This is a genomic window from Saccharopolyspora spinosa NRRL 18395 (genome assembly GCF_000194155.1).
In the GTDB taxonomy this organism is placed as follows: Bacteria; Actinomycetota; Actinomycetes; order Mycobacteriales; family Pseudonocardiaceae; genus Saccharopolyspora; species Saccharopolyspora spinosa.
The window spans coordinates 1,728,805-1,786,475 of the sequence record NZ_GL877879.1 but is presented as its reverse complement, the minus strand read 5'-3'; the positions used below and the strand labels follow the sequence as shown (position 1 = coordinate 1,786,475).

Genomic DNA, 57,671 nt, shown 5'->3' with positions numbered 1-57,671 from the left:
AAGCCCTCGGAGCACACCAGTGCCTCGATGCTGGCCCTGGCACCGTTGTTCGAGGAAGCAGGATTCCCGCCAGGAGTGGTCAACGTCGTCACCGGGCTCGGTACTGAGGCGGGGGCCCCACTGGTCGACCATCCGGACGTGGCCAAGCTGTCGTTCACGGGCAGCACCGCGACCGGGGCGTGGATCGCCGAGCGGGCGGGACGGCGACTGGTCCGAGCAGGGCTGGAACTGGGCGGCAAGTCGCCGCAACTGGTTTTCGCCGACGCCGACATCCTCAGCGCGGCCAACGGCGTCGTCGCCGGGATCTTCGCGGCTGCCGGCCAGACCTGCATCGCCGGCAGCAGAGTGCTGGCCCACCGCTCCGTCTACGACGAGTTGGTCGAGCGGGTCGTGGCCCGGGCCAGCACGATCCGGATCGGCGACCCACTCGAGGCCGACACCGAACTCGGGCCGTTGGCCATGCCAGCCCAGCTGGCAAAGGTCGAGGAGTACGTGGCCGCCGGCCGCGCGGACGGCGGCGTGGTCGCCTACGGCGGCAGCCGCCCGGAGGTCGGGCTCGGCGGCTGGTTTCACGAACCGACCGTGTTCACCGGCCTGACCAACGAAGCCCGGATGTGCCGGGAAGAGATCTTCGGCCCGGTCGTGGCGATCATCCCGTTCGACGACGACGCCGAAGCCCTGCGGATCGCAAATGACACCGACTACGGCCTGGCCGCCGGAGTTTGGACCAAGGACCTCTCCCGCGCGCACCGCGCTGCCGCTGCACTCGACGCGGGCACGATCTGGGTGAACATGTACCGCGCGATGTCGCCCATGTCGCCGCGCTCAGGGTTCAAGACCTCCGGGCTCGGAGTCGAGCACGGCACCGAGGTGATCCGCGAGTACACCCGGCTCAAGAGCGTCTGGGTCAACACCAGTGACGAACCCGCCGGCGACCCGTTCGTCCTGCGGTCCTGAGAGGAGGCACCATGACAACACTGAATCCCACCACCACCGCGGACGGCACAGTGGACACCACCGGGCTGCGCGAGGCGTTCGGCCGTTTCCCCAGCGGGGTCACAGCAGTTTGCGCGCTCGGGGAGACCGGCGAGCCGATCGGGATCGCAGCCAGCGCATTCGTCGGTGTGTCCCTCGAGCCACCTTTGGTCGGGCTCTGCGTGCAGAAAACCTCGACCACCTGGCCGCTGTTGGGCGACCGTCCTCGGCTCGGGCTGTCGGTTCTCGGCGACGCTCAGGACCGCACGTGTCGCCAACTCGCTTCCAAGACCGGCGACCGGTTCGCCGGGCTCGACTGGTACACCACCGACGAGGGCGCCCTGCTGCTGCACGGCGCGACGGCGTGGCTGGACTGCTCGGTGGAACGCATCGTCCCGGCCGGGGACCACGAACTCGTGCTGTTCCGGGTGCAGAGCCAATGCACGCATCCGCATTTGGGGCCGCTGATCTTCCACGCGAGCACCTTCCACACGCTGGCCGGGCTGGAACGGGCGTCATGACCGCCCAGCTCGACCCACCGGTCTCCCACTCCGGTCCGGCGGCCGGGATCGGTCCCGCATTAGCGGCTCTGCAAGCTGGCCGGCCAGTGCTGGTGGTCGACGACGCCGGCCGGGAAGACGAAGGCGATGTCGTGCTCCCGGCGGCGCTGGCCGATCCCGCGTGGGTGGCCTGGACAGTCCGGCACACCTCGGGCCTGCTCTGCGCGCCGATGGAAGCTGATCGCGCCGACGCTTTGGACCTGCCGCCGATGGTGTGGCGCAACGCCGACCCGCATGCCACCGCTTACACCATCTCAGTAGATGCAGCCGAAGGCGTCGGGACCGGGATCAGCGCCGCCGACCGGGCGCGCACCGCCCAGGTGTTGGCCGACCCGCGCTCCGTGGCCAGCGACCTGCGCCGCCCAGGGCATGTGTTGCCGTTGCGTGCCCGTCCCGGTGGCGTCGTCGAGCGGCCCGGGCATACCGAGGCCGCCGTCGATCTGTGCCGATTGGCCGGGCTTCCGCCAGTCGGGGTGATTGCTGAGCTGGTTACCGGGCCGGACGAGCCCGGTATTGGCGCCACGGCCAAGCGGTCAGAGGTCGCCGCGCTGGGCGCACAACACGGGCTCCCATTGCTGGATGTCGCCGACCTTGTCCGGTATCGGCTGTATTTCGGTGACGGCGTGCGCGGGCGGGTCACTCGGGGCGCTCGGGCGGCTTTGCCGATCGCGCACGGAGGGTTTGACGCCGTCGGGTTCCGCGACGAAGTCACCGGTGCCGAACACGTAGCGCTCGTCCGCCCGTCATCGGCCGCGCGGCCATTGATCGCGGTACACGTGGAATGCATTGCTGGCGATGTATTCGGCAGCCAGGCGTGCAACTGTCGCCGGGAGCTGGAGGCCTCGCTGACCGCTGTCGCGAGGAACGGCGGCGCTGTTGTCTACTTGCGCCCGGCTTCGACCGGGGCGCGGATCCTGTCGGGAAGCCACGATGCCGAAGTCGCCTGCTCGGACATGCACGCTGCGGTGGCTGCAGCCGTGCTGGCCGACCTTGGGCTCGCCGAGGTCCGACTTCGGGCACGCGGAGCGATCGACGTGTCCGCACTCGCGGCCGGCGGTATCAGCGCTGTCGCCGTCTGACGGACCGTCCCTTACAACATCTCCTGGACACCAGAACAGCCGTGTTCTGGCATCGTCCACGGCGGGGAGCACCAGCGCCAGGAGGCGTGGTGACTTCGCGCACGTGGCCTGCGGCTCAGGAGGTGAGCCAGCCCTGGAACCTGGTGGACACGGCCTTGTAGTTGTCCGCCCACCAGGACGCGTTGAGGTAGAAGCTGGTGCCCACGGTTTCGGGGGTGCCCGGCAGGTCTTTCGCGTCGGCCGCCGGGATTTGGGCGAGGGCGGCCTTAGACGTGGGCGTGTAGCCGAGGGTGCGTATGATCCGCAGCTGGGTCTCCGGTTCGAGTGAATACTGGACCGCCTTCATCGCGGCGTCGCGGCGGGCGCCGCCGCGGAGCACCACCAGTTGTTCCACGTCGACCATCGCCTGGTTCCACGTGTATTCCAGTTTGACCCCGCTTTTGATGATCGTCTTCACACGCGACAAGTTCAGGTCCGCGGTGACCAGTTCGCCGGTGGACACGGCGTTGGTGAGCGAGTTGTTGTCCAGGAACACCGCGTTCGGTTTGATCCGGTCAAGGCTGCGGAAGGCCCGGTCGACGTCGAGCGGGTAGAGACTGTCCATCGCCACGCCGTCCGCCAGCAGCGCGATTTCCAGGGTGAACCACGGCAGTCGCTGGAAACCGCGCTTGCCCGGGAATTTACGCACGTCCCAGACGTCGGCCCACGAGTTCAGCTGGCCGGACATCATCGAGGCGTTCCAGAAGATGTTGTGGCTGAACTGGTAATACGGAACGCTGTACTCGGTGATCAGGCTGGGGTTGACCACGTCCTCGTGGGTCACCACGTTCCGGTCGAGCTTCTCCAGCGCGCCACTGGCGCGCAGCTGGGCGAGCGCCGGGCCTTGCGCGTCGGCGATGTCGTCCTGTGAACGGCCCGCGTCGGCCAGCGAAATCAGTTTCGTGACGTCGTTGGCGTCTGCGGTGTACTTGACACCGATCCCTGTCGACTGGGTGAAGGGGTCGAACATCGCCGACTTGATACCGTCCTGGTAGGAACCGCCGTACCCGGCGTAGACCAGTTCGCTCGACGCGCCGCCACCACCACCGCAGGCGGACAGGAAACCGGCGCCTAGCACCGTGCCGGAGGCCATCGCACCCAGGCGCAGGAATTGGCGGCGCCCGATCGGATCGTGTGTGGTCATTTCCGTTACTCCTTCTCCGACCTAGGCATGACGCGAACAGACCCGGCTGGTAGCTCGACGCCGACGCGCCGGCCGGGTTCCCAGACCGTGTGACTCCCGCTGTGGCTGACCGAGCACCTGAGCCGCCCGGCTCCGGGCACATCAACCTCGTACTGGCTGGTACTGCCGAGATAGACGGCTTCGTGGACGACACCGGAGAACGTGGCCGGCCGGTCGCTGATCTGGATTCGCTCCGGCCGAACCAGCACGACGCCGTCCGTGCCCTCGGCCAGCCCGTGGGTCGGCACGGAAAGCACGACGTCTCCCACGCGGACGTGACGGTCGTCCACGATCCGGGCGGGGATCGTGTTGTTGTCGCCGAGAAAGTCGGCGACGAAGACCGACACCGGGGTCTCGTAAAGTTCCGTGGGGGTCCCGACCTGTTCGATCTTGCCCTGGCGCATGATCGCGACGCGGTCCGACATGGACATGGCCTCGTCCTGGTCGTGCGTCACGTAGACCACCGTCAGCCCGAGTTCCCGTTGCAGGCTCCGGATTTGCAGCTGTAGCTGGAGGCGCAGCTTGCGATCCAGTGCGCCCAGCGGTTCGTCCATCAGCAGCACCGGCGGGTTGAACACGACCGCGCGAGCGACCGCGACTCGTTGCTGCTGACCGCCCGAAAGCTGACCTGGATAGCTGTCCGCCCACTGTTCCAGCCGGACCAGCTTGAGTGCCTCGCTGACCCGGCGGGCGATCTCCGGACGCCGCAGCCGGCGCATCTCCAGCGGGAAAGCCAGGTTCTGGAACACGGTCAGATGCGGGAACAGCGCGTAGTTCTGGAACACCATGCCGATGTCGCGATGGGTCGGCGGGACGTTCGCGACGTCCCGGCCGTCGATGAGCACGTCGCCACCGGACGGTTGCACGAACCCGGCGAGCATCATCAGCGTCGTTGTCTTGCCGCAGCCCGACGGACCGAGCAGGGTGAAGAACTCGCCCGCCGGAATGTCGACGTCGATCCCGTCGACCGCCCGTGCGCCGGCGTACTCCTTGGTCAGCCCGCGCAGGCTCACTGAGCCGCGCCGGGTCGTCGTCGCTTTGGTGGCCACGCTCATTTCTTCCTGCCCTTCCGGGAGCCCAAAGCGGCCAGCAGGGGCGCCAGCCCGACGCCGGCCCCGGCCAGCGCCATGATCACGACCGCGGCCGCGGCGATCGTCGGGTCGCTCTGGATCGTCAGCGAGTCATACATCTGAACCGGTAGCGTGCTGACCCGCACGCCGCTGAGGAAGATCGCCATTGACGTCTCGTCGAACGAGGTGATGAACGCGAGGAACAGGGCGACCACAATGGACGGTCGCAGTAGCGGCACCAGCACCCGGGTCAGCCGCTTCCACGGCCGGGCGCCGAGGCTCGCCGCGGCCTGTTCGAGTTTCGGGTCGAGTTTGCGCGCGCTCGCCAGCACGACGATGAACGCGAACGGGATGGCAAGCGCGGTGTGGGCGAGAATCAGCCCGATGCGGCTGTCGGTGAGATACAGCGGGAGGAACGCGACGAACATCGCCGCCGCCGCGACCACCGTGGGAAACAGCAGCGGTATCAGCATGAGCGTGTTGGTCAGCCCGCCGAGTCTGCTCAGGCCACTGCGCACCACGCCGAGGGCGGCCAGCGTGCCCAGCGTGGTGGCGAGCACCGCGACCACGGCCGCGACCTGAAGCGACGTGACGATCGGTTCACTCCACGCCGCGTCGGCGAGGTTGCGGTACCACTGGAGCGACCAGCCGGGCGGCGGCACCACCATCGCGCGCGACGACGACAGCGACACCGGGATCGCGATGAACTGGGGCAGCAGGAGCAGCAGCCCGACCATCAGGCTGTACGCCTTGAGCAACCAGCCCGCGCGCGAGATCCCGCTGGTGTCGAGCGGCCGGACCAGCACGGCCAGCATCCGCGTGAGCACGCCCGCCGATGTCCGGCCGGGAACGGCGGCGCCGGACTGGGCCGTGTTACGTGGCGCTGCAAGGGTTTCCAGAGAACCTCCGAAGCGCCATTTGTACAGCGCCACGACCCCCAGCACACACAGCGCGAGGAGGGTGGCGGCGGCCGCGGCGAAACCGTAGTCCGCTCGCTGGGCGATCGCCGCCTGGATCGTCACGCCGAGCATCGCGCCGGAGTTGCCGCCGAGGATGGCCGGGATCACGAACGCGCCGACGCCGTAGACGAAGCACAGCACGACCCCGGCTTCGATCCCCGGTTTGGTCTGTGGCAGGTAGATCCGTATGAACGCCGTGGCGGGCCCGGCGCCGAGGCTCTGCGCGGCGGGCACGAGGTTCGCCGGGACCTGCCGCATCACGCTGGTCAGCGGCAGGATCATCAGCGGGAGCATGTAGTGCGTCATCCCGACCGCGACGGCGAACGGGCTGAACAGCAGGTCGTGCGTGCCCAGGCCTAGCACCTCGGTCAGCTTGTTCACCAGTCCCTGGCGGCCGAGAATCACCTGCCAGGCGAAGCTGCGCACCAGGACACTCGTGACGTACGGGGTGATCACGCAGAGCATCAGGAACTTCCGCCATCCCGGCCCGGCGGTGACCATGACGTGCGCCAGCGGGTACCCGAGCAACAGGCTCAGTGCGGTGGCCATCGCGGAGATCCCGATGGTGCGCAGGATCGTCCGGACATACCCGAAGTTATCGAACACCGCACCGTAGTTCTGCAGCCCGACAGTCGGGTCGGTGAAGCTCCTGACCAGCAGCACGGCGAGCGGCACGACGTACACGAGCACGATGAACAGGGCTGCCGGGACGCACAGCCACAGCGAGCTCCCGCGCAGCGTTCGGCCGAGGCCCGGCTTCGTGGCGAGCGGGACCTCCGGCAGTGCGGCCCGGGTGTTCATCGCGAGTAGACCTTCCGGCCGCCCAGCCACGTCGCCTCGACGGTGATCGCACCCAGGTCCGGCGCGGTCAGCGGGTCGGCCCCGGTTACGACGAAGTCGGCGTGCTTGCCGATTTCGATCGAGCCGATTTCGTTCTCGCGGCCGAGCGAGTGGGCCGCCCATCGGGTGTACATCGCGATTGCCTCGTCGACCGTGATCGCCTCCTGCGGGTCGAGCACCGCCCCGTCCTGGCTGCGGCGCGAGATCGCGGCCTGCATCGCGGGGAACGGGTGATGCTGGTCGGGGGTGATGCCGATGGCGTCCGAGTTGCCCGGGACGGGCAGGCCCGCGTCGATCAAGGTGCGGAACGGCATCACCGGGCCGATCCGATCCCGCCCGAGGTGCTTGATGTAGCCGGGCGCGGTAGTGAGCAGGAACGCTGGCTGTGGCACCGGGACGATCCCGGCCCGGGCGAGTCGCTTGACCCGTTCGCTGGTCATGAACATGTTGCCGGCATGCTCGATTCGGTGTCGCAGCACGCCGTGCCGGGCTTCGGGCAGCGCTTCAACGGCGTCGATGGCCTGGTCGAGCGCGCGGTCGCCGATGGCGTGCATGGCGATCTGCAGGTCGGCGTCGTCGACGATGCGGACGATCTCGCAGACCTCCTCGTCGGTGTAGGCGAGTTCGCCACGATAGCCGGGCTGACCGGGGTAGTCGTCGTGGAGCGCGGCCGCGCCCGCGGTGAGCCCACCGTCGAGGAATATCTTGACGCCCTTGAGCCGCAGGCGTGCCGGATCGGCCGTGGCGAAGTGCTCGCCGAGCCGGCCCGACGTGATGTCCTCTTTGGACAGTATGGTGGGCAGCTTCGGGTAGACGGCGACGCGGAGCAGGAGATCGTCTTCGAGCGCGAGCAGCGCGTCGAGGCCCTCGGTGTGCAGCATGATGTCGCCCAGCGCGGTGACGCCGACGCTGAGATACCGCTGCTGTGCCCGCTTGATGCCGTCGACGAGAGCTCCGAGGGGCGGCTGGGGTCCGCCGAGGGCGGCGAACATGTCGTAGGTGCGCCCGGTCGCGGTGCCGTCCGTGTCCCGCTCGATCCGGCCGCCTGGCGCGTCCGGGGTGTCGTCGTCGACGCCGAGCAGCTGCAGCGCACGGGAGTTGAAGACATTGAGGTGGTAGCTGGCGCGGTACATGACCGGATGGTTCATGCTGACCTGGTCGAGGTCGTGCCGGTCGGGATACCGTCCTTCGGTGAGTTTGAGGTGCTGGTAGTGCTCGCCCTGCCCGAGCACCCACTCCCCGGTGGGGGTCTTGTTCGCCTTGTCCCGCAACACGTCCACGATCTCGGCGACCGAGGAAACCCGGCCGGCGCGGCAGTCCTCCGCGATCTCCCACGCATACGCGAGCAGTTCCAGGTGTGAGTGGGCATCGATGAGTCCAGGTAGGACGGTCGCGCCGTGGAGATCGACGATCTCGGGGTCGCCGGGCACGCGCAGCACGCTTTCCCGGTCGCCGACCGAGACCACGACGCCGTCGCAGAAGCGGAAGGCGTCCGCGACCGTGCGCCGGTCGTCCATCGTGATCACCCGTGCATTGACGACGCACACATCGTTGTCGGGCAACGTGTTCTCCTCTGCTATCCCAGGTGGACGGTCTTGAATTCGAGGAACTCCTCGACCCCAGCACGGCCGCGCTCGCGACCCAGCCCGCTTGCCTTGGCCCCGCCGAAGGGCAGTTGCGGTTCGCTGATCAGCGCGCGGTTCACCGCGACCGAGCCGACCACCAACCGGCGTGCGACGGCGAGCGCCCGCTGGCGGTCACGCGTGAAGACGTACCCGGCGAGGCCGTATTCGGTCGCGTTCGCCAGCCGGACGGCATCCTCTTCATCCCGGCAACGGACGACAGCCAGCGCGGGCCCGAAGATCTCCTCCCCGAACACCGCGGGCGGAGCGTCCCCGGGGGCGGCGATCAAGGCAGGCTCGAGGAACGCGCTCACGGCGTTCTCGCTTGACCGTCGGCCGCCGGTGAGCAGCTCGCCGCCTTGGCCGACGGCGGCGGCAAGCTGGTCTTCGAGCCGCTTGACTGCGGCCAGGTCGATCAGCGGTCCGAGGTTCGTGCCTGCCTCGCGTGGGTCGCCCACGCGCAGGGTTTCCGTTTGCTCGCAGAGCTTTTCGACCAGGGCGTCGTAGACCGGCTCGACGGCGTAGACGCGGTTGGCGGCCATGCAAGCCTGGCCCGCGTTGAGGAACCTCGCCCGCACGAGCTGGGCGGCGGTGAGGTCGAGATCGGCGTCCGCCAGCACCACGGCGGGCGAGTTCCCCCCGAGTTCGAGCAGGACCCGTTTGATCGTGCCGGCCGCGGCCCGCATGATCCGTTCGCCGACCGTGCGCGAGCCGGTGAAACTCACGCACGCGACCTCGGGCGCGCTCAGCAGCACGTCACCGACCTGCTCGGGTCGGCTGGCGGTCACGACGTTCCAGACCCCGGCAGGCAGCCCGGCCCGCTCGAACACCCCGGCGAGAGCGAGCGCGGTCAACGGGGTCTGTTCCGCGGGCTTGTGCACCACGGTGCAGCCGGCGGCGATGGCGGCGCCGACCTTGCACGCCACCAGGAATGCGAAGAAATTCCACGGTGTGATGGCAGCGACGACCCCGACCGGTTCGCGCAGCACGGCCGCGTCGCGATCGGCGGTGATCCCCGGCCAGTACTCACCGTGCAGCCGCAGGGTTTCGTGGCTGAACCATTCGAAGAAGCGGATCGTGTTGGCCGCCTCGCCGTGGGCCTCCGCGAGCGGTTTGCCGGTCTCCGCGCAGATCAGGTCCGCGAGCTCGTCCGCCACCTCGCGCAACGCGTCCACGCAGCGCCGCAGCACCTCGAACCGTTCCCAGCCCGGCATCGACGCCCAGCTGGGCAATGCGTCCGATGCCGCGACGATCGCGGCCTCCAAGTCCACAATGGACGTTTCGGCGACTCGGGCGAGGTGTTCGCCGGTCGCGGGTTCGAACACGTCGAAACAGTCCCCATCGGGTGCGCTGCCCACGAGACGCTCGACGGCGGCACGGCCGGGGGAGGTGGTGGCACTCATGGCAACCGGTACTCCTCGTCCGCGACACCCGGTCCCCACTCGACGTCTCCGAAGTGGACGGCGAGCTGGATCAGCTGGCTGTCCGGCGCGGACCCGTGCCAGTGCTCCACGCCGGGCTCGGTCCAGCACACATCGCCAGGACCGAGCGTCGCCGATTCCCCGTCGCGCTCCTGAATCCAACCCTGCCCGGCGATCGTGTACAGCAACTGCCCACCCTGGTGCCGGTGCCAGTGCGTGCGGGAGCCGGGCGCGAAATACATGGTAAGTGCGCGGGTTCCGGCTTCGTTGAGCACGATGTCCGACCAGACCTGGCCGGTGGTCGTCGACGACCGCAGCCCGGTTTCCCTGCCCTGCGGGATGCCGCGTCCGATGTGCATGTCGTTTGTCTCCCTCTGCAGTGGACTCAGGCGTCGGCAAGCATGTGCCGGGCGGCGTTGTAGCCGGTGACACCGCTCATGAAGTTCCCGGGCCAGGTGCCGACCCCGCACAGGTACAGGCCGGGGACGGGGGTGCGCGATCCGGCGCAGCCGGGCATCGGCCGGGAGTTGAAGATGTGGCCGGGCACGATGTCCCCGTGCGCGCCGTTGCCTTCCGGAAGCCCGAACTCTCGCTCTAGGTCGAGCGGGGAGTACACGTGGTAGTCCGCCAGCACCTGCGACAGGTTCGGAATGTGCTCCTCCAGCGTCGCGACGACGGCCTTGCCCAGCTCGTCCTTCTGCTCGTCCCACGTGCCGTGCGCCAGGTGGTACGGCACGCCACGGACGCTGAGGCTGACGAAATGGCAGCCCGGCGGGGTGAGTGACGGGTCGTGCGCCGAGTCGATGATCCCGGTGATCGTCGGGCGGTCGGTCCACCTCCCGGCCACCGCCGTGGCATAGGCGTGCTGCAACACCTCCAGGCTCGGCGCGACCCGGAAGTTGGTGCCCAGGAACAGTTCGTTCTCCTCGGCCGAGGTCGCGGCCGCGAACCGGGGGGTGCCGTCGAGCGCCAGGTGCACCTTCGCCGACGAGCCCTTTACCGAGATCGCTTCGGCCCGCCGGTACAGCTCCTCGCCAAGATCCGCCGGGCCGAGCAGCCGGGTCAGTGTCAGTTTGGCGCTGGCGTTGGACAACACGCGCCGGGCCCGGAACTCGGTGCCGTCCGTGAGCACCACGCCCGTCGCCCGCCCGTCCTCGCACAGCACCTTCGTGACCTCGGCGCCGGTGCGGATCTCCACTCCGAGGGCACGGCAGGACTCCGCCATCGCACCGGTGACCGCGCCGATCCCGCCGAGGGGCGCGCTGTTGCGCATCATCAGGTCGTTGTCGTCCTGGGTGCCGGCGCGACGCATCGACTCCTCCCACAGTGGACGCTGCAGGAGCAAATATGCGCTGCCCGGGGTATGCGGGCCGACGAGGTTGGTCGCCACCGCGGTGCCGGCGAAGAACGCTTGCAGCTCAGGGGAGTCGAGGTGCTCTTCGAGGATTTCGGCGACGGATCCGAACATTACCTGCTCGAACGCCCGCTGCTGCGCGGGCGTCCGGAACCGTGCGGCCACGGACGCGAAACTGGGGGGCGGATCGTAGAACGACACGTCCATCTGCCGCGCCACCGTGCGGAAGAAGTCGAGCACGCCGTAGAAGCCGTCGGGATCACGCTCGCTGCGGGCGAACTTCACGACCTCGGCGTGCCGCCGCTTGCGGTCGCGCCACGGCGCCAGCGCGCGCCCGTCGGAGAACATCGTGAGTGAACCGAGCGCGGGGTGCCGGAACCTTAGCCCGAACCGGGCCAGTTCCATGTCCCGGATTATCTGCGGGTCGAGGCTGTGACTGGCGTTGGCCACGCTGCTGCCGCGGTAGCCCGGGAAGATCTCCTCGGTGACACAGGTGCCGCCGACCATGTCCCGCCGCTCCAGCATCAGCACCCGCCATCCGGCACGGGCGAGGTAGAAGGCGCCGATGAGTCCACTGTGGCCGGTACCTATCACGATCGCGTCGTAGTTTTGCACGAGTGACCCCTAACCGAGCGGCCGAATGGTGCGCGAGGAGATCCGCCACCCGTCGGCGCAGCGGCGAACCGTGTCGCGGTACTCGGCGGCGGCGACCCCGGTCTGGCGGAGCGTGAGCGCCTTGGACACGCAGGTGGCCTCGTTCGGCCCGGCCGGGGTGACGACCACGTTGGTGATGTGGTGGCTCAGCGCGGGCGTCGCGATGGCTTTGAACGCTTCGATCAGCGAGAGCAGGCCCTCGGCGGTGAGCCGGCCGGGGTTGTCGAACCGGATCTCCGGTGCGAACACCTCGCCGAGCCGGTCGTAGTCGTGCGCGTCGAGGACGTACGCGACCGAGGCGAGCAGTTGGTGGATTTGCGCCTGGTCGTCGGGCGAGAGCATGCCGGGCAACTGGGGTTCCTCCGGATCGGGCAACTTCCATCTGGTGGTTGTATTGCTTCCGCTTGGCAGTAGTATGAGCATGTGGTCAAACCGAAGTCAAGCCATCTCGCACGCCCAAATAGCCGGATTTCCGAGCGCCGAGCCTGGATCGCCGAGGCGGTCCGCAGAGTCGAGGCGGACGCCAACCGCAGCGCGGACACCCACCTGCATGTCTTCGAGCTCCCAGGCATGCCCGGGGTGGACCTGTACCTGAAGGACGAGTCGGTGCATCCGACCGGCAGTCTCAAGCACCGGCTCGCCCGGTCGCTGTTCCTGTACGCCCTGTGCAACGGCTGGCTCGGACCCGACACCACCGTGGTCGAGGCTTCCAGCGGATCGACGGCGGTCAGCGAGGCGTATTTCGCGCGGCTGCTGGATCTGCCGTTCGTGGCTGTGATGCCCGCAGCCACCAGCCGCGAGAAGATCTCGTTGATCGAGTCCTTCGGCGGGCAGTGCCACTTCGTCGAGCAGTCTTCGGAAGTCTACGAGGAGGCGCGGCGACTGGCACGCGAGAAGGGCGGCCACTATCTCGACCAATTCACGTACGCCGAGCGTGCGACGGACTGGCGCGGCAACAACAACATCGCCGAGTCAATCTTCGCGCAGTTAGCTGCGGAACGACATCCGGTCCCGTCCTGGATTGTACTGAGCGCGGGCACCGGTGGTTCGTGCGCCACCATCGGCCGCTATCTGCGGTACCGGCGGCACCCCACGCGCATGCTCGTCGCCGATCCCGAGAACTCCGCGTTCATCGACAGCTGGCTTCGTGACGATCCGACGGTGCGGACCGACGCGTCCTCGCGTATCGAAGGGATCGGCCGCCCGCGGGTCGAGCCATCGTTCGTCCCCGGTGTCGTCGACGACATGCTCTTGGTGCCGGACGGGGCATCGATCGCCGCCATGCGCTGGGCTTCGAGTCGGCTCGGCCGCCGGGTCGGCGCGTCGACCGGCACCAACGTCTGGGCGGCGCTGCACGTGGCCCGGCTGATGGCGGAGCGGGGTGAGCGGGGCAGTATCGTCACCCTGCTCTGCGACGGCGGCGAGCGGTACGCCAGCACGTATTTCGACGACGGCTGGCTGCGGGCGCGCGGCATCGACTTCGCCCCGTACGCGGAGGTGCTGGAGGACTACGAGCTGACCGGTAGGTTCCGTCCCGAGGAGTGTGTCTGCGATGGACAGTAGTCGCGGTGCGAACGGACAGGGGGTCCGGTCGGTGACGCGGGCGCTGTCGCTGCTCTCCGCGGTCGCCCGCGGGCCGAAGACGCTCACCGCGCTGGCCGGGCATTCCGGGGTGAGCCTCAGCACGGCCTCCCGCCTGCTCGGTACCTTGAAAGCCACCGGCTATGTCAGCCAGGACACCGACGGCGCCTACATTCCCGGCCCCGAGCTGACCGCGATGATCTCCGCGACCGACATGTGGGCCGGCATCCGGTCGATCGCCGTCGACACCGTGCGGGACCTGCACGCGCGAGCGGACGAGACGAGCGCGTTCTTCGTCCGCGCCGGCGACGACCGGCTGTGCATCGAGTCCGCGGAATCCAGCAAGCTGGTCCGGCGGGTCTGCCTGCCCGGCGAACGGGGCCCGGTGTACCTCGGCGCGGCGGGAAAGGCGTTGCTGGCCTTCAACAACGCCGAGAACCAGCCCGTCGGCCTGCCCGCCGGCACGGACGGCTTCGCCGTGTCCGGGGGCGAACACCGGACGCTGGACGCGCTTCGGGCCGAATGCGCCGAGGTCAGGGCGCGAGGTTACGCCTACAGCGCCCGCGAATCGACGAACGAGTCCTGGTCCGTGGCGGCGCCGGTGTACCGGCAGCGCACGCTCGTCGGCGTGCTGTCGGTCGTCGTCCCCCTGACCCGCTACGACGACGACTATGTCCAACGGCTCATCCAGCTCACCTGCGAGGTGGCCACCGAGCGGAGCGGGTGAGCAATTCGCTGGCTACCGCTCCGCGGAACCGGCCCGGCGGAGTTCCGCCGGGCCGGCTCCGTCGTGGGCGTCACGCCCGCTGGGCCAGCAGGCCGGTGCTGGAATTCTGGCGGGCGCCGGTCGGCAGGGCGAAGATGTGACCAGCAAGAAATGCACGCAGAATCCAGTTGCCACCGATAGATCAGTCTTGGAGCCGAGCATGCCAAGCCGCAGACACGATCACTTGCCCACGCAACTAGCATGGCTTTGGTAGAGGTGGTGTGGCAAAGAGCGAGCGGTGTCGATTCCGGGTGTGGGTCGGTTTCCGGCCGAGTTGACGGATTTTGTTGGCCGTGTGTGGGAGACGGCCGAGGTGAAGCGCGTGCTGGGATCGTCCCGGTTGGTGACGTTGACCGGTGCGGGGGGGACCGGAAAGTCGCGGTTGGCGTTGCATGTCGCGTGGGAGTTGCGGCGGGCGTTTGCTGATGGTGTGTGGGTGGTGGGTTTGGCCTCGTTGCGGGATCCGGCGTTGTTGGGGGATACGGTCGTATCGGCGTTGGGAATGACCGATGTGTCGAATCGGGATCCGGAAACGGTGCTGGTCGACTATGCGGCGGAGAAGCAGTTGTTGCTGGTGTTGGACAACTGCGAGCACCTGTTGGACGCCTGCGCGCAGTTGATGACGGGCCTGTTGCGGGCCGCGCCGGGGCTGCGGGTACTGGCCACGAGCCGGGCGCCGCTGGAGGTCTCCGGTGAGCGCGTGTGGCAGGTTGGCCCGTTGTCGCTGCCGCCGGAGGGTTCGGTACCGCGTGATGGCGACCGGTATGAGGCGTTGGAGTTGTTTGAGCGGCGGGCAGCCGACGCCCTGCCGGGGTTCGCCCTGACCGACGGCAACACGGCGGCGGTGGCCCGGTTGTGCCAGCGGCTGGATGGGCTGCCGCTGGCGATCGAGCTGGCCACGGCTGCCCTGCGCACGCTGGACGTTGAGGAGATTCTGGATCGGCTGCAAGACCGTTTCCAGTTGCTCACGCACGGCGACAGGGCCGGGTCGGCTCGGCATCAGACGCTGCGGGCGGCGATCGAGTGGAGCTTCGAGTTGTGCACGCAGCTCGAGCGCACGCTGTGGGCCAGGTTGTCGGTGTTCCCGGGCGAGTTTTGCCTGGACGCCGCCGAGGACGTGTGCGCGGGCGAGGGCGTGGTGGCCGAGGATGTGTTCACCGGGGTGGCCGGGCTGGTCTACAAATCTCTGTTGGTCAAGCGGGAGGAAGGGCAGGTCGCCCGGTACCGGATGCTGGAAACGATCCGCCAGTACGGCCGGGAGCAACTCTCCGATGAAGAGGAAAAAGCTCTCCGTCGGCGGCATCGGGATTACTACCTGCACCTGGCCGAACAAGCGGAAGCGGACTGGTTCGGCCCCGACCAGGCGGGGTTGCTGGAGAGGTTCGAGTCCGAGCAGCCCAACGTGCGGGCGGCGTTGGAGTTCTGCCTCACCGAACCCGGTCAGGCCCGTACCGGGCTGCGGATGGCCGGCGCGCTGTATTGGTACTGGATCGTACGTGCGGTCCGTGATGGCCGGTGGTGGCTGGACCAGGCACTGGCCTGCGACACCGAGCCCAGCCCCGAGCGGGCCAAGGCACTGTGGGTTCTCTCCGCGATCGCCCTCGTTCAGGGCGACACCGCACACACTCTCACTGTCTTGCCCGAATGCGTCGACCTGGCCCGGAGGTTCGACGACGAGACGGTACTAGGGCATGCGTTGCAACAAGCTGGAAAGACAAAATGGTTTCATGACGACCTGCCGACGGCCGCCGCGCTGTACGAGCAAGCACTGGCCCACTACCGGAACGTCGGCGCAGAGGGCTGGATGCCGACGATGGCGTTGTTCCGCCTGGGCACGATCGTAGGCGCGCTGGGTGATACCGAGCGCGCGGTCGCGCTGTCCCAGGAGTGCATCACGCTCTGCCAGGCCACGGGTGAGCGATGGGCGCGGTCGTGGGGGCTGTGGCATCTGGCCCTCGCCCACTGGCTTCAGCGTGATCTGCTGCCGATGACCGCGTATGCGAAGGAAGCCCTCCGGCTCAAACACGCCCTACGCGACCCATTGGGCATGGCGTGGTGTGTCGAGATACTGATCTGGGCGGCCGCGACCCGGGACGACCTTCGGCGGGCCGCCGTCCTGTTCGGCATAGCCGAAGCATTGTGGGAACAAATCGGCGGATCGGTGGCCCCTTGGACGACCGCGCGCGAGTGGACCAGGCAGTACCAGACCAAGGCCCGCGATGCCCTCGGAAGCCTTGCCTGCGAAGCCGCCCTCCAGCAAGGCAAACGCTTCACACTCGATGAGGCCGTGGCCTACGCACTAGACGACCAACCACACACGCCACCTGTCTCCCCTCCCGCCGCGCCGTCTGAGCTACCGCTGACCCGGCGCGAGAGCGAGGTCGCCAAGTTGGTCGCCAACGGCATGTCCAACAAAGAGATCGCCGCCGCCCTCGTGATTGCCCGGCGCACCGCCGAGGCGCATGTCGAACACATCCTCACCAAGCTCGGCTTCACCTCCCGCGCCCAGATCGCATCCTGGATCACCGAACAACGCGACCTCGAATGATCCGGCGGCTCCAGCGCTACAGTTTCGATGAGCCAGCGGATCGGTGGGTTCGGGCCGGTGCGTGGCAGCGGTGCAGTTCGCTTGCCGGGATCATGCCCGCGTGATCGTGTCCCGGCTGTAAAAGGTGACCCGCAGGTTGCTGTTCGTCCCGTTGGTATTGCTGCGTCGCGAGACTGCCAAGGACGCGGGACTGCTCGTGCAGCGGCACGAGAACGCGATCCTGCGCCGTCAGCTGGCCAGCTCGGTCCGCTACGAGCCAGCGGGCCGGCTTGGGTCGCTGTCCTGCCGGGGCTGATACCCGTCGCGACGTGGTATTACACCGCACGCTTGCGCACCGGACCCCACCCACCCGAGCGGCGATCAAAAGTGCTCGCGAAGAAACCGTCGTCGCTGACTCGCCGACGTTCGCGACTGCACCTCCTTCGCAGCGTTCAACGGCCAACCGGCAGTTGAGACCAGCAGGGGGAAGTTCGGCAGCGATCGATCCACATTTGCGCCGAAGTCCTGGACTAACAGGTCTTATTTTCCGCGTGCCAAGCCGTTGCGGTAGTTGTAGAGGTTCCTTCCGATGTCCTTTACGCCAAAAGGGTGAGCCCGGTCCTGATAAAAGCTCGAACACGTTGAGTGATAACTTTTCTATTACGTTGCTGTGGCCTGGCACCGCGATCCTGTGGAAGGAACTTTAAGGGCATGTGCCGTGTATGAAAGGGCAACGCTATGGGCTACCTGTTTGGGCGAACTATAGAGTCCGGGCGTTCCTTAAAAGCGCACCTGGAGACGTTATGATATCCCACGTTAATGGGGAAGTTGCAAGAGGAGCTCACCGGGCACGCCAGTGGCTCAAGGACAATGGCATGCCCTACAGTGACGAGATTCCGCTCGAAGCTTCCGGCCGTGAGTTCGCCGATGGCGGCCACTACGGCGTCGAGATCCCGGTGGTCAACAGTTTCAAGGTGCTGGAGGCGACGCTGGGTCTGCTGAAGGAGGAGGGCCTGCCGGTCACTCGTTTCAACGAGACCCTCGGTGCGTTCCTGCTCTCCGACAGCGAGGTTCGGGACATGCTGGATCTGTGCCGGGAGAGCAATGTCGGCATGGTGTTCGCGCTGGGGCCTCGTCCCGAGTACGACCGCAAAGCTGCCTTCTACCGCGGCGGGTTCGGTGCTTCCCAGGGCCGCCGGATCAACAACAATGACGCGCTGGCGCAGTCCGCGGAAGAGGCGCTGAGGCTGACCGAGATGGGTTGCCGCGGCCTGATCGCCTACGACCTCGGTGTCATCCGGATGCTGTCGGAGATGCGTAAGGCGGGTGTGCTGCCTGCCGAGTTGATGATCAAATCATCTTCGCACTGCATCGTGTCGAACCCGATGACCTCACGGGTGTTCTACGAGAACGGCGTAAACAGTATTACGACTGTGCACGACCTTGGCCTGCCCGTGCTGCAGGACATCCGAAAGGGTTCGCCGGAGCTGACCATCGATTTGCCGACCGACGTCTACGGCAGCAAGGGCGGGTTCATCCGTTTTTATGAGGTGGCCGAACTGGTGCAGATCTGCTCGCCGATGATGCTGAAGATCGGCGCCAGCGCCCAGTCGCACCCGCACGACCCGGTGAACGAGAACACCATCCGGCAGCGCGTCCAGCGCGTCGCACTGTGCCTGGAGTATCTGAGTAAGTCCGGCATCGAGGCCAAGTACATCAGCGATCTCTCTCCGCAGCGCTGCGTGCCGGTCAAGGTCTGACTCACCCCGGTCGTCCCGGATGCCACCACCCGGGACGACCGGAGTACCTCACTCCTCAATAGGCAAGGGAGCGTTGCGGGACAATGGAATTCGTCGCCGTCGACGACAAGATCCAGCAACTGCGCGAACGAACTCGCAGCGTCGCAGAGGCAGAAGTCCAAACGAACGTTGTGACCCGTGACCGGAATGCGAGTTGGGATCAGACCCTTTTCACCAGGCTCGCGGAGATGGGCATCGTCGGCGCCTTGCTGCCTACCGCCCACAACGGGCTCGGCGCCACCGTGCTGGAGGCCGTCGCCATGCTCGAAGGTTTCGGCGAAGGCTCCGGCGACGCCGGGCTGTCTCTTGCGCTGGGGACACACGGTGTGCTGTGCGCTGTACCGATCGCCAAGCTCGGCAGCTTCGCCCAGCGGGAGCACTATCTCCCCAGGATGGCCTCCGGCGAGTGGCTCGGCGGGCTCGCATTGTCCGAAGTGGATGGTTGTGCCACGGAAACAGGTCCCGGAATCACGGCGGTTCAACAGCGCGAAGGCTGGCTGCTCGGAGGACGCAAGCCGCACGTGGTCAATGCACCCCACGCGCACCATTTCGTGGTTACCGCGGTCACGGCGACCGGCGAGAGGTCCGCGTTCCTGATCGACCGCAACACGCCTGGCCTTGCGGTAATGCCCAACGCGGAGCCCACCGCCATGCGTACCTGCCCGTCCGCCGACCTGGTGCTGGAAGACTGCCAGGTCCCGGCGGACGCAGTGCTCGGCAGGCCCGGTGCCGCCACCGACGAACTGGTACCGTTGCTCGCCGCGCTGGACCGAACCTGTTTGCTTGCACCGTGGCTCGGCATCATTCGTGAGATCACCCGGCAGACCGTCGCGCTTGTCACGGATCAGCCTTTCCACCAGGAAAGCCTCTCCAGCAACGGAGACGGCAGTCCTATCCTGCCAGGACAGCGTTCGAGAGGGACACATGTGCCGAACCCTCGGTCCACGTTGCCGACCGGCCCCGTGGCGGCCAGCGAAGTAACCAGACCAACCCTGTTCGGCGCGCCGCTGGTCCGATCCCAGGCAATCCGTGCCGCCATCGTGGACATGCGGACCAAGGTGGAGCTGGGCTCCGACCTGCTTTACCGGGCGGCCGGGCAGCTCGACCGGCCGGAGCCCGCGCCACGGCAGGACGCTGCGGCCGCCAAGCTTTTCATCACCCGCGCCGCACAGGACATCGCCCGTACCGCCGCCGGGATCGCCGGTCTCACCCCGCACCACCTGGCGGAGCGAGCGCAGCGCGACTCGCTGCTGCTCGCCGCGACGGGCGGCGGCCAGGAGATCCTGCGCTCGGTGGTCGCCGGAGCGCTGCTGGGACTGGGCTGAACCCGGCATATCAAGGGAGACTCACATGGGCTTTTCACTCGACGATCGCAGGTCGCTGATCGACGATCTGGACCGGCGGTTCTCCAACGGCATCGCCGACCGCGCCGCGGCCGCCGACGCGGACGGCTGCCTCCCCCCGGAGAACTGGCGGGATGTCATTGACAGCGGTTACCTGCGTGTGTTCCACCCCGCTGAGATCGGCGGCCTCGGCGCGGACGGGGTCACCCAGGCGATGGCGATGGAGACGCTGGCACGGGCCTGCCCCAACACGTACTGGTCGGCCACCATGTCCGCGCTGGTGGGTGGCAAGCTGATCCACACCTACGGCAACCTGGCCGACCACCGCAGGCTGCTCGACCCACTGCTCAGCGGTGAACGGTTGGCCTGCTTCGCGGTGGTGGAGCGTACCTCGGGCAGTGACGCGGGAACCTACGTCACGACGGCGCGCCGCGACGGCGACGGATACGTGCTCAGCGGCGAGAAAACGCGGGTCGCTAATGCCACCGACGCCGATCTCGCGGTGGTCATGGCTCGCTTGAACGGTGTCGAGAATGGTTGGTGCTTCGCCTTTGTCGACCTGCGGCAGGAGAGGGTTCGCACCTATCCGATGCCGGGCATGGGGCTGCGTGCGATGTCGTGGGGCGGGCTGGTGTTCGACGAGGCACGGGTGGACGCGAGAGACGTGGTGCCGGTCCGGCTCGACGAGTATCCAAAGGGCGTGTCGTGGGGCTGGCTGTTCATGTCGATCGCAGCGATCGCCATCGCCGAGTCGGCGCTGGAAGCATCGATCGAGCACGCGGGCACCCAGATCGCGTTCGGCAGGCCACTGGCTCACATGGAGGGTGTGCAGGCTGCGTTGGCCGAGATGCGTACCGAGATCGACGCGGCCCGGCTGTTGGCGCATCGCTGCGCTTGGCATCGTGGCGAGGGCAGGCTGGTGTTGGAATTGGTCGGCATGCTCAAGGCGTACGCCTCCGAGATGGCAGTACGGGTCACCCAGCATGCGGTGCAGATCCACGGTTCCTGGGGACTGACACCCGGCCATAAGGTCGAGCGGCTGTACCGGGATGCGCCGATGAACGTGATCGGCGGGTTCGCCTCCAACCGGCTGCGTGAACTGGTCGCCCAGGAACTTGGGTTGTCCGTGACCTACCAGGAATTCGACTGGCTTTCCCCCACCGGCCTCGCACGCGACAGCGGTGAGCACCTGGCCACCTCCCTCGTAACGGAGTGATCACATGTCCGGTCCCTACACCCTCGCGCTGTTGCCCGGAGACGGGGTGGGCGTCGAGGTCGTCGCCCAGGCACGGCGAGTGCTCGAAGCCGTCGCCCACCATGACCGCATCGACCTGCGCTTCGACGAGATTCCCGGTGGCGCGCAATACTTCCTCGAGCACGGCCACGACTGGCCGGAGGACGCCGAGCGGCGCTGCGCCGACGCCGACGCGATCCTCCTCGGCGCGATCGGCTGGCCGTCGTCGGACGGCCACGGCACCGCGATGCGGCCCGATGGCAAAATGGCCGGCTGGTCTGCGATCGTCGGCAACCGGATCGGGCTGGACCTGTACGCCAACATCCGCCCGGTCAAGCTGTTACCCGGTGTCCGGCACCTGATATCGGGAACTCACAAGCAGGTCTGGTCCCCTGAAAATGTCGACATGGTCTTCATCCGGGAGAACACCGAGGATCTGTACTCCGGTTCCGGTGGGATCCTGGCACCCGGCGGCGACGCCCAGGTAGCCATCGACACGCGGATCATCACCCGGCGATCCACGGAACGCATCATCCGGCTGGCGTTCGAGACCGCTTTGAAACGCGGCGGCGCACCTACCGACGGGAAGCGCCGGGTGACTTGTGTGGTGAAGGACAACATCCTGCACGGTTGCCGGATGTTCGTGCGGATCTTCGAAGAGTTAGGCGCGGAATACCCGACGGTGCAACGAGAAGTCGTGCTGGTGGACGCGTTCACCCAGTGGCTGGTTCGTCGGCCCGAGCAATACGACGTGGTAGTCGCGCCGAACATGTTCGGCGACATCATCACCGAACTCGCGTCCGCGTTGCAGGGCGGAATGGGCATGTCAGTGGGCTGCAATGTCGGCACCCGGCACGGCATGTTCGAACCGATCCACGGGTCGGCACCCAAACACGTCGGACGAAACCGCGTGAACCCGATCGCGACCGTGTTGGCCGCAGCGGAGGCTTCCGACGGATCGCTGTCCTCGGCCGGCGATCGGATCGAGGCGGCGGTGCGCACGGTAGTGAGCAAAGGGCAAACGCTTACCTATGACCTGGTAGGGCCGGAAGTGGCCGCGTCGACTTCGGCGGTCACCACCGCGATCATCGACGAGTTGGAGCTGGTCCACCCGTGATTCTGGTCGATGCTCAAATGCACGTCTGGGGCGCCGACACGCCCACCCGCCGATGGCCATCCGGCAGTGCGCACGCCGCGCACCGGCCGGTGCCGGTCGGCGTCGAGGAGACACTGCGGGTGCTGGACGAAGCGGGAGTGCACCGGGCTGTACTGGTGCCGCCGTCCTGGGAAGGCGATCGCAACGACTTGGCGCTGGACGCCGCCGCCCGCTACCCGAACCGGTTCGCGGTGATGGGCCGGATCTCTTTGACCGACACAGCGTCCACCAACCGGCTGGCCAGATGGCGGGAACAGCAGGGCATGCTGGGGGTCCGGCTTACCCTGCATCTCGATCCCCTGCGCGCCGCGTTCCGGCGAGGGGAGTTGGACTGGTTCTGGGCCGCAGCGGAAGCCGCCGGACTGCCGGTGATGGTGTACGCACCGGGGATGTCCAGACTGCTGGGCGAGATCGCTCGACGGCATCCCGCGCTGCGGCTGATCGTGGACCACTTGGCGCTTCCGGTGAACCTGGCCGGTGTCGAGTCCTTCGCGGACCTGCCCGAACTCCTTGCCTTGGCGCGGTTTCCCAACGTCGCGGCAAAGGCATCCGCGTTGCCGTGCCATTCCGAGCTCGGCCACCCATTCGGCGACGTGCATCACGCGCTGCATCGGGTGTTCGACGCGTTCGGCCCACGCCGACTGTTCTGGGGCAGCGACTGGACCCGGCTTCCCTGCCCGTACCGAGACAACATCTCGCTGTTCACAGAGGAACTATCTTTCCTATCCGATGAGGACATCCAGTGGATTATGGGAAAGGCACTACTGGGTTGGCTGGACTGGCCGACCGATGCGCAGCGCACCGGATGACGGCCGTGAACTCGCCACAATCAAACGGGAGAGCTTTGCACCTGCCGAAGATTTCATCCGTGCAGGTCAAACAGCATATTAATATTCGTGGATGATTCCTGCCAGGCGGTCGTCGGCGTAACTTGAGCTCGGCTATCCGATCGGAGCCGGTGATCGGTTGAGGGTCGGCGTGTAGCGGTGCTGCCTGGTTTATGGCCTGGTGGGGCCGGTGCGCATTGTGATGCTGTTCAAACTCGTGGAGCGCCTGGCCAGGCCGCGACGGTGCCGCTGTTCGTGTTCCACGCCGGGTATGCCCCGATCGTCCTCTCGCACGAGCTGGCCGGCGACCGCGCCCAGGTCTTGGTGCGGATCAAGGGTGATCGGGAGTTCTACGGCCCGGTCCTGGACCGGCGACGCGACGGCAGGCCGAGAAGACATCGTCTGCATCACCTCGGCGAGCATGCCGTGCGCGTACCGCATCTGCGACGGGAGTGGTGTCCGAGATCCTGCGAGGCGCAGGAGACGGCGGGCGCACTGCTGCGCTGCGGTTCTCTTCCCACGGGGCCACTGGCGCATTATGGTGTGGATCCCGGTCGGGTGCGCGGAAGCATGGGCCGCTGTGCCGGAGTACTGGTCATCTCGCTCCCCGAACCCACGAGCTGGCTGATCACTTCGACCGGTTTCGCGTCAGGAGATGTTATGAGCCATCCCGTAAATGATGTGCCGCCAACGAAGGAAGTGAGACGCTCACCGGAAGCCACCATCCCGTCGACCGAACCGCCCAAGCACGTCCGCATCCCGCAGGCTGACCGGGAGCCCGTTTCCCGCGGGGTGACCCCAAAGCTGATCTACACGCGTGGCCCCGACGCCGGGGTCGGGCATGAGGTGAACTCACCGTGCATGCTCGGACGTGATCACAGCTGCGACCTGGTGCTCGATGATCCCACTGTGTCCCGTTTTCACGCCGAGGTCCTGCTGATCAACAATTGTTACGTGGTGACCGACGTCGGCTCGCTGAACGGCACGTACGTCAACGGGCAGCTGATCGACCGTGCGGAGCTCGTCGACGGCGATGCGGTGTGGATTGGAACCTACCGTCTCCGTTTCCAGCTCGACGGCTGACTTCGAGCAGCCGGTACCGGCGCTCCGGGAAGCCTCATACATGCAGCCCCTGGTTGATCATTCCTCCCGCCCGTGGCGCGGGCAGCACCCTCGCCGCCCGCGCCGCGGACAGGACTGTTGCGAGACCGAGGCGACGAGGCCCGCCGCGAACGGGAAATCGCGGATGATCCCGACCTGGAGGTCGCCGACGATCAACGCGATCGTCGTGCCGGCACACCCTCCATCCGGCGCCCGACGGTGAGCAGTACGCCCAGACCTAGCAGCATGATGACGGCGATGAGTAGCAGCACCCAGGTATAGCCGCCGGTCGCGTCCTTTATCGCGCCGGTGAGGTACGGGCCGACGAAACCGCTCAGGTTGCTCACCGAGTTGATCAGCGCGATGCCGGACGCCGCGGCGGCGCCGGTCAGGCCGATCGCCGGGATCCGCCAGAACTGTGGCATGGCCGAGTAGATGCCGGCCACGCTCACGCAGACCGCGACGATGAACAGCATTCCGTCGCCGGAGAACGTGGCCAGCAGGAGTCCGGCCGCGCCGATCGCCATCGGCACGGCTGTGGCGACGACGGCGCTGACCCGTGCAGCGAACCGGGACCACACGACCATCGCCACGATCGCGACGGCCGACGGGATGGCGGAGAGCAGCACGCTGTTGACGTCTCCGCCCAGCGACGACGACAACGACGAGATCATCGTCGGCAGGAAGAACGCCAGGGGGTAGAGCCCGAACACGATCGCGAAGAACGCGACGGCCATAGCCCAGACACGTCCGCTGGTCAGCGCCTGCCTCAGCCCGGTCAGCGCGCCGTGCGCGGCCTGCTCCTCGGCCTCCGCGGCGAGGGTGCCCTCGATGAGCTCGCGTTCGGCAGGGCTGAGCCACTTCGCCTCTCGCGGGCGGTCCGGCAGCAGGACGAAGATCAACGCTCCGACCAGGACCGTGAGCACGCCCTCGACCAGGAACAGCGACCGCCAGCCCGCCATGTCGAACAGGTTTTGCCCCCAGGTGAGCAACCCGGCGGCCAGCGGCGCTCCGACGATCGAGGACAGCGGGATCATCAGGAAGAACGCCGACATCGTCCAGGACCGGTGCCGACGCGGGAACCAGAAGGTCAGGTAGAGCAGGATGCCTGCGGCCAGGCCCGCCTCGGCGAAGCCGAGCAGGAGCCGGGCGAGATAGAGGGTGGTCGCGGAGTGCACCGCCGCCGTGGCCGCAGTGACCAAGCCCCAGGACACCAGGATGCGGGAGATCCACTTGCGGGCCCCGAACCGGCGCAGGGCGATGTTGCTCGGGACCTCGACGAGGATGTAGCCAATGAAGAACAGCCCGCCCGCCAGGCCGATCTGCGCGGCGGTCAGGCCCAGTTCGCGCGACATCGGTTGGGCGACGTAGCCCAGGTTGGCCCGGTCGATGTAGCTCATCACGTAGGCGAGCCCGACCAGCGGGATGATCCGCCAGGCGACCCGGCGCCAGAGCCGGCGCTCGTCGGTGACGGGTGGGGTGGTGGTCTTGTTGCTCATGACCGGGCCGCCTCTCGTGCGGAGGTGGTGGCGGCGAGGTCCAGCTCGCCGGAGTCGGTGACGATCACCCGGTAGTCGCGCGCGGCGCCTTCGGGGGTGACCTTGCCGTCGAGGACATCGTCCAGGACGAGCCGGGGATCGCGGGTCAGCGGGTCGCCGTGCCCGCCGCCGCCCGCGGTGACGTGCCGGTGCCGGGTGCCCGCAGTCATCGTGAGGTGCGGCTTGGCGGGCAGCAGGGTCTCGTCGGGGCCAGGGTCCAGCAGGTTGGCCGACGGGGTGCCCTGGGCGCCGCCCGCGAGGCCGTAGGGCAGGTGGGTGCGTCGGTCGGAGCGGATCTGCACGCTCGCGCTCGGGGCCAGGATCGTCATGTCCCGGAAGGTGGCGAGTCCACCACGGAAGCAGCCCGCGCCGCCGGTGTCCGGGAGGTAGCCGTAGCCGTCGACGCGGACGTGCCCGGAGTGCTCGATCTCCTCGACCGGGGTGTTGGCGAGGTTGGCGCCGAGCGGGCTGATCCCGTCCACGCCGTCGCGGTCGGGCCGGGCGCCCCACGCCCCGCAGAGGATGTCCCACAGGACGGTCGAGCCGCCGTTGTCCTCGGTCACGCCGATGGCGACCGAGTCGGGGCCACCGTCGCCCGCGGCCGGGACGCGGTCCGGGAACACCGGAGCGAGGGCGCCGAGCACGGCGTCGATGATCCGGTAGGCGACGAGGCCGCGGGCACCGCGCGCCGCGGGCCTCCGGGCGTCGAGGATCGAGCCCTCGGGGATTACGAACCGGAACGGGCGGTAGAAGCCGCTGTTGGCGGGGAGGTCCCCGGCCAACAGGCCCTGGACCGCGGCGTACGAGGCGGAACGGGTGAACGACGCCGTTGCGTTGAGCGCCGAGGCGACCTGCGGCGATGAGCCGGTGAAGTCGAACTCCACGCCGTCGCCGTCGAGCGTCACCCGCACCTGGAAGGGGATCGGGTCGCTGCCGAGTCCGTCGTCGTCGATGTGGTCGAGGAAGGTGTAGGTGCCGGGCACGGCCTCGGCGAGCTCGGTGCGCAGCAGGGTCTCGGCGTAGTCGAGTAACTCGTCGACCAGGACCTCGAATCCCGTGACACCGTGCCTGGAGGCGAGGGCCCGCAGCCCCGCGCCGCCGGTGTGGCAGGCCGCCAGCTGCGACTCGAGGTCACCGCGGAACAGCTCGGGCTCGCGGACGTTGCGCAGGATGAGGTTGAGGAACGTCTCGTTCAGCTTCCCGCCCGCGACCAGCCGGGACGGCGGGATCTGCACGCCTTCGGCGAAGATGCTGGTCGACTGCACAGCCATCGAGCCGGCGGCCCATCCGCCGACATCCGCGTGGTTGACCACGGACACCGCGAATCCGAGCAGCGTGCCGTCGATGAACACCGGCGCGACGGCGAACACGTCCGGCAGGTGCATGCCGCCGAGGGACGGGTCATTGAGCACATAGACGTCTCCCTCGGCTAGGGACTCGCCAAACTCGGTCAGCACCGCGTCCAAGGCGTCCGGGATGGAGCCCAGGTGGACCGGGCAGGTGTTGGCCTGGGCGATCACCCGGCCGCGCGCGTCGCACAGCGCGGCCGAGAAGTCCATGCTGGACGCGACGATCTGCGAGTGTGCGGTGCGCAGCACGGTGATCGCCATCTCGTCGGCGGCGCCGGTGACGGCGTTGCGGAAGACCTCGAAGGTTGCGGCGTCCCGGATCACGACTGCTCCCAGCGGATGACGATGGTGTTCAGGTGGTCCCGGTGGGCGGTGGCGCCCGGCGGGACGAGGGTGGTCGAGTCCATGTCCTCGATGACCAGCGGGCCCGGGCGAGGGTCCGCCCCGAGCGCGGCACGGCTGAGGACCGTGGCCTCCACGTGCTCGTCGAACCGGACGATGCGGACGCCCTCGGGACGACCCTGCGGCAGCGGCGCGGTGAGCACCGACTCGAGCGAGGCGCCCGCGGCGACGCGCCCGCGCACCCGCAGGGTCACGAACTCGACGAGCTCGTCCTGGCCCGCGCGGCCGTAGGTGCGCCTGTGCTCGCTGTGGAACCGGGCACAGACCTCGGCGAGCGCGGTGTCGTCCAGGGGGCCGTCGGGAACGGCGATGCGCAGCTCGAAGCGCTGGCCGCGGTACCGGACGTCGAGGAACCGGTCGACGGTCACCGCGCGGCCGGGGTCGCCTGTCTGCAGCGCGGCAGTGACCTCCGCCGCGAGCAGGTCGAACTCCCTGGCCGGGTCGGTGTCTGCACGATAGGGGGTGAGCCCGTAGCGCTCGACGTCCGCGACGAGCAGGCCGAGGCTGGAGAACAGCCCGCAGTGGGTCGGCACCAGCACGGTGGTGATGCCCAGCTCCCGGGCCAATGCCGCGGCGTAGAGCGGGCCAGCACCGCCGAACGCGACCATAGTGGTCTCGCGCGGATCGCGGCCGCGCTCGCTGGTCACGGCCTTGACGGCGGTCGTCATACCGGACACGGCGACCTCGTAGGCGCCGCGGGCGGCGGTGGGCACGTCCGTGCCCAGCTCGGCCGCCACGCCGCTGATCGCCTTATGGGCCAGCTCGGGATGGATCGCGACCCGACCACCGGCCAGCGACTCCGGACTGAGGTAGCCCAGCGCGACGTTGGCGTCGGTCAGCGTGGGTCGCTCGCCGCCGTTGCCATAGCAGGCGGGACCGGGGCGCGAGCCCGCGCTGGTGGGACCGACGTGCAGGGCACCCGCGACGTCCGTGCTGATCACGGAGCCGCCACCCGCGCCGACCTCGGCGATGTCGATCGAGGGAGCGCGCACCGGGTAGCCGGCGCCGGACCCCAGCCCGCGCGCGACGTTCATGCCGCCGCCGACCTCGTAGTCCGCGGACACGAACGGCTCGCCGTGCTCGATCAGGGATGCCTTGGCAGTGGTGCCGCCCATGTCGAAAGCGACCACACCGTCCAGCTTCATCAGCCGGGCCAGCCGGGTCACGGCGGTGATGCCCGCAGCCGGGCCGGACTCGATGATCTGCACGGGTCGCTCGACGACCTTGGCGGCGTCGAGGAGACCCCCGCCGGACTGCATGACCAGCAGCGGGGCGGTGACACCGGCGCCGCGCAGATCGGCCTGCAGCGCGGTCAGGTAGTCGTGGACGACCGGCCCGACGTAGGAGTTCACGGTGGCGGTACTGGTCCGCTCGAACTCACCGATCTCGGGCGAGAGGTCAACCGATGCGGTCACGTACAGCCCGGGCAATGCGGCGCGCAGCAGCTCCGCCACCCGGCGCTCCTCGTCCGGCCGCAGATGCGAGTTGATCAGGCACACCGCGACCGCGGCGATCCCGGCACCGCGGATCTTCGCTGCCAGGGCGGCCACGTCGGCGTCCGCGGCACGGATGACGGTGCCGTCGGCGTGGATCCGCTGGTCGAGTTCGTAGCGATGGCGGCGCGCGGCCAGCGGGGCAGGTTTGACCCAGGACAGGTCGTAGAGCGTGGGACGCCGGAGCCTGCCCAGCTCTAGGACGTCCCGGAAGCCGCGGGTGGTGACGACGGCCGTGCGGGCGCCCGCCATCTCCAGGATGGCGTTGGTGGCAACGGTGGTGCCGTGCAGCATCGCGCCGACCTCGGCGGTCGCGGACCCGCCCTCGGCGAGGGCGGCGGTCGTCGCGGTCACGACGCCCTCACCGAACGCGGGCGGTGTGGACAGCACCTTCATTGGCACGATGCGGCCCTGCGGACCGAGGGCTACGACATCGGTGAACGTGCCGCCGATGTCGGCACCGATACGCCAGGGGGTCTTGGACACGAACCCTCCCTTAGGTGAGTTACGAGGAGTTCGACCTCTGATGCCGTGATGACGGGCGGCATCAGGTTGGGATGCACAGTAAACCTCCGTTGAGATATCAGCAAGGCATAATTGATATCTACAATCGGCATGGCTCAGATATGCACTGGTAGAGTCGCCGATGTGCGTGTCCCTGGGCGTTCAGAGCCAGACCTACTGCGTGAGCCACCGCCGATCGGCAGCCTGATGGAGACGGCTTACCGGCGGTTGAAGCGGTCGATCATCGAGCTGGAGCGCCCGCCCGGCCTGCAATTCACCGAGCAGTCGGTGGCCCGCGAGTTCGGGCTCAGCAAGACCCCGGTCCGCGAGGCGCTGGCCCGACTGCACCGCGACGGCCTCGTCACGCCGCTGCCGCGGGCGGGTTACGTGGTCGCACCGGTGACCTTGAGCGATGTCTCCGACCTGTGCGACATGCGCTCGCTGATCCAGTCCGAGTCCGCCGCGCTCACCGCACGGTTCGGCCTGCCCGAGGCGCATGCCGCCAGGCTCGACGAGCTGTGCGTCGACGACGAGGACGGCCAGCTCGGCGGGCCGCACTTCGAGGAGCGATTCCGGCGGAACTACGAGTTCGAGTCGATCATCGCGAACGGATCCCGGAACGCTCGGCTCGCCGCTGCGGCCGCGGACGCGCTGGACGAGATGGAGCGGGTGGTCCGGTTGGCGATCCGGCTGGATCCGTCCATGCCACCGGGCCGGATCCAGGAGCGGCGGGCGATCGTCGCGGCCATCATCGCCGGCGCCCCGGAGGCGGCCCGGGAGGCGATGGCGCGGCGGACGGCCTCCGCCCGGCGCGAGGTCCTGGACGCGCTGACCACCAGCACCGCGGTGACCAGCGCGTCCATCGCCATCCCTTAGCCATCCCGCAGCCTGCGACCGAGTTCACGCAGGCCAGATGCCGGGCCGCCGTAGAGCAGGCGCACGTGATCTGCAGGGCCACCGAAGGCGTCGCCGGCCAGGGCGGAGATCCCACGGGCGAGCAGCGCGTCCTCGAGGTCTCGGCCCATCCCGAGCCTGCTCAGGTCGGCGAACGCGAAGATCCCCGACGCCGGCGACACCACCGGGACCCCGGCATCGCCGAGCACCCGGACCAGCAGGTCCCGGTTTCCGCGGAACCGTGCGAACTCACGGTCCAACCAGTCCTGCGGGCCGGTGACGGCGGCCTCGGCGGCGACCTGAGGGATGTCCCCGACGTTGATCGCATCCCACTCGAACGCGGTGTGGATCCGGTCGAGCAGGGGCGTCGGGGCGTGCACGTAACCGACTCGCCAGTGTGTGAACGCGTAGTTCTTGCTCAGGCTGGTCACCGTGACCAGGTCCGGATGCCGGTCCCGCAGGGTCTGCAGCGGGACGTAACTGGGCTGGTCGTGGACGTAGCGCTCGTACGACTCGTCCGAGAACACCACCAGCCCGTGTCGTGCGGCGAGGTCCACCAGCGCCCCGAGTTGCTCCCGGCTCGGGGTGTGTCCCGTCGGGTTGTTCGGGTTGCACAGCAACAGCGCCCGGGTGGCAGGGGTGAGCGCTGCGGTCAAGGCCACGGGATCGGCCGCCCAGCCGTCCGCCGCCAGGGTCCGGACGTGGACGGGGCGGGCCCCGGCCATCCGGACCATGCCGTCGAAGAAGTACGTCGGCGTCGGGACCAGCACCTCGTCACCCGGCGCCAGCAGGGCCCGCAGCGCCACGCTCATGCCGTGCTGCGCGCCGTGGGTCACCAGCAGTTCGTCCGGATCGGCGTGGACCGCAGCCCCGAGGGCCGCCCGCAACGTGGGCGAGCCGCGGCTGATCCGCGGGAACGGCGTGCCCGCCACCCGTCGCACCGCCTCGACGACGTGCTCGGGCATGGGTAGCACCGGCACCCCGGCCAGCTGGACGGGATCGGGGCGGTCGGCGGCTCGATCAGCGAGGGCGAGAGCAGGGAGACGCTCGAGCATTGAAGCTCCTGATGACGGGCGCTCAGTGGCGCGATGAAGCCCCGGACCGCGCGGCCAGCGCGCTAGTCATGGGCGGAAGAAGCATCCACCGGCGAGCGGTGTCATCAGGCCGTCGCAGGCGATGAGAGGAACTCTAACGTCGGTATGGCCGGTAGCGTCAAGTCGCCAGCGGCGTGCTTCACAGGTGACGTTCCACCCAGGTCGTGTCGTATGCCGGAGCCAGTGGGTGCTGATCTCCTGGGTAGCGACCCAGGGGCGGCGGATCCAAAGGTGGTCGTAGCGTCGGCGCTTGCCCTACCCCGCAATAAGCGCCGGGTTTATCTGAGTTTGTCCGATGTGGACGATTGGAACAGGTTGCTCGTCCGCCGGGCGTCGAGGGCGGCCATTGCAGCGTTTGTCTTGCTTCGCAGGGATTTCCGGCAATTGGTGACGTCAGTGCGGGTGGTGGGTCAGCGGGCGGCGTCCGGCGGTTTCGGTGCGCCCTTGGCCGGGCGGTGGTCCTGAGCAAGATCGGCGAGCGCCTGCCGGTCGAGTTTTCCGGACGGGGAGAGTGGGAGTCCATCCAGCAGGTAGAAGCGCGCGGGAACCATCTGCCGGGGCAGTTGATCGCGGAGATACCTGCGGAGGTCGGGGTCGATACCGTCGGCGCTGTCGGCTGGCACGACGTACGCGGCGATCAGTTCCGCGCCGTTGCGCGTCGTTACCACGGTCACGGCGGCGTCACGCGCCGAGCGGTGTCGCCTGATCGTCTCCTCGATCTCACGCAGTTCGATGCGGTAGCCGCGGAGCTTGACCTGCTGATCGGCGCGCCCGAGGTATTCCAGCTCCCCGTTGGGAAGAACCTTGGCGAGGTCGCCGGTGCGGTAGCAGCGCTCCGCCTTCGCTCCGACGTGGACGAACTTCTCAGCCGTCAGCGAAGGCTGGTTGAGATAGCCCAGTGCGACCCCGCCACCGGTGATGCAGATCTCGCCTGCGACGCCCTTCGGCACCGGGCGCAGCTGTGAGTCGCACACGTGCACTCCCAGGTGCGGGAGCCCGACGCCGATGGGAGATGCCACCCGGCCGTCGAGGTCTTCGTCGCGGATGAACTTGGCGGTGGCGAAGACGGTCGCCTCAGTGACGCCGTACATGTTGGCCACCACGGGTTTGGGTCCGGTCTGACCGTCCACGAACTCGCGCACCACGTCCAGGTCGACGTTCTCTCCGCCGAAGGTCAGGTAACGCAGGCTGAGCGCCGGCCATCCCGCGTCCGCGTGCGACAAGGCAATCGAGCGGAAGCAGGAGGGCACCTGGTTCAGCACGGTGATCTTCTCCTGCATCAGGAGGCGCAGGAAGTCGTCGTGCGCAGCGGCGGTGCGGGCGGGGACGAGTACTGCGGTGGCGCCCGTGGCCAGAGCTCCCCAGAGCTCCCAGACGGAGAAGTCGAAGCTGAAGGAGTGGAACACGGTCCACCGGTCGTCGGCGGAGAATTCGAAGAGGGGAAGTGTGCCGCGCAGCAGTGAGAGCACATTTCCGTGGGAGACCACGCAGCCTTTCGGTCTCCCGGTCGAACCGGACGTGTAGATCACGTAGGCAGGCGAATGTTCGCGCAGTTCGACCTCGGGAGCGGCCACTTCGGTGGTCGCCACCTGCGCGGCGTCGATGGTCCGAACGTCGCTGAGGCCGATGTCGGCTGCTGTGCCGGGATTTCCGACGATGATGCCGACCCGGGCGTCGGCGACCATGTAATTCAGCCGGTCCGCGGGATAGGACGGGTCGAAGGGGACATAAGCGGCGCCCGCTTTGAGAATGGCCAGCAGTGCCACCGGAACGTTCAGGGTGCCATCGATCAGAACGCCGACCAGATCACCCGGCTTGACACCGCTGGCGACAAGGTGATGGGCGAGCCCGTTCGCCGCGGATTCCAGCGAGCCGTAAGTGTGCGCGTTCCCACCATCCGTTATCGCGACGGCGTCTTTCTGATTGCGCGCGACCCGTGTGAACAGATCGGGTAGCGACGTGACTCCAATAAGATGCGCTGTCGCCCGACCATCAGTACTTGCCGCTGGCACGACATTCTCCCCAGTCCGGTTTCAGGTGTTCGGCCGACGCTAGCAGCGCGCGGAACGCTGGTATAGCGGCTTTTCCGGTTTGGAAAGTTTCGGACACGGCGTCGGCGTTCCAGTCGATCTCCGGGTACGTTCTCGGTTGCTGGGTCCGTCTGGCGGATCTGAGTGGCGGACGGGCTCCAATGAGGATCACACGCTGCTGCGGGGTCCGCGTGTCGCGTCGGGGGAACGGAAGAGTCCTGTTCGCCCTGCACATCCCTGGGGGACGGCTGAGCGTGTGAGTTTTTCTTCTCGCTGCGTGTCGATGTGGAAGTGAGCGTATGAGGAATACATCTCGTCAACCTGGCGGCCCGGTCGGCAAGGCCGCGCAGATGCGTCGAATGCTGGATTCACCCGAAATGGTGTTCCTGATGGAGGCCCATGACGGCCTTTCGGCGCGCATTGCGCAGAGCGAGGGCTTTGATGCGTTGTGGGCCTCCGGTTTCTCGATCTCGACATCCCTCGGCCTTCGCGACAGCGACGAGGCGTCGTGGTCGCAGTTGCTCTCGGTGGTCGAGTACATGGTCGCCGGGACCTCGGTCCCCATCGTCGTCGACGGGGACACCGGGTACGGCAACTTCAACACGGCTCGGCGCTTCCTCGTCAGCGCCGAGCGGCAGGGCGCCGCAGGGGTGTGCTTCGAGGACAAGGTTTTCCCGAAGATGAACTCGTTCGTCGGTGACTCCCACCGGCTGGCCGACATCGACGAGTTCGCCGCGAAGATCGCTGCGTGCAGCGAGGCGCGCAACGACGAGGACTTCTGCATCATCGCGCGCACCGAGGCGCTGATCGCCGGACGCGGTGTGGATGAGGCGCTCAAACGTGCCGAGGCCTACCGGAAAGCGGGCGCCACCGCCATCTTCGTGCACTCGCGGCGGCAGGTGGCCGACGAGATCGAGCAGTTCGCCGCGGCGTGGGCCGACCGGGCGCCGCTGGTCATCGCACCGACGACGTACGCGAGCACGTCCGCGGACACCTTCAGAGAGCTCGGGATCTCCGCGGTGATCTGGGCGAACCACAGCATGCGCGCCGCAGTGACCGCGATGCGGGACGTCTGCCGGTCGATCAAAGCCAGCGAGAGCGTGCTGAGCGCGGAGGCGAAGATCGCTTCGCTTAAGGAGATATTCGAGTTCATGGACTACGCCGAGATCGAGGAGACCGAGCGCAGGTTGCTGCTGCGGGGCACGAGCGCCGCCGATGACTAGGCCGGGGAGAGCGCTCCCGCAGGGGGCGGATCGGTCCGGCGCTGCGCGTTCGAGGCGCGCCGGAGCCGAATCGCGACCAGCACCCGCACACCGGAGAGGATCTGCCTTGACCCACAACAGCGACCCGTCGGCGACGGCCGACGCCGTCGAGATCGAGCGGATTGCCCGCCGCGCGCGAGCGTTGTCCCTGCGGACGGCATTCCACGCCCAGGACGGCCACCTCGGGGCCGACATGTCGGCGATGGACATCCTTTGCACCCTTTACTTCGGTGTGCTGCGGGTGGATGCCCAGGATGCCGCCGACCCCGACCGCGACCGGTTCGTGCTCAGCAAGGCCCACGCGTCAACCGCGATGTACAGCGTCCTGTCTTTGAAGGGCTTCATCCCGGAGGAAGAACTGGAGACCTTCGGGCGCGCGAACTCCCGGCTGAGCACTGTGGTGTCCACCCGCGTCCCAGGCGTGGAGTTCAGCACCGGCTCGCTGGGGCACGGCCTGCCGCTGGCCACCGGTGCGGCGCTGGCCGGGCGGATGGACAGCTCGGCTCGGCGGATCGTGGTGCTGTGCGGCGACGGCGAGCTCCAGGAGGGGAGCAACTGGGAGGCGCTGATGCTCGCCGGCACGCACGGGCTGAGCAACCTCACGCTGATCGTCGACCGGAACCTCGCGCAGAAGGGCGCGAGCACGGAGGACATCAACGCGCTGGAACCGCTCGACGACAAGCTCCGCTCCTTCGGCTGGGCGGTTCGGCACATCGACGGGCACGACGTCCCGGACATGCTCTCGGTGCTGCGGTCGCTCCCGCTCGCCGAGGGGCGGCCGTCGTGCCTGATCGCGGCGACGGTGAAGGGGAAGGGGGTTTCCTTCATGGAATCCGATCTCAGCTGGCACAGCAGGCGGCTGACCCGCGAGATGTACGAGCGGGCGCTGGCGGAACTGGACGAGGGGAACGTGCGATGACATCCGCGCAACTGCTGGACTGCGTGCAGGCCTTCGCCGGGGAACTGCTGCGGCTCGCCGACGAGGACGACCGCGTCTGCATCGTGAACAACGACTCGGCCGACACCCACTTGGCGAACGACTTCCAACGCGGATTCCCCGCGCGGTTCGTCGATGTCGGCATCGCCGAGCAGAACATGGCCGGTGTGGCGGCGGGTCTGGCCAACGCGGGCAAGGTGCCGTTCGTGCATTCTGCGGCGTGCTTCCTGGCCCGGGCCACCGAACAGATCAAGAACGCCGCCTACGCCGGCGCCAACGTGAAGTTCTGCGGCTTCGTCAGCGGTCTTGCCTACGGGGCGCTGGGAGGAACACATCACGCGACCGAGGACATCGCGTGGATGCGGTCGATCCCGGGCCTCCCGGTGCTCTGCCCGGCGACGCCGGCCGAGACCGCGGCGGCCGCTCGCCTGGCCTGGCGACACGAAGGTCCGGTCTACCTCCGGATCATCAGCAAGACCCCGGTGCCGGAGCTGTTCGACGCCGGGCACGAGATCTCGTTCGGGACCTCGACGCAGCTGCGGGAAGGCGGCGACGTCACGCTCATCGGCACTGGCCTGGCCACTACGAGACTGGTCGAAGCCGCCGTACTGCTGGAACGCGAGGGCATTCGGGCCGGAGTGCTGCACCTGCATTCGGTGTCACCGATCGACGAGGCCGCCATCATGCGCGCGGCGCGTGAGACGGGCCGGCTGGTGGTGGCCGAAGACCACGTGCTCAACGGCGGTCTGGGAGGAGCGGTCAGCGAGACCGTCGTCCGGACGGTGCCGGTGCCCGTGCTCCAGCTCGGCATCACCAACACCTTCGCGCCGATCGGGCCCGCCGCGTTCCTCCACGAGCACTTCCGGCTCACGGGACCACTGCTCGCCCGTGATGTCCGGGACTGGCTCGACGGCCACGAGCAGAGGCGTGCCTGACGTGCGGGTAGCTGACTACATCGTCGAGTACATCCGCGAGCGGAACGTCCGGACCGTCTTCATGCTTTCGGGTACCGGTTCGATCTTCCTCGACGAGGCGATCGCGAAGGCGGACGCGCTTACCTGCGTGTGCGCGCGCCACGAGGCCGCGGCGACCCTGATGGGTACCGGTGCGTCGAAGCTGACCGGCGACATCGGCGTCGCCGTGGTGACCAGTGGGCCAGGAGCGGCCAACGCGATGGCCGGGCTGATCGACGCGTGGGCGGACGCCGTCCCGGTGCTGGTTCTCGCCGGACAGGTCGAGAGCCGCCACATCGATCGGTCAGCGCGTTCGTTCGGGATCCAGGGCTACAACGTCGTCGACTGCGTGCGTCCGGTGACCAAGTACGCGGTGGTCGTCGACGACCCCGTCCAGATCAGGGCACATCTGGACCGCGCCTTCCACGAGGCGCTCACCGGCAGGCCCGGCCCGGTCTGGTTGGACGTGCCGCTGGACGTGCAGGCCGCGGAGATCGATCCTGCTGCGCTAGCCGGATTCGAGGCGCCCGCGCCGGAGCCGTGGTCCAACGGTCCCGCGGAAACCGCCGCCGTCGTCCTCGACGAGCTGCGCGGGGCGTCGCGGCCCATCTTCGTCGTGGGCCAGGGCGTCCGGCAGGCCCGTGCCCAGGGGGAGTTGGCGGCGCTGGTCGAGCACCTGGGCGTTCCGACCGTGTGTACCCGGCTCGGGTACGACCTGCTTCCGTACCGCTCGGAAGCTGTGATGGGGCAGGGCGGGATCCGAGGTCGGCCGCACGTCGAGCGGGTGATGCGGGAGGCCGACCTGGTCGTCAGTCTCGGTGCGAGCCTGTCCACCGGTCTGGTCGGTGAACACCGGGACGCCTTCTCGCCGCAGGCCCGCGTGGTGATGGTCGATCTCGACGCGGACCAGTTCGACCGGGCCAACGTCGCGGTGGACGTCCGGCTGCGCATGGACCTGCTCGGCCTCCTGACCGAGATGAACCGCCAGATCGAGCACGACCGGACCGGTCTGGAGTGGCCACAGTGGCGAAACCACTGCCGCGAGCTAAAGGAGAAGAGCCCGTCCGCCGCGACGCTCGCCACGGAGCCGATCAACTCGTACTACTTCGTGAACCGGTTGGAAGCGCAGGCGGGCCGCGATGCGGTGTTCGTGGTCGATACCGGAAGCGCCTACTACGTCACCGGCCAGACGCTGGAGTTCAACGATGACCAGCGCGAGGTCACCTCCGCGGCGTTCCTCAACATGGGCGCCGCCGTGCCGATGGCGGTGGGCGCGTCCTTCGCCGCGGCCGGAGCGCGGGTGATCACCATCGTCGGAGACGGCGCGATCGAGCTCAACATCCAGGAACTCGCGACGATCAGTGACTACGAGCGCGACATCAAGGTGTTCGTGTTGAACAACGGCGGTTACTCGTCCATCAGGGAGTCGCAGGACGCGCTCTGCACCGACCGGGTGCTCGACGAACCCGCACCGCTGGACTTCCGGGCCGTCGCGGCGGCGTTCCGGATTCCGTACCACCGGCTGAGCGCCGTCGACGCGCTCGACGACGACCTCGCCGCGCTCCTCGGACCACCGGGGCCGGCGCTGATCGAGGTGATCTGCGACAGCAGACAGAAGCTGATGCGGCCCGCCGCAGCCCACGACATCCGTACCCACGACGGAGTCACGATCCCCACCCGCTGTTAGGAGTCCGTTGTGCCGTCAGAAAAGAAGAGGGCAGCACTGTTCTGGTCCAGGCCCGCGATCGAGCAGGTCCTCTGCGGGTTGTGGGGTGAAATGCTCGACACGAAGGCGAGACCACAGGACAGCTTCTTCGACATCGGTGGTTACTCGCTCCTGGTGGTGGACCTGGTGCGAGCCGCACGCTTGCGCGGTGTCGGATTGAAGGCGTCCCACGTGTTCGACCACCAGACCCCGCAGGCGATCGCCGCGATCCTCGCGCCCGACCAGGATCACCAGCGCCTGCACGACGAGCGGCGCGGTGCCGAGACCCTGTGGAACGAGGCGATGAACCCGTGGAGCGACTCGGCCCCGAGATGCCTGGTGCCCATCAGGGAGGAGGGGGAGGGCGCACCGCTGTTCGTGGTCCACTGGGGAAACGGCAACGTGCGGTTCACGTCGCAGGTCATCGACTCCTGGCGGGCCGACCGCCCCGTATACGGGTTCGAGGCGGCTGGCTACCGCGGCCACGTTTCCGGACTCACCTCGATCGGTGAGATGGCGGAGCGGTATCTAGCGGAATTGCGGGAACACCAGCCCGAAGGCCCCTACTTCCTCGCGGGGCTGTGCCAGGGCGGTCTGGTCGCCCTGGAGATGGCCCGGCGCCTCCGCGAGCGGGGCGCGGACATCGGGCTGCTCGCGCTGGTCAACCTCCCGGACCTCGAACCCATCGCGGACCGGGGCTGGGGGCTGGACGAGCTCTACGGCTTCCGGCTGGGCGCGCTGCGCGCCCAGTTCGGGCTGGAAGGCGAGGAGGACGTCACACGCGTGTTGCAGGAGATGCTGCACATGGCCTGGTACGACGAGGACATCTCCGAGAACGACTTCTACCGGCTGCAGATGATCTGGGCCTGCGGGGTCTTCGCGCAGGACCACTACCGTCCCCGGAGCTACGACGGGCCGGCGCTCCTGCTGGAGTCGGCTGCGATGCTCGACGGGGTCGAGAAGAACTGGTTGCCGTTCCTGCCCGCCGCGACGGTGCACCACTACGACGTGGAGGGAACGCTTTCGGTGGTGCAGCACCCCGAGGTGGCGGAGATCATGTGCGCCGCCCTGACTCCTAAACGCCCGTGACCGAACGGATTCCTGAAACGAGGGTCGTCCCCGATGAAAAGTGATCAGCAGTACCGGATCGACTACCGCATCAACAACAACAAGAAGAGCACCGAGCAGAACCACCGGCCGGTGCAGGTCGAAGCCTCCCCGGAGGAGATCCGGCAGCTGACGGAGGGCGGGTGCCTGATCCGCCCCGGTCAGCTCGACGCAGATCACGTCGCCAAGCTCCGCGAGGCGGTCACCAGGGTCGAGGAGGCCGAGGTCGCTGCGGGAGTGGCGGAACACCGCGAGGGCAACGGACTATTCCTGCGGATGCTCCAGGAGAAGGACCCGGCCTTCCGCGACCTGATGCTCTACAGCCCGATGGTCTCGATCGCGCGCGCCGTGCTGGGGCCGCAGATCGCCTTCGAGGTCGACGCGCGGATCGCCTACCGCGGGAGGCCGGACCACCTGGTGCCGTGGCACATCCACCGGAGGGTCGTGCCCGACCCGTTGCCGCCGTTCTTCTGCTACCCGCACGGCGTGCACTGCCTGATCTACCTGGACGAGGTCGGCCCGGACGAGGGGCCGCTGGTCTACCTGCCGGGTTCGCACCGGGACCACACCGTAGACCTGCCGTTCCCCACGACTCGTGACCTGCCGGGTCAGGTCGTGGTGGAGCCGAAGGCGGGGGACATGGTGCTCATCCACGCGAACCTGTGGCACCGGACCCTGCCCACCAGCGAGACGTGCGGATCGCGACGCCTGCTCATCATCGGATGCGATCCCGCGTGGCTGCGGACCGACAACGCGGGTGACCTGCCGCCGGAACGGCCGCTCACGGAGTCCTTCCGCGAGTCGGAGTTGCCTGAACTGCGGGAGCTGGCTTACGGCTTCCAGTGGTGAGTGGGCAACATGCGGCGCTTCCTGTTTGGGCACGGGAGGCGCCGCGCACCGTCCGGCCGTCGACTCCAGGACGAGTGGTGGGATGCAGATGAGCACGAGGCTGGCCGTCGTCTATGACCGGGGTGCGGTGTCCCCGGCCGAGATCAGCAGCGGGTTGCGGGGTCTGGGGGAGGTCGTCTTCCTGTGCCCCGAGACCGACCACAACCGCGACCTGCTCCCGCTGCTGCGGGAGATGGGGCAGGTGATCCGGCTGTCCTCCGACCGGGGAGAAGCCGTGCGGCAGGTCGCCGGCGCATCGCCGGACGCGATCCTGACGTTCAGCGAGCGAGCGCTGCCGATCACCAGCGCGCTGGGAACCGGGCTGGGGCTTCCGGTCAACAGCGAGGAGTCGGTCCGACGTCTGACGGACAAGTTCCTTCAGCGGAGTGCGTTGCGAGACGCCGGCGTGGACTCGGTGGAGTGCGCAGCGGTGTCCTCAGTGGACGAATGGTGGCGGTTGCCTGCCGGCCTCGTGTTCCCGGTGGTGGTGAAGCCGAGTCGCGGGGCTGGAAGCCGCAACGTCCACGTCGTGGCGGACGAGCGCGCGGGCGAGGAGCTCGTGGCCCGCCTGCTGGCTCCGGTCCGGACCGGCGGAGCGGGGGAGACCCGGCTCGTCGTCGAGGAACTGCTGACCGGCCGGGACTGCGCTCCGTTCGGGGATTACGTCTCGGTCGAGAGCCTGGTGTGCGACGGAGTGGTCTCGCACATCGCCATCACGGGAAAGCTTCCACTGTCCCGGCCCTTCCGCGAGGTCGGACGGGGGGGGGGGGGGGGGGGGGGGGGGGGGAGCCGGTCCTGCGCCTGGCTGCGGCCGCAGTGCGGGCGTTGGGCATGCGCACCGGCCTCGTGCACACAGAGGTCAAGCTCTGCGCCGAGGGCCCGCGGGTCATCGAGGTGAATGGACGGCTCGGCGGCTGGATCAACGACCTGAGCACGCGGGCGGCCGGTCTGAACCTCGTCGAGTTGGCCGGCAGGGTGGCGCTGGGCGAGCGCGCGCGCGTCGATCCGGTCGCCCCGGACCGGGTGTACTTCAAGTGCAACAACCTTCCGCCGCTGCGCCCGTGCCGCTTCGAGGGCGTCGACGGCGTGGACCAGGTCCGCCGGATTCCCGGCCTGACCGGGTACCGGCCGTTGGTGCGGCCGGGAGCCGTCCTGGACGGCAGCGCGGTCGATACCTACGAGCTGGACGTGATCACAGGTGACGCCGCCGACCACCGGGACATGCTCGGAATCATCGACGCCGTCAGCGAATCGCTGACCTTCGTTTGCACCATCGACGGACGGCAAGCCCGGTTCCGCGGCCCGGAACTCGCGGCGCTCTAGGACCCTGGCCCGGTGATTCACCGAAGGAATGTAGTGCGGCGGCCTCCGGATTTATCCGTGGGGAGGAAACACGTGACGTGCAGCCATCGCCGGTGATCGCCACGCTCGCGCTAGGCCAGATCCTGATCATCCTTACCGGCGGCATCGCTGGCCGGAAAGCTGGTGACGCAGGTGCAGCTGCCGCCGTTCATCGTCACCCTGGGCATGCTCACCATGCTCACGGTCGTGGCGAAGCTGTTCGCCGACGGGGAGGCGGTACCGACCAGCCACGCGCTGCCGACCTGGCTCGGCACCCGCCGCTACCTCTTCGGCGGCATCGAGATCACCTACGGCATGACGCTGGTGTTGCTGCTGTACCTGCTGGTCTGGTACGGCCAGGTGACCGCCATCGACGGCGCCGACTTCGAGGTCGTCCCCGCCGAGGTGCTCGCCGTCGTCGGCGACAACGGCAGAGCGGGGCGGGGCGACTGGCGGCGCTTTCTTGGTTGGGCTTAACGGGGTTGGGGCTTTTGGGGGTTCGGTTGTGGGTGGGCCATCCCCGTGGCGGGTGGAGTGTGGGGGCTGCGGGCCGGAGGTCAAGCCCGGCCTTCGGCCGCCCCTGCGGGGGTGAACGGCTTGACATCCAGCCCGCAGCCCCGGTTCTGCTTTGTGCCACGGGGATGGCCAGGAGTGGTCTGTCGCGGGCTTTTACGTTGCCCAGCGGCGGAATCCGGGTGGCCTGGGGCTGTTCGCCGTTCGGTTTCGGGTTGATCCGTAGCCGGGTTTGGCTGTTGTCGCTTTTCACTGGCGAGTGCGGGATTCGTCTCGGTCGATCATTCGCGCAGGGGGTGTGGGTGGTGGTGATCGCTGCGTTCCGGGTTGGCCCGTGCGTGTTCCTCGCGCGAAGCGCCTGTCTTGGAACTCGTTGTGCCTGGAAGTTCCGCTGGCTACCCCAGCGGGAGCGACCTGGTTCCGCTGGGGTCGTCGGTGTGGAGCGAACGGACCGTTCACTTCGATAGGAGCGTGTCGCAAAATCGCGCCCACTACGATCAATGATCAACTGATCACGGCTGAGATGGCCGCTGGCGGCCGAACGCCGATGATCAAGGCTGAGTTGATAGGACGATTCCGCAGTTTTCGCCGAAAACGAAACAGGCTCATAGAGCGAGGCGAACGGTCCGTTCACTTCAACCAGAACCTTTCCAAACAGCTTGTTGAAGCGCCTGAACGACGCTCTTGCGGGTGGCTTGGTTGGGGGTGTCGCTTTCGGGGTGCCGTGCTTTTCGGTGCTGCGGCTTGGGTTTTCGGGGTTCCGCTCGGGTGCTTTCACCTGATCAAGTGACCATAAAGAAGGTGCGAACTGGCGTTCGAATACGGGAGAATATTTGATATGACACCGCTGTTGAACACCCAGGATTCGACCGTGGGCACCGTTGGTGCCCGGTCGGCGGTGTCGTGCACGGATGCCGAACTCGCCGCCCGAATCCGTGAGCTGGAGGAGGGGATGCGGGTGTTGATGATGGAGCAGTTGCAGTGCATCGCCGAAGCCGACCATCGCGGTGTGTATGCCGAGTTGGGGTTCCGGTCGGCGCAGGTGTGGTTGCAGGGGCTGCTCAACATCGATGCGCGTGATGCGAAAACCCGTGTCACGGTGGCCCGCAATGTTGAAGACCGGCAGAGCCTGTATGGCGAGGTCATGCCCGCCGACCTCCCCGAGACCGCGGCGGCGTTGGCAGCGGGTGCGATCGGGTTGGAGCACGCACGCGTCATCGTCGACGGGGTCCGCCGCTTGCCGGAGTACGCCCGCTGTCACCAGGTCGGTGAGGTCGAATCGACCCTGGCCGGGTACGCGCGGACGATGACGCCTCGTGAGCTGGAGAAGCTCGCCGAACGCATCCGCTATCTCCTGGACCAGGACGGCGCCCACGACGACGAGGAAGACCAGCATGAGTCGCGGGAGCTGCATTACGCGACGACCTCGGATGGGATGACGGTCATCAAAGCCCGCCTCGACCGCGAGACCGGCGCGAAGTTCGCCGCGCTCGTGCACCCCCTGGCCGCTCCCCGCCCGGAGATCGAGGGGGAGAAGGACCCGCGCACGGTCGGGCAGCGCAACGCCGACGGCTTCGCCGCGATCCTGGACCTGGCGCTGGATCATGACGGGGTTCCGCGCACTGGTGGGCAGCGCCCGCACATCACCGTCTCCATCGACTTCGAGGACTTGAAGAAGGGGCTCGGGTTCCTCGCCGCCGAAACGGGCATGCCCGGCACCCTGAACACCGAACGGTCCATCACCGCCGAAAACGTCCGCCGCATCGCCTGCGACGCCGAAGTACTGCCGATCGTTCTTGACGGGGACAGCCTCCCGCTGGACGTGGGGCGGGCGAAGCGGACCGCGCCGACACCTCTGCGCGCCGCACTGCTGCAGCGCGACGGGGTGTGTGCGTTCCCGGGGTGCGACCGGCCGCCGGGAACTCCGGAAGCGCACCATGTCGAGCACTGGGTCGATGGTGGGGCAACCGATTTGGGCAACATGGTGATGCTCTGCGGTCACCACCACCGGACCCTGCACACGCAGCGATGGGAAACCGAGATACGCGACCAGCGACCGGTGTTCATTCCACCACCCACAGTGGACCCGAGACGAATACCACGACCAGGTGGCAGCGCACTACCCGCTCAACACCGCGAGTACCTCCGGGACCTCATCCCCACACCACGGGATCCGGCGGGCGAACCATGACGCCCTGATTCGGTCGTGGTGTGCCCAGTCGACCTGCCGGGATTCCGCTTGTGCCGTAGCCGTGTTCGGCGGTCATCTGGGTGGCGATTGGGCCGGGCGACACCGCGTTGCGCGGGCAAGATCCTCGTGATACTGGACGTTGGCACTCCTGGCGATGCCTTTGGAGCTGATGTGAGACGGGGCGAGCCAATGGGGAGGACAGTCAAAGTGCGCGCTCGTAGAGTTCCCGGATCAACTCACCGTTGATCCCGGGAACCGGATCGTTGTCGACGTTGCCGGTCACGCCGGCGAGCAGTCGGTCGATGTGCTGGGGACCAAACCCGCCTTCGGACAGCCTGCGTGGCAGACCCAGCTCGGACAGCAGCCTCGACACGGCGGTGTGCACGTCGTCGTCGCCGAGGAGCCTCCCAATGGTGTCGAACTCCGCCGTGGCGTGCGAGTACGCGTGGGCGAGCCAGGTCGGATAAATCGTGGCGAGTCCCCGGCCGTGCGAGATTGCGACGGCGGGCACCGAGCCCATGCTTTGCTGCATCCTGTGCGGCAGGCACGTGCTGGCCGTGGCGACGTTCAGACCGCCCAGCAGCGCGGCCAACGCCATCCGCTCATGCAGCTCTGCGCCGGTCTCGCCGGCCACCACGCGGGTGAGGCAGCCGCCGAGGATGTCCAACGCCTCCAGGGCGAACAACCGGGTCAGCCGATTCGCGCGACGTGCGACGTAGCCTTCGACGGCGTGCGCCAGCGCGTCGAACCCGGTCTCGGCGGCGAGCCCGCCCGGCACGCTGCGCAGCAGATCGGGGTCGACGACGGCGACGCGCGGGAACAGGTCCTCGCCCCGGATCCCGGATTTCAGGCCACGTTCGGTATCGGTGATGATCGCTCCCTTGGTGACCTCGGCGCCGCTGCCCGCCGTCGTCGGAACCGCGACGACCGGCACGGCATCCTCGGTCGCCGGGAGGGTGCGGCCCACCAGCGGTCCGGATTCGCCGTGCCGCATTCCGATCGCCGTCGCTTTCGCCGCGTCGAGGGCGCTTCCTCCGCCCAGTCCCACGATCACATCGCACGAGGACTGAACCGCCATCCGGACGGCAGCGTCGACCTCGACCGAGCGGGGATCCGGTGACACCTGGTCGAACACTTCAGCGCGGACTCCCGCCTGCCCGAGCACGGACAACGCGGCAGCGAGTATTCCGTTGCTGCGCATAGCGTTCCGTCCGCACACGAGCAGCGCGGAGGCACCGAGCGCGCGGGTTTCGCGCCCGAGCTCGGCAAGCCGTCCCCGGCCGAACACGACCCGGGTCGGGATCGAGAAGTCGATGATCACAGTGTGGCCTCCCAGCGCAGGGCATTGGTGCGCAGCGCATCGAACACGGGGCACGTTCCGTACGCCAGGTAGTGCAGCGCGGAACCGCCACCAGTGGATTTGGTGCCGTTCCAGGGCAGGTCGGCGGTCGTGTCCCCGCCCAGCAACAGCGCGTTGACGCGATCGTGGCCCAGAGCGCCGAGCAACGCGTCCGAGGCTCGCGTGAATCCTTCGGTGTAGCGAGCGGGTGTTCCCGCGATGAACGCCCGGCCGCCGTGGGACGTGAGGTGGTCCAGCTTCGCGCACACCCACGGGGCGAGCACGAAGTCGACGATCGCGTAGTCCGAGGGCACTCCCCGTGACACCGGGATGGTTCTGGCATCGGCGAAGTCACGCCCTGTCGGGCGGGCGATCACGACCTCGTCGGGTATGTGCAGCTCGGCTCGGTTCGCCCGGTTCAGCACGTTTTCAGCACGTTTCTGCTCACCTGCAAGCACTTCTCGGGACGAGAACCCACTGTGGACGATCCGATGTCGTGGCCGAGAGCCCGGAGCAGGTTGTTGAGGACGGCTCCCCCCGGGATGACCAGATCGTAGGTCGCGGTCAGGTGTTCCAGGCCGATGGCGGTCTTCTCCGGCTTCACCCCTCCGAGCACGGCCACCGAGTACAGCTCGTCCGAGCTCCCGGCCCAGGGCGCGAGCAGTCCGGTCTCGTGGACGAGGCTGTCCGCGGCGAAGGCCGGCCGGTGACCGAGCAGGCCGACGTTCGACGCGTGAGCCCGATGCGCCTTCGAGAACCCGCCGATGGCCGCACAATCGCCGAGAGCGGCGAACCGGCCGGCGAGCTCGGCCGAGTTGGTCATCTCCCCGGCGTGCTTGCGGGTGTTGCCGAACACCACGGCTTCACCGGCGCGGAGCGCGTGCGCGCGGTCGACTGCGTCCGGCGTGGCGTTTCCGGGGAAGTAGCCCACGGTGCGACCGAGCCGGTCGGCAATGTAGTCGGCGACGAAATCCAGTTCGTTCGCGTCGTCGACGCCGTTGCCCTGGTGCGAGAGCACGGCCACCCGGGCTCCTGCGTCCAGGAGGCGTTCGATGGCCGGGAGTTCCTCGTCGATCCGGCCGGTGTCGGCAAGCGCGCGCCCGACGTTGAAGCCGGCGGAGTAGATCCACCGCTGCCCGCATCGGATCTCCTGCTGCGAGAGGAGCCTGACTCCGCGCATCCCCTCAGAGCGCATAGGTTCGCAGCCCCAGGGTCTCGTCCAGCCCGAACATTACGTTCATGTTCTGGATGGCCGACCCGGCGGCACCCTTGACCAGGTTGTCGGTCACCGCGACGACCTTGGCGATGCCGCGCGCCCGGTCGACGTCCACTCCGAGGTGGCAGAAGTTGGAGCCGACGACGTGCCCGAGGCTCGGGTACACGTCGTACTCCTTCTCGTTCACCCCACCCTGCTTGGGAACGTCGTTGACGAGCACGAAGTGCTCTCCCTCGTGCCCGGGCCCGTAGGCCGCGGTGAAGGTCTCCAGCAGCTGGTCGCGGTCGAGCCGCTGCCGCAAGCCCGCGTTGGCCTGCAAATGGATCCCGCGCGCGAAGTTGCCGTGTGCGGTGTTGATGTCCACGCGGACCGGCGGGCCCTGGATCGCGTTGGCGAGGAAGGCTTCGAGCTCCGGCCCGTGGCGGTGACCCTCAAGGCTGTAGGCCAGCATCGATTCCGCCACTTCGGCGTGCATGATCGCCTTCTTCGGGGTGGTGCCCGCTCCCGTCGTCCCGTTGGTGGCGTGGATTGACAGGGGGCTGGTGAGATCGACGAAGCCTCCGTTGAGCAAGGGTGTCAGAGCCAGGATCGCGGTGATGGCGTAACAGCCCGGATTGGCGATCAGCCGGGCGTCGCGGACGCGGTCCCGGTTGAGCTCGGTCACCCCGTACACCGCCTCGGGAAGGAGGTGCGCGGCGGCGTGTTCCCGTCCGTAGACGCGTTGGTAGCGGTCGACATCGCGGAATCGGAAGTCCGCGCTGAGGTCGACCACCCGGACACCGTGGTCCAGGAAGTGACCCACTCGGTTCATGGCCTCACCGGAGGGCGTGCAGAAGAAGACCACATCGAGTTCGTCGGCCTGCTCCTCCAGCCGCTCGACGGGCCTGAACTCCAGTCCGCTGCCGCGGAGGTTGGGGTGGGTGTGAGCGAACGGACGTGGCTCCCGGGAGGTCGGCAGGATCACCTCCACGGCGGGATGGCCAAGCAGCAGGCGGCACAGCTCACCGCCGGTGTATCCGGTCCCTCCGACGACGCCGACCGTCAGCTTGTCAGCGGTCGAGTTGTTCATCTGTCCCCCTTCGTTCTGGTGCCAGGCCGGCCGGTGGTTTCGACGTGCTGCGGGACAGGGACGGCGGTAACAGCACGATCTTGCCGACGTCCTCGGGTGCGTGGTCCATCAAGCTGATCTCGTGCGCCGCGCTGAGCGGGAGGCGGTGAGTGATCAACGACGCGGGGTCTATTTCTCCGCGCGACAACCAGTCGATGACCTCGGCGAAGTCCCGAGGCGTGGACAGGGCGGAGAACCGCATGCTTAGCCCGTGCGAGACCAGGCGGTTCAGCTCGATCTTGCGGGGACGGTCGAAGTAGCTCACGACGACGATCTGCCCGCCGGGCCGCGTGATTGCGCACGCTTCGTCGAGGACGGTGTCGTGGCCGGAGGCGACGAACGTGACGTCGGATCCTTCGGGCGCCTGGGCCGCGAGTGCCTTGACCACGTTGCCGGCGCGGGCGTCGACGTAGTAATCCGCCCCCAGCCGCCGTGCCCGTGCTCCTTTGGCCGGGCCGAGGTCCACGCAGCCGATCGAGCCGAAGCCGAGTTTCCGCGCCGCGATCAGACAGGTCAGTCCGATGGTGCCCGAACCGAGTACGACGGTGCTCGCGGGTGGCGTGTTCTCGACCAGCCGTACCGCGTGCAGGCCGATCGACAAGGGTTCGGCCAGCGCTCCCGACGCGTCGTCGACGTCAGGGGGAAGCAGGTACGTCATGTTCTCGCGGAGGACGACGTACTCGGCGAACGATCCTTCCCAGCCCGCGTGGCACAGGTTCGCCCGGTTCCGACAGAGGTTCACCGCGCCGCGATGGCAGGGCGCGCAGGCATCGCACTGGGAGAACGCCGCTGAGCACACCTTGTCGCCAGGAGCGAAGCCGGCGACCGTCGTCCCCACGCGTTCGACGACGCCGCAGAGCTCATGGCCGAGGATGACCGGTGGTCGCTTGTACGGGTGGGTGCCTCGATATGTCGCGAGGTCCGACCCGCAGACCCCCGTCGCATGCACACGGACCAACAACTCGTTCTCACCTGGTTCGGGCACGTCGACATCGCGGTACTCGATCGACCGCTCCGACACCAGAACAGCCGCCTTCATTCGCCGCGGCCCATTGACTCCCATGATCAGCAAACCCGGTTGGCGACGGGTGCGCCCGTCATGGCGCTGTGGATCGACTCGACCACGATGTGGCCGATCCGCCGCTGCGCGTCCGACGACATGGCTCCGATGTGCGGGGTAAGCACCACGTTGTCCAGAGTCGATAGTTGCGTTGGGCTGCCTTCACCGGTGCGGACATCGAGCGCCGCACCGGCGAGGGTTCCTCGCTTCAGCGCCTCGTGCAGGGCGCGTTCGTCGACGATCTCACCCCGGGAAACGTTCACGAGGTAAGCGCCGTACTTCATCATCGCGAGCTCCGGCTCCGAGATCAGCCCGCGAGTGCGTGGCGTCAGCGGGACCGCGAGGCAGACCACGTCGGCTTCCCGGAGCATGGCCCGGAGGCCGACGAGCTCGATGTTTCTCGCTGCCAGCGCGCGGCGTCGGGGCTCGTCTTCTCGCTCGACGCAGGTCAGCACCCGCATGGAGAAGCCCTGCGCCAGGTGGGCGACCCGCGCGCCGATGTTGCCGTGGCCGACGATTCCCATCGTCTTGCCCGCGAGCTCGGATCCGACCAGCGCCGACTTGTTCCATACGTTCGTGCGGGCCTGCCGGTCGGCCAGCGAGATCTTGCGCGCCAGCGCCAGCAGCAGTCCGATCGTCAGCTCCGCGACCGCGCCTGCGGACTCTCCTGGGACGTTGAACACGACGACGCCCGCATGGCGCGCGGCGGTCAGGTCGATGTTGTCCGTGCCGGCACCCGCCCGCGCCACGAGCTTCAGGCGCTGGGCCCCGGCGAATAGCTCGGCGGGCAGCTGTACGCCGCTGCGCAGGACGATCACATCGGCGTCGCGGGACAACGTCAGGATCTCGTCCGCCGACGGCCGAAGGTGGACGACGACGTCGCAGGTCCGGCGCAGACGTTCGAGGGCCTCGTCGTGTATGGGGTCCACGACCAGGACCTTCCACCTCGTAGGCGGTGCCGGAGCTGCATCTTCGGAAACGTTGCGCACAGAAACCCCTCGGGTTGTCGCGGCTGCACAGTTGAATGGTTCGATCGCGGGTTCACGTCGGTGTGGGCACGGGACGGCTGTCATGGCCGATCGCCCATCGCGTCGTAGGGGGAACCGCGCATCCCGCCGCGAGAAAGACGACACCGAGGAGCACGCATCCCGCCCAGCCCCAACCGGCCATCGCGGTGGTCGCGACAAGGGGGGTGACGACCTGGGCCAGGTCCCGCCCGACGCCGTAAACCCCCTGGTATTCGCCCTGAGCGTGTTCCGGTGCAAGTTCGAAGGAGATTCCCCACGAGCCGGCGGCATGCAGGAGTTCGCCGACGACGTGCACGCCCACACCGAGGAAGAGGAAGACGACGGCGACCCACGCGGGTGTCCCGTCCGCGACCGCGAAGCATAGGCAGCATGCGAGGAGGAAGTAGCCTGCTCGGCGCTGTGCGCGGGCGGCACCCGTCGCGGTCTCGGTCCGCCGGCTCGCGCGTACCTGGAAGAGCATCACGACGACGGTGTTGATCACGGAGAACACCGCGTACAAGGCGACCGGCGCGTGGGTGCGTTGCGCCATGTAGAGCGGCAAGGCGACGGTGAACACCCCGATGTTGAGGGTCAGCACGGCATTCAACGCGGTCAGCGCCAGATAAGGCCGGTCCCGCAGGACCGCCACTCGTCCACCGGCAGCTTTCTTCTCCGGTGCCGCTCCGGAAAGCGGAACCTGCGTCGTGACCACGGCCGAGAGCGCGTAGCAGAGCGCCGAGGTGACGATGACGACTTGATAGCCGAGAGCGGTGTCGGACAGCAGCGCGACTCCGGCGAGCGCGGAACCCACCATCCAGCCCGCATTGGTGACCGACCGCAGATAAGCGCGAGTTCGCACCCGGCTGTTCCGGTCGACCGCGTGCGCGATGAGCGCGCCTTCGGCCGCTTGCCCGGCCGATTCGCAGAGGGTGACCAGCGCTGCCGTGACGACGAATCCCGGCAGGCCTCCGATCGCGAGATAGCCGCAGATCATCAGCGCTTCCGCGAAGCGGCACGCCGTGCGCACCAGCCGCGGTCCGACCCTGTCCGCGAGGCGACCACCGGGCACTCCGCCGAGCAGTCCCACCAGCGCACCGGCGGTGAGACCGATACCGACCTCGTGGACGCTCAGCCCGACCGAACGGGTGAGGTAGATCGGCAAGGTCGTGTAGAACAGCCCGCGGCCGAATCTGCTCGTCAGCGTCGCCAGTGCCAGGGCTCGGACCTCCCGGCCCTTCGGGAGGAGGCTTTCACGCTTTTCAGCGAATGAACGCATGCGACCTACTCGAATTCGACGGAGAACATCTGCGGCGTGCTCGCCCGGAAACGGCACTGCCGCGAACGCGATGCGCTCGGAACCCGGTGACGAACCGCTTGCCATGCAATCACAGTTCGCGGCGCGATGCTACTCCCGCGCGGCTCGGACCGCTGGAAAAGCATCACGACAGGAATCGTTTGTCGAAGTTGGCAACTATTTGCCGCGATTGTCGTATTGACGCCGCGGTGCTCGCCGGAAACGATTCATTCCATCCTTGGAAAAGGAAATCCCGAGGAGGAACCATGTCCTAGCAGATCGGGCGTGGCACACGAGCCGCCCAAAGTGGAGGAGGTCGGCGGGTTCGCCGCGGAGACTCACGGAGCCGGCGCCGGATTCCCGGAAGGCGGCCCGTTCTCCTGCGGTCGTCCGAGCGAGCGTTGATCGGCGCCACCGCGGGAACTGGGCCAGATGTGTGAGATGAGCGATCCCGACGGGCTGACCTGGCGCCTGCAACGATCGCTCGCCGCCGTCCTGCTCGCGCGCTTGCGGGGTGCGTAGCCGACCTGGTGCGTCGGGGTACGCACGGCACCGTTCTCGGCCCACGCGTGGATCGAGGCCGACGGGACGCCCGTGGGAACCGGGCGCGGTCGTCGGGTCCCGGACGATTTGCTCGGTGCCCGCGGCCGGTTCCTGAACCCGCTTGATACGCCTATCGGACGAATCGTCCGGTACGTCGGAAGGCGGAATCACAGCTTTGGTGAAATGAAATCATGCCGTTCCGGCATGGTTCTTACTTATGTGTTCGTTATTCGGGGGCCGCTCGTCTCGATGTGCGAAATTTGACCCGATCGGCGCAATTTCCCTTTGCTGTCTGTGATCAAAACGACATTTCCGGCGGGCGTAGGGGTGTGCGCTGCTATTTTTGAGGGCCGAGTCCGTGTACTCGGTGTTGCTGTGGGGCGGGACGCGGATTGTTCGGCGTCCCGGTGTCAGGTTCATGGGGGAGGGTTCGTGGCAGAGGTTTCTTCGTCGCGCGCTTGGCCGGTGCTGAGCGCGGAGGACATTTCCCGTGGCACGGCGGAGCTGCGGCAGAAGCTGGAAAGCTGCCGGATGGAATGCATTCCCATCGGGTCCGTCCTGCATGCTCCGCCCGTGCGTGTGGCGGGCCAGGACATGGGCCACGTCCACGCGCTGGTTGAGGTGGAGGGGGATCTCCCGCCGATCCTGGTCCATCGGGAAACGATGCGGGTCGTGGACGGCATGCACCGGTTGCGGGCCGCAGCGGCGCAAGGGCGTGAAACGATTAAAGCCGTCTTCTTCGCCGGGAGTGAGCAGGACGCGTTCGTCATCGCGGTCAAGCTGAACGCCATGCACGGTCTCCGCCTCACCCCGGTCGACAGATCGGCTGCGGTGGCGCGCATCGTCGTTTCCCATCCGCAGTGGTCGGATCGTGCGATCGCGTCCGCCGCCGGGGTAGCAGCCAGGACGGTCGCCGCGATCCGGAAGCGGGTCGGGGGCAACGTCTCGCCGCTGGACAGCCGGATCGGCCGGGACGGCAGGGTGCGTCCGCTCAGCTCGGCGGAAGGGAGGTCCCGCGCCGGGGAGCTGATGGCGAAGCGCCCGGATGCCAGCCTCCGGGAGGTGGCGCAGGCGAGCGGTGTCTCGGTGAGCACCGCGAATGACGTTCGCGCCCGGCTGCGGGCCGGCCAGGATCTGGTGCCCGAGCAGCAGCGGATGGGCCGCAGCGCGCAGGCATCCACCTTGCCCGCGATCCAGCAGCGGGTCTGCGCCGACGCGGAGGCCGGTGATCGGCAGGTCTCCGACCTGGAGCAGCTGCGGCGTGACCCGTCCATGCGGTTCAACGAGATCGGTCGCGCTGTGCTGCGGCTGCTGGATGTGGGCGCGTTGGATCCCGACGAGTGGCAGCGCTACGTCGAGGGCGTCCCCCGCCACTGCGTCCGCAGCGTGGTGAACACCGCTAGGCGGTGCGCGGCAGCCTGGGAGACCTTCGCCGAGCGGTTGGAGAAGCGCCAGGAGTCGATGCGAATGTCGTCTTCGTCCGAGGGAGCTTGAGATTCCCGGCCGGTCTCGGATCCGCAGCCGGTGTTCGACTGATCCGTCGTCAGCAGTCGAACACCTCCAGCCGATCAACGAGCCCGTCGAGATTCCAGTGGTGCGGTCGACTACCGGGAACGAAAACCGTGCGCGAAACCTACCGAATCGGAAGCGCGGTCGCGGGCCGAGGCGCCTGCTGGGCGCGGGCGCACTGGCGCCCGGCAGCGTGTCGCTGCTTGTCGACGTCCTTGTCGAACGTCCCCGCTTTTCCCGGCATCCGCTTTGTGGTTCGGGAGGGGCCGGTTGCGGGGTACCGGGCGGTGCGTGTTCAGATGAGCCCCGAGCGAATCGCGAAGGAGACGGCGTGTGTCCGGTTTCGCAGCCCGTAACGCGCCATGACCTGGTAGAGGATGTTCTTGATGGTGCGTTCGGAATAGGCCAGTTTCTGTGCGATCTCCTTGAGATCGAAGCCCTCGGAGATCAGCTGGAGGACGTCGACCTCACGGGTGGAGAGTCCACACATGGTCAGGTCGCGGGGGCGGAGAACGTCGCGTTGGACGCGCTGGAGTTCGTTCAAAAGCGTGCCTTGCAGCGATAGCGGGAGGACTCCGTCGCCGTTGCTGACCGCGTGGATGGTGTGCAGGAAGGAGCTGGGGGAGAAGCGGGCGCGCCAGAGGATGGCGCGGACGCCGTGCTGCACGGCGGTGGAGACGTAGGGTCGCCAGTTGCCGTCCACGATGAGCAGGAAGTGCTTGGCGGCTCCGGAGGACAAACTACGCAAAGCCTCCATCGTGTGTGAGCCGGTGGTTTCCTGGACTATCACGACGACGTCGGCGTCGGCCGTTTCGGTCAGCGAGAGTCGCCGGTCCTGGATTATGCAGCTGGCCAGGCTGACACGGGTGAGCTCGTCCGTGGCGTGGAGCGCCACGCGGACTGTCGCCACGGCCGCGTCGTGCACGATGAATACCTCCTTTTGGCGGTATGAGCCAGCAGCTGAGTTGAGTTTTTGTCAGAAATGAAAAAACGTCAAGGGGCGGAGGCAATCGACATGCGAAGTTGGCGCTGTGGCAACCCCCGTGGAACGCCATCATTCGACACGATCGCCACGGCAACCGACGAGGTGCGCGCCAGCGCCGTTGCGCGAGCGCGTGCCCCGGAGGTGGCAGATGAGTCGAGCGTCTGGGCGGTTCGAGGCGGCCCACCCCGGGCGGTTCCTGCTCGGTATCGGCGCGGGGCACCGGGAGCTCGGGACCGATTTCCGCTCCCGCCATACCGGGCACTGGTCGACCTACCTGGACGTGTTGGACGAGAGCGGCGTGCCGAAGCAGCGGCGGGCGCCCGAGCTTGTCGGCCCGGACGCGCTGCTGGCGGTGAAGCACAAGGTGGCTCTCCGTGACTCGGCCAAGAACCTGCGCCGCTGGCCGTGAGGCCATCCAAGTGCACCTCGGGCTGGCGAACTACCAGGCCAACCTGGCCCGGATGGGTTCCGGCGAAGACGACCTGGCCGACCGAGGCAGCGATGCCCTGGTCGACGCCGTGGTGGCGCAGGGTGATGCGGCGACGACAGCAGATCAGCTGCGCACCCAGCTGGAGGCCGGAGCCTCACGCCTGGTCGTGAATGCAGTTCCGAGCGCGGATCGGCTGCCCGTCCTGACCGAGCTAGCCCCTGCACTCGGCATCGCGGCGCGGTAGCGAGTTCTCGCTGCGCAACGCGACTGTCACGCCGCGCGGCTCGGTCGACACCGTCTGCATTGGTAGTCGCGCGTCGAGTGGCCGCCGTCTCGACCATCGGTCATGGCTATGTCCACCACCGCGAGCCGGGTTGCGTGGCCGTGGCAGCGAGCGCGTAGCGCTGGATCGCCTGCTGGACCGGGCCCTGGCAGGTCATAGTGCGCGGTGGAAGAGGGCTTTCTTGTCGGCGAACGAGACCCCAGCGGCCCAACGCGCCGCTCAACGCAAACTCGACGACGCTGCGCGAGCAGCTGCAGCAGGCCGTCACCGGGGAGCTGCCTCTTCAGCTCGACCGCCTCAAGTCCTCGACCTGCTCGGGCCCGAGCAGGACCACGACGTTGCTATCTGTCCGATGTGCACAGGTCCGTTGGACGAGCCCGATGCCTCAGCCAGCGGGAAGGTGTCGTCAAACGCCTGCGGGTAAACGGGGTCCATCTGCGGGCACTTGCCGCCAGCGACGAACGCATGTGCAATCTCCAGGAGCAGCATGTGCGCATCGCCCGGATCCAGGGACGGATCGAACAGGCGCTCACCGCCGACACAGAATCACCTGCCGGTGGCATCGGTCAGCTGCACAACGATCTGATTCTGGCCCAGGAAAACCTCACTACACTCCAAGCCCTGCTCGACGAAGACGACATCAACGCTGAGACGCAACGACGGCTCACCGACGTCGCCGCCAACATGACCACCTGGGCCAAGCGCCTGAACCTAGGACAGGCCGCAGCGGCCGACGAAGTCGCCATCAGCCTCAGCCAGCTCAATGTCATGGTCCGCCGTCCCCTGGGACGTCTTCCGCTGATTCGCATCGGTAGTGCCAACAACTGGATCGGCTACCACCTCGTCGCACACCTCGCCCTGCATAACTATTTCCGGCTCCACGACCGGCCGGTGTCGAGCTTTCTCATGCTGGACCAGCCGACTCAGGCATTCTTCCCCGCGAAGATCGCGGACGTCACCACCGTTCAGGACGCGACTGGGCAACGGTCACCGCCTACTTCGAGCTCTTGCTAGATATGGCCGATCCCAACGAAGGCATGTTGCAGATCATAGTGTGCGACCATTCCAACCTAACCGAGGAACGTTGCTTTCAGAAAGCCATCGTGGAGAACTGGCGACCAGTCGACGGGCGTCGCAAGGCCCCGATCCCGACCAACTGGTTCGACTGACCTCGGCACCGGCACGCGAGGCCGCGTAGAGCGGCATGCCGTTTCAGCCGGTCCCATATTGCTTCAAAACGGGTTGGCGGGCTGTGAGGTGGGGTTTCGTTGGCCTGTCGGGCTGTTTGACGGTACTCGTTGATGAGTCCTGCCACGGTTTGTTGGTGTTCGCTCCGAGCTGTCGGCAGCGGTTTGACGTTCGGGTCGCGGAGGGGTGCGCGCTGGTCGCGGGTTTGGTGCTTATGATTTGTTGAAGTGGCAGGCGTTTTCCTGGAGGGTCTGCTCCGCGTGACCTCTGTGGAAGATCAGCAGTGCGGCCCTGCCTGCCCCGGCCGGGTCTTCCGAAAAATGCACGTGATGGTCGGTTCGCGGTTTGCCGGGCGATGTGGGTGGGTTTTCGAGCGGTGGCGTTGCGGGTGTTGATTTGTTTCGGGTTAGGTGACGGGCGTGTGAGGTGTCGAGTGGTGTGTCTGTCGTCGCAGACTTTGGGGCAGTGGTTTTTGGCTTTCGGGGCAGTCGTGGCTGGTGTTCATGTTCGTACCTCTTGTTGTGCCGTCATGCTGGAATTGTGGCCTCGTCGGACAGTGGAATGGACGGGTGATCATCTTGGGGCGGAAGAATGATCGGGTCATCGCGAGTCTGTTCGTGGGCCGTCCTGGCGGGCGCGGCGTCGCATCCGGGCTTTGCGTGAGGCGGGCATCGGTCAGGATTGTCCTCGTTGATCTGGTGTATCGCGGTGGAGTCGTCGTGTTTCACGGCCACGGCCACGCCGTTGACTGAGGAGCAGGCGGCGGAGCTGGCGGAGCTCCAGCCGAAGGTGGCGCGACGGAAACAGCAAACGAAGGAAAATAACGCGAAGGGTTACCAAGTGAGAAGGGCCGAAGCCGATCGGGTTGTGGCACCCGGGACGTGGTGCACGGCGATCCCGGCAGAAAAACCGATGCCACGGCACACGCCGATGCCACGGCACAAGTCGATGGCCCGGCACAGGCCGGGCCCGGTTTCGCTCCCGTCGCGCACGATCTGCAGCCGCATGTCGAAGGACCGGCACGGGCGGAGGTCTGGATCCAGGCGGGCGGCGACGGGGTGAAGCCGGTACCGGACACGATCCAGGGGCGACGCCCGGAACGAGACGGCGCGCGACGGCGCCTGGCCTGGCCTGGTAGTAGGCGGGCCGACGACACCGCCCCCACCACCGCATCGGGTTCCTCCCACGCGATCTCACGGGCTTCCCGGGAAGCCCGTGAGATCCCCAGCGAGCCGGCTCCGATCAGGCCACAGGAAAATACCGGGCAGGTCACCAGGAGGGATGATTTCGCTGGTTTCCTTGGTGAGTACAGCGACAACCACGGGATGGGTTCGGTCGGGCTGTCCGCCGAGGGCACTTTCGGTGACCCGTCACCGGAAGCTGCGGTGTGGCCGGGTGCGGGGCGTGTGGTGGGGCCT

General features: G+C 67.8%; 47 protein-coding genes and 4 pseudogenes (1 of these 51 running past the window's edge). 29 read left to right on the top strand and 22 right to left on the bottom strand.

All coding sequences use genetic code 11. The annotated features are described in order from the left end of the window. The 3 genes in view from SSPN_RS0127360 to ribB are tightly spaced (at most 11 nt apart) and all read left to right on the top strand, a layout consistent with a single transcriptional unit that may run on beyond the window. Positions 1-957: the 3' portion of an aldehyde dehydrogenase gene (locus tag SSPN_RS0127360; RefSeq protein WP_083822133.1), read on the top strand. Its footprint begins 573 nt before the window's first position; only the last 957 of its 1,530 coding nucleotides appear in the window; its start codon lies beyond the left edge, outside the window; the stop codon is at positions 955-957. 11 nt (positions 958-968) lie between these two features. Next, positions 969-1,496, top strand: coding sequence for a flavin reductase family protein (locus SSPN_RS0127355; protein ID WP_010311316.1), 528 nt, complete (start codon positions 969-971; stop codon positions 1,494-1,496). After that, positions 1,493-2,614, top strand: a complete 1,122-nt coding sequence (gene ribB / locus SSPN_RS0127350; RefSeq protein WP_010311314.1) for a 3,4-dihydroxy-2-butanone-4-phosphate synthase — start codon at positions 1,493-1,495, stop codon at positions 2,612-2,614. Before SSPN_RS0127355 ends, ribB begins: the two co-directional genes overlap by 4 nt. Before the next feature lie 115 nt (positions 2,615-2,729). Here the strand turns inward: ribB and SSPN_RS0127345 are convergent, their stop codons facing one another. The 8 genes from SSPN_RS0127345 to SSPN_RS0127310 are packed head-to-tail and all read right to left on the bottom strand — an operon-like array spanning position 2,730 to position 12,098. Further along, positions 2,730-3,797: an ABC transporter substrate-binding protein gene (locus SSPN_RS0127345; protein ID WP_010311312.1), complete on the bottom strand. Its 1,068-nt coding sequence runs from the start codon at positions 3,795-3,797 to the stop codon at positions 2,730-2,732. A gap of 5 nt (positions 3,798-3,802) precedes the next feature. Next, positions 3,803-4,891 (bottom strand): ABC transporter ATP-binding protein, encoded by a 1,089-nt coding sequence (locus SSPN_RS0127340; RefSeq protein ID WP_010311309.1) that lies wholly within the window; start codon positions 4,889-4,891, stop codon positions 3,803-3,805. After that, positions 4,888-6,666 (bottom strand): ABC transporter permease subunit, encoded by a 1,779-nt coding sequence (locus SSPN_RS49325; RefSeq protein WP_010311307.1) that lies wholly within the window; start codon positions 6,664-6,666, stop codon positions 4,888-4,890. Before SSPN_RS49325 ends, SSPN_RS0127340 begins: the two co-directional genes overlap by 4 nt. Next, positions 6,663-8,267: an amidohydrolase gene (locus SSPN_RS46050; protein WP_010311306.1), complete on the bottom strand. Its 1,605-nt coding sequence runs from the start codon at positions 8,265-8,267 to the stop codon at positions 6,663-6,665. Before SSPN_RS46050 ends, SSPN_RS49325 begins: the two co-directional genes overlap by 4 nt. Before the next feature lie 14 nt (positions 8,268-8,281). Next, entirely contained in the window at positions 8,282-9,730 is a 1,449-nt protein-coding gene (locus SSPN_RS0127325; protein ID WP_010311303.1) for an aldehyde dehydrogenase family protein, read from the bottom strand. Then, positions 9,727-10,107 (bottom strand): cupin domain-containing protein, encoded by a 381-nt coding sequence (locus tag SSPN_RS0127320; protein WP_010311301.1) that lies wholly within the window; start codon positions 10,105-10,107, stop codon positions 9,727-9,729. Before SSPN_RS0127320 ends, SSPN_RS0127325 begins: the two co-directional genes overlap by 4 nt. 26 nt (positions 10,108-10,133) lie before the next feature. Next, positions 10,134-11,717, bottom strand: coding sequence for a phytoene desaturase family protein (locus tag SSPN_RS0127315; protein ID WP_010311299.1), 1,584 nt, complete (start codon positions 11,715-11,717; stop codon positions 10,134-10,136). A 9-nt stretch (positions 11,718-11,726) separates the two neighbouring features. Continuing rightward, positions 11,727-12,098, bottom strand: a complete 372-nt coding sequence (locus SSPN_RS0127310) for a nuclear transport factor 2 family protein (RefSeq protein WP_010311296.1) — start codon at positions 12,096-12,098, stop codon at positions 11,727-11,729. Between the two features lie 81 nt (positions 12,099-12,179). Here SSPN_RS0127310 and cds1 point away from each other — a divergent pair, with 81 nt between their 5' ends. The 10 genes from cds1 to SSPN_RS61795 all read left to right on the top strand — a co-directional run bounded on the left by cds1 (position 12,180) and on the right by SSPN_RS61795 (position 24,072). Next, on the top strand, positions 12,180-13,319 hold the full coding sequence (gene cds1, locus SSPN_RS0127305) for an L-cysteine desulfhydrase Cds1 (RefSeq protein ID WP_010311293.1): 1,140 nt from the start codon (positions 12,180-12,182) through the stop codon (positions 13,317-13,319). Then, entirely contained in the window at positions 13,309-14,064 is a 756-nt protein-coding gene (locus SSPN_RS0127300; protein ID WP_010311291.1) for an IclR family transcriptional regulator, read from the top strand. Before cds1 ends, SSPN_RS0127300 begins: the two co-directional genes overlap by 11 nt. A 361-nt stretch (positions 14,065-14,425) precedes the next feature. Next, positions 14,426-16,651 (top strand): ATP-binding protein, encoded by a 2,226-nt coding sequence (locus tag SSPN_RS0127295; RefSeq protein WP_049887686.1) that lies wholly within the window; start codon positions 14,426-14,428, stop codon positions 16,649-16,651. 124 nt (positions 16,652-16,775) lie between these two features. Next, complete coding sequence (locus SSPN_RS0127290; RefSeq protein WP_202798917.1) at positions 16,776-16,946, top strand: integrase; 171 nt, start codon at positions 16,776-16,778, stop codon at positions 16,944-16,946. A gap of 487 nt (positions 16,947-17,433) precedes the next feature. Further along, entirely contained in the window at positions 17,434-18,390 is a 957-nt protein-coding gene (locus tag SSPN_RS0127285; protein WP_148272047.1) for a peptidase, read from the top strand. Between the two features lie 83 nt (positions 18,391-18,473). Continuing rightward, positions 18,474-19,754 carry an acyl-CoA dehydrogenase family protein gene (locus tag SSPN_RS0127280; protein ID WP_010311282.1) on the top strand — a complete coding sequence of 427 codons (1,281 nt, stop codon included), beginning with the start codon at positions 18,474-18,476 and terminating at the stop codon, positions 19,752-19,754. A gap of 25 nt (positions 19,755-19,779) precedes the next feature. After that, positions 19,780-20,988, top strand: coding sequence for an acyl-CoA dehydrogenase family protein (locus tag SSPN_RS0127275; RefSeq protein WP_010311281.1), 1,209 nt, complete (start codon positions 19,780-19,782; stop codon positions 20,986-20,988). Positions 20,989-20,992: 4 nt separating this feature from the next. After that, positions 20,993-22,123, top strand: coding sequence for an isocitrate/isopropylmalate dehydrogenase family protein (locus tag SSPN_RS0127270; RefSeq protein WP_010311277.1), 1,131 nt, complete (start codon positions 20,993-20,995; stop codon positions 22,121-22,123). Positions 22,124-22,140: 17 nt separating this feature from the next. Then, positions 22,141-22,971, top strand: coding sequence for an amidohydrolase family protein (locus SSPN_RS46045; RefSeq protein WP_049887672.1), 831 nt, complete (start codon positions 22,141-22,143; stop codon positions 22,969-22,971). A gap of 261 nt (positions 22,972-23,232) precedes the next feature. Continuing rightward, a complete protein-coding gene (locus tag SSPN_RS61795) occupies positions 23,233-24,072 on the top strand; it encodes an FHA domain-containing protein (RefSeq protein WP_272941771.1) in 840 nt (279 codons plus the stop codon). A gap of 191 nt (positions 24,073-24,263) precedes the next feature. On the opposite strand, the gene SSPN_RS0127250 is transcribed toward SSPN_RS61795, so the two are convergent. Genes SSPN_RS0127250 through SSPN_RS0127240 form a run of 3 tightly spaced genes read right to left on the bottom strand, consistent with a single transcriptional unit; the run spans position 24,264 to position 29,358 of the window. Then, positions 24,264-25,589, bottom strand: coding sequence for an MFS transporter (locus tag SSPN_RS0127250; RefSeq protein ID WP_010311264.1), 1,326 nt, complete (start codon positions 25,587-25,589; stop codon positions 24,264-24,266). Beyond that, a complete protein-coding gene (locus SSPN_RS0127245; protein WP_010311262.1) occupies positions 25,586-27,301 on the bottom strand; it encodes a hydantoinase B/oxoprolinase family protein in 1,716 nt (571 codons plus the stop codon). Before SSPN_RS0127245 ends, SSPN_RS0127250 begins: the two co-directional genes overlap by 4 nt. Then, positions 27,298-29,358, bottom strand: a complete 2,061-nt coding sequence (locus SSPN_RS0127240) for a hydantoinase/oxoprolinase family protein (protein ID WP_010311260.1) — start codon at positions 29,356-29,358, stop codon at positions 27,298-27,300. Before SSPN_RS0127240 ends, SSPN_RS0127245 begins: the two co-directional genes overlap by 4 nt. 225 nt (positions 29,359-29,583) lie before the next feature. Between SSPN_RS0127240 and SSPN_RS0127235 the strand changes: the two genes are divergently transcribed. Next, entirely contained in the window at positions 29,584-30,252 is a 669-nt protein-coding gene (locus SSPN_RS0127235) for a GntR family transcriptional regulator (RefSeq protein WP_010311257.1), read from the top strand. Here the strand turns inward: SSPN_RS0127235 and SSPN_RS0127230 are convergent. From SSPN_RS0127230 to SSPN_RS0127225, 3 genes and pseudogenes are all read right to left on the bottom strand, one after another. Beyond that, a complete protein-coding gene (locus SSPN_RS0127230) occupies positions 30,249-31,325 on the bottom strand; it encodes a pyridoxal phosphate-dependent aminotransferase (RefSeq protein WP_010311255.1) in 1,077 nt (358 codons plus the stop codon). The two genes, SSPN_RS0127235 and SSPN_RS0127230, sit on opposite strands and share 4 nt — an antisense overlap. A 184-nt stretch (positions 31,326-31,509) precedes the next feature. Beyond that, positions 31,510-31,610, bottom strand: a pseudogene (locus tag SSPN_RS62990) (site-specific integrase); the annotation flags it as partial. A gap of 164 nt (positions 31,611-31,774) precedes the next feature. Further along, positions 31,775-33,376, bottom strand: coding sequence for an amino acid adenylation domain-containing protein (locus tag SSPN_RS0127225; protein ID WP_010311253.1), 1,602 nt, complete (start codon positions 33,374-33,376; stop codon positions 31,775-31,777). Between the two features lie 377 nt (positions 33,377-33,753). Here SSPN_RS0127225 and aepX point away from each other — a divergent pair, with 377 nt between their 5' ends. The 10 genes and pseudogenes from aepX to SSPN_RS46025 all read left to right on the top strand — a co-directional run bounded on the left by aepX (position 33,754) and on the right by SSPN_RS46025 (position 44,291). Continuing rightward, a complete protein-coding gene (aepX, locus tag SSPN_RS0127220) occupies positions 33,754-34,617 on the top strand; it encodes a phosphoenolpyruvate mutase (RefSeq protein ID WP_085982135.1) in 864 nt (287 codons plus the stop codon). 106 nt (positions 34,618-34,723) lie between these two features. Continuing rightward, a complete protein-coding gene (locus SSPN_RS0127215) occupies positions 34,724-35,575 on the top strand; it encodes a transketolase (RefSeq protein WP_010311248.1) in 852 nt (283 codons plus the stop codon). Then, positions 35,572-36,528 carry a transketolase family protein gene (locus tag SSPN_RS0127210; protein ID WP_010311246.1) on the top strand — a complete coding sequence of 319 codons (957 nt, stop codon included), beginning with the start codon at positions 35,572-35,574 and terminating at the stop codon, positions 36,526-36,528. Before SSPN_RS0127215 ends, SSPN_RS0127210 begins: the two co-directional genes overlap by 4 nt. Then, positions 36,521-38,233 (top strand): thiamine pyrophosphate-binding protein, encoded by a 1,713-nt coding sequence (locus SSPN_RS0127205; RefSeq protein WP_010311244.1) that lies wholly within the window; start codon positions 36,521-36,523, stop codon positions 38,231-38,233. Before SSPN_RS0127210 ends, SSPN_RS0127205 begins: the two co-directional genes overlap by 8 nt. A 9-nt stretch (positions 38,234-38,242) precedes the next feature. After that, positions 38,243-39,340, top strand: a complete 1,098-nt coding sequence (locus tag SSPN_RS46035) for a thioesterase domain-containing protein (RefSeq protein ID WP_010311241.1) — start codon at positions 38,243-38,245, stop codon at positions 39,338-39,340. 33 nt (positions 39,341-39,373) lie between these two features. Next, a complete protein-coding gene (locus tag SSPN_RS0127195) occupies positions 39,374-40,207 on the top strand; it encodes a phytanoyl-CoA dioxygenase family protein (protein ID WP_010311240.1) in 834 nt (277 codons plus the stop codon). 88 nt (positions 40,208-40,295) lie between these two features. Beyond that, positions 40,296-41,144: an ATP-grasp domain-containing protein gene (locus SSPN_RS46030; protein ID WP_148272046.1), complete on the top strand. Its 849-nt coding sequence runs from the start codon at positions 40,296-40,298 to the stop codon at positions 41,142-41,144. Then, complete coding sequence (locus SSPN_RS49320; protein ID WP_049887669.1) at positions 41,078-41,569, top strand: ATP-grasp domain-containing protein; 492 nt, start codon at positions 41,078-41,080, stop codon at positions 41,567-41,569. Before SSPN_RS46030 ends, SSPN_RS49320 begins: the two co-directional genes overlap by 67 nt. A gap of 77 nt (positions 41,570-41,646) precedes the next feature. Next, positions 41,647-41,941 (top strand): annotated as a pseudogene (locus SSPN_RS60390) (ABC transporter permease); the annotation flags it as partial. A 997-nt stretch (positions 41,942-42,938) separates the two neighbouring features. Next, positions 42,939-44,291, top strand: a complete 1,353-nt coding sequence (locus tag SSPN_RS46025; protein WP_010311235.1) for an HNH endonuclease signature motif containing protein — start codon at positions 42,939-42,941, stop codon at positions 44,289-44,291. Positions 44,292-44,493: 202 nt separating this feature from the next. On the opposite strand, the gene SSPN_RS0127175 is transcribed toward SSPN_RS46025, so the two are convergent. The 7 genes from SSPN_RS0127175 to SSPN_RS0127145 all read right to left on the bottom strand — a co-directional run bounded on the left by SSPN_RS0127175 (position 44,494) and on the right by SSPN_RS0127145 (position 51,297). Then, a complete protein-coding gene (locus SSPN_RS0127175) occupies positions 44,494-45,612 on the bottom strand; it encodes an iron-containing alcohol dehydrogenase (protein ID WP_010311233.1) in 1,119 nt (372 codons plus the stop codon). Then, positions 45,609-46,055, bottom strand: a complete 447-nt coding sequence (locus tag SSPN_RS0127170) for a hypothetical protein (protein WP_010311230.1) — start codon at positions 46,053-46,055, stop codon at positions 45,609-45,611. Before SSPN_RS0127170 ends, SSPN_RS0127175 begins: the two co-directional genes overlap by 4 nt. Next, entirely contained in the window at positions 46,049-46,825 is a 777-nt protein-coding gene (gene pgk, locus SSPN_RS0127165) for a phosphoglycerate kinase (RefSeq protein ID WP_010311227.1), read from the bottom strand. Before pgk ends, SSPN_RS0127170 begins: the two co-directional genes overlap by 7 nt. Further along, the gene (gene argC / locus SSPN_RS0127160) at positions 46,815-47,915 is read right to left on the bottom strand and encodes an N-acetyl-gamma-glutamyl-phosphate reductase (protein ID WP_010311225.1); all 1,101 of its coding nucleotides are present in this window, start codon (positions 47,913-47,915) and stop codon (positions 46,815-46,817) included. The genes pgk and argC overlap by 11 nt, the downstream gene beginning before the upstream one ends. After that, positions 47,896-49,017 carry a zinc-dependent alcohol dehydrogenase gene (locus tag SSPN_RS0127155; RefSeq protein WP_101376611.1) on the bottom strand — a complete coding sequence of 374 codons (1,122 nt, stop codon included), beginning with the start codon at positions 49,015-49,017 and terminating at the stop codon, positions 47,896-47,898. The genes argC and SSPN_RS0127155 overlap by 20 nt, the downstream gene beginning before the upstream one ends. 2 nt (positions 49,018-49,019) lie before the next feature. Beyond that, positions 49,020-49,943 (bottom strand): hydroxyacid dehydrogenase, encoded by a 924-nt coding sequence (locus SSPN_RS46020; RefSeq protein WP_010311221.1) that lies wholly within the window; start codon positions 49,941-49,943, stop codon positions 49,020-49,022. A gap of 112 nt (positions 49,944-50,055) precedes the next feature. Continuing rightward, positions 50,056-51,297: an MFS transporter gene (locus SSPN_RS0127145; protein WP_010311219.1), complete on the bottom strand. Its 1,242-nt coding sequence runs from the start codon at positions 51,295-51,297 to the stop codon at positions 50,056-50,058. A 552-nt stretch (positions 51,298-51,849) separates the two neighbouring features. Between SSPN_RS0127145 and SSPN_RS52065 the strand changes: the two are divergent. Together SSPN_RS52065 and SSPN_RS0127135 are read left to right on the top strand one after the other, a co-directional pair. After that, positions 51,850-52,122 (top strand): annotated as a pseudogene (locus SSPN_RS52065) (hypothetical protein); the annotation flags it as partial. A gap of 168 nt (positions 52,123-52,290) precedes the next feature. After that, positions 52,291-53,352: a ParB/RepB/Spo0J family partition protein gene (locus SSPN_RS0127135; RefSeq protein ID WP_143539582.1), complete on the top strand. Its 1,062-nt coding sequence runs from the start codon at positions 52,291-52,293 to the stop codon at positions 53,350-53,352. A 310-nt stretch (positions 53,353-53,662) separates the two neighbouring features. On the opposite strand, the gene SSPN_RS0127130 is transcribed toward SSPN_RS0127135, so the two are convergent. Further along, positions 53,663-54,292 carry a response regulator transcription factor gene (locus SSPN_RS0127130; RefSeq protein WP_010311215.1) on the bottom strand — a complete coding sequence of 210 codons (630 nt, stop codon included), beginning with the start codon at positions 54,290-54,292 and terminating at the stop codon, positions 53,663-53,665. Positions 54,293-54,500: 208 nt separating this feature from the next. On the opposite strand from SSPN_RS0127130, the gene SSPN_RS49315 reads away from it, so the two are divergent. The 3 genes and pseudogenes from SSPN_RS49315 to SSPN_RS58665 all read left to right on the top strand — a co-directional run bounded on the left by SSPN_RS49315 (position 54,501) and on the right by SSPN_RS58665 (position 56,234). Continuing rightward, positions 54,501-54,761, top strand: a complete 261-nt coding sequence (locus tag SSPN_RS49315) for an LLM class oxidoreductase (RefSeq protein WP_010311212.1) — start codon at positions 54,501-54,503, stop codon at positions 54,759-54,761. Continuing rightward, on the top strand, positions 54,727-55,026 hold the full coding sequence (locus tag SSPN_RS49310) for an LLM class oxidoreductase (protein WP_143539583.1): 300 nt from the start codon (positions 54,727-54,729) through the stop codon (positions 55,024-55,026). Before SSPN_RS49315 ends, SSPN_RS49310 begins: the two co-directional genes overlap by 35 nt. A gap of 504 nt (positions 55,027-55,530) precedes the next feature. Then, positions 55,531-56,234, top strand: a pseudogene (locus SSPN_RS58665) (DUF3732 domain-containing protein). The last annotated feature ends 1,437 nt before the right edge of the window (positions 56,235-57,671 follow it).

What these genes read in the sequence shown, in the direction of transcription:
- SSPN_RS0127355 (WP_010311316.1), top strand. Translation starts at nt 969, where the DNA reads ATGACAACACTGAATCCCACCACCACCGCGGACGGCACAGTGGACACC.
- ribB (WP_010311314.1), top strand. Translation starts at nt 1,493, where the DNA reads ATGACCGCCCAGCTCGACCCACCGGTCTCCCACTCCGGTCCGGCGGCC.
- SSPN_RS0127345 (WP_010311312.1), bottom strand. Translation starts at nt 3,797, where the DNA reads ATGACCACACACGATCCGATCGGGCGCCGCCAATTCCTGCGCCTGGGT.
- SSPN_RS0127340 (WP_010311309.1), bottom strand. Translation starts at nt 4,891, where the DNA reads ATGAGCGTGGCCACCAAAGCGACGACGACCCGGCGCGGCTCAGTGAGC.
- SSPN_RS49325 (WP_010311307.1), bottom strand. Translation starts at nt 6,666, where the DNA reads ATGAACACCCGGGCCGCACTGCCGGAGGTCCCGCTCGCCACGAAGCCG.
- SSPN_RS0127325 (WP_010311303.1), bottom strand. Translation starts at nt 9,730, where the DNA reads ATGAGTGCCACCACCTCCCCCGGCCGTGCCGCCGTCGAGCGTCTCGTG.
- SSPN_RS0127320 (WP_010311301.1), bottom strand. Translation starts at nt 10,107, where the DNA reads ATGCACATCGGACGCGGCATCCCGCAGGGCAGGGAAACCGGGCTGCGG.
- SSPN_RS0127310 (WP_010311296.1), bottom strand. Translation starts at nt 12,098, where the DNA reads ATGCTCTCGCCCGACGACCAGGCGCAAATCCACCAACTGCTCGCCTCG.
- SSPN_RS0127300 (WP_010311291.1), top strand. Translation starts at nt 13,309, where the DNA reads ATGGACAGTAGTCGCGGTGCGAACGGACAGGGGGTCCGGTCGGTGACG.
- SSPN_RS0127285 (WP_148272047.1), top strand. Translation starts at nt 17,434, where the DNA reads ATGATATCCCACGTTAATGGGGAAGTTGCAAGAGGAGCTCACCGGGCA.
- SSPN_RS0127280 (WP_010311282.1), top strand. Translation starts at nt 18,474, where the DNA reads ATGGAATTCGTCGCCGTCGACGACAAGATCCAGCAACTGCGCGAACGA.
- SSPN_RS0127275 (WP_010311281.1), top strand. Translation starts at nt 19,780, where the DNA reads ATGGGCTTTTCACTCGACGATCGCAGGTCGCTGATCGACGATCTGGAC.
- SSPN_RS0127270 (WP_010311277.1), top strand. Translation starts at nt 20,993, where the DNA reads ATGTCCGGTCCCTACACCCTCGCGCTGTTGCCCGGAGACGGGGTGGGC.
- SSPN_RS46045 (WP_049887672.1), top strand. Translation starts at nt 22,141, where the DNA reads ATGCACGTCTGGGGCGCCGACACGCCCACCCGCCGATGGCCATCCGGC.
- SSPN_RS0127250 (WP_010311264.1), bottom strand. Translation starts at nt 25,589, where the DNA reads ATGAGCAACAAGACCACCACCCCACCCGTCACCGACGAGCGCCGGCTC.
- SSPN_RS0127235 (WP_010311257.1), top strand. Translation starts at nt 29,584, where the DNA reads ATGGAGACGGCTTACCGGCGGTTGAAGCGGTCGATCATCGAGCTGGAG.
- SSPN_RS0127230 (WP_010311255.1), bottom strand. Translation starts at nt 31,325, where the DNA reads ATGCTCGAGCGTCTCCCTGCTCTCGCCCTCGCTGATCGAGCCGCCGAC.
- aepX (WP_085982135.1), top strand. Translation starts at nt 33,754, where the DNA reads ATGCTGGATTCACCCGAAATGGTGTTCCTGATGGAGGCCCATGACGGC.
- SSPN_RS0127210 (WP_010311246.1), top strand. Translation starts at nt 35,572, where the DNA reads ATGACATCCGCGCAACTGCTGGACTGCGTGCAGGCCTTCGCCGGGGAA.
- SSPN_RS0127195 (WP_010311240.1), top strand. Translation starts at nt 39,374, where the DNA reads ATGAAAAGTGATCAGCAGTACCGGATCGACTACCGCATCAACAACAAC.
- SSPN_RS46030 (WP_148272046.1), top strand. Translation starts at nt 40,296, where the DNA reads ATGAGCACGAGGCTGGCCGTCGTCTATGACCGGGGTGCGGTGTCCCCG.
- SSPN_RS49320 (WP_049887669.1), top strand. Translation starts at nt 41,078, where the DNA reads ATGCGCACCGGCCTCGTGCACACAGAGGTCAAGCTCTGCGCCGAGGGC.
- SSPN_RS46025 (WP_010311235.1), top strand. Translation starts at nt 42,939, where the DNA reads ATGACACCGCTGTTGAACACCCAGGATTCGACCGTGGGCACCGTTGGT.
- pgk (WP_010311227.1), bottom strand. Translation starts at nt 46,825, where the DNA reads ATGCGCTCTGAGGGGATGCGCGGAGTCAGGCTCCTCTCGCAGCAGGAG.
- argC (WP_010311225.1), bottom strand. Translation starts at nt 47,915, where the DNA reads ATGAACAACTCGACCGCTGACAAGCTGACGGTCGGCGTCGTCGGAGGG.
- SSPN_RS0127155 (WP_101376611.1), bottom strand. Translation starts at nt 49,017, where the DNA reads ATGGGAGTCAATGGGCCGCGGCGAATGAAGGCGGCTGTTCTGGTGTCG.
- SSPN_RS0127145 (WP_010311219.1), bottom strand. Translation starts at nt 51,297, where the DNA reads ATGCGTTCATTCGCTGAAAAGCGTGAAAGCCTCCTCCCGAAGGGCCGG.
- SSPN_RS49315 (WP_010311212.1), top strand. Translation starts at nt 54,501, where the DNA reads ATGAGTCGAGCGTCTGGGCGGTTCGAGGCGGCCCACCCCGGGCGGTTC.